This window comes from Caproicibacterium sp. NSD3, from assembly GCF_053613275.1.
Genome location: NZ_CM132119.1, coordinates 1,897,380 through 1,952,841 on the forward strand (window position 1 = coordinate 1,897,380; position 55,462 = coordinate 1,952,841).

A 55,462-nucleotide genomic window follows, 5' to 3' on the forward strand; every position below is an offset into this window, starting at 1 on the left:
GGTTTTCCCCTCTCGATTTGCCCCTGTAAAGCTGCCCTTTTCATAGCCAAACAACTCTGCTTCAATCAAATTCTCCGGGAAAGCCGCACAGTTCACCGCAATCAATGGTTTATCCTTACGTTCACTGTGCTCATGAATATAATGTGCAATCACTTCTTTACCGCTGCCCGACTCTCCATAGAGCAGGACCGTAGAATCCAGTGGTGCTACACTGTCTGCAACGGAAAGCAACTGCTGAAATTCTGTGCTTTTTGCAACAATACAGGTCTTTTCGGTTGTTTTCGGCTTCAGAGTCGTATCATTTAAGATTTTATTCTGTTCCCAAAGGGTATGATGCAAATTCTCAAAATCCTGCACATCCTGCATCAACATAACCACATATTTAATATTTCCGTGCCCATCAAAGATCGGGGTGCCCGTTACAATCCGCACACGAGTAACTCCGTCTATTTTCTGAAAATCCTGATAATACTGAAGTCGGCTAACTCTTCTCTTATACCGACAGACAAGATCAAAAACACAAACATTGATCACTTTTGTAAAATCATGAACATTCATCTTCAGATATTCTCGTCTTGGAATATTTCTCCAGTTTACCATCATGGTATTCATAAAAATAAAATTGCCTACAGAATCATAAATTGCAATTCCAGCATCAATATTGTCCAACACTTCGGTCAGCGACAGCTGCTCAAAAAGGTCTCCAAATGAAAAAGGTTCCTGCAAATTGTACCACCTCCTGAGCGCTTAATTTGTTATTATCTTATCATAAAAATGAGCCATATGAAAGAGTTAAATCAGTTATTTTTCATAAAACAGCAATTATCCGAACTCGATATTTTTCTTTTAACAGAAACTACCAAATTCGGATAACTTGTTATTTTTATAAAAGTAAAATTTTGTCAGATCATTTCACTGAATGTCTGAATTCTGGTACGAATCTGCTCATAGCTGGTATTCTGCTGATCGATCTCGATCGTCAGATATGGATACCCTGCTTTCCTCAAATCGGCCTCAAAATATGGCTGATCATATTCCTCAGGATCGCAAAATTTCATCATGCAGGTGACGACTCCCCCTGCCCCATTTTCCTTGCAAAGATTTACCAGCATCTTGCCGCGCGGTTTCCCGTCTTCATAAATTAGGCTGCACCCATGACGGCCATTCCACTGCAAAGCAAGGCGTTTTAATCCGCCGCCGCCTTTTTCCGGTGTATCCGTGCGATACTGCCGCATTTCCTGTGCAAGATCATCACCGACAACCGCGATATGATTTTCCGTAAAAATGTCGAGCAATTCATCTGGTTCGCAGGTGATACCCGTAAGGATCACCTTTTTCCCGGTAAACTGATAGGCCGGCAGTTTTTTAAGTTCTTCTACAATCTCACGGACAATCGCAGTATGCTCGCTCTTTTCATAGAAGAAAGCACTCTTCATCACTGTATGGCGCACCTGCGGTGTCACAATATCCAAATGGTCATTCGCAACCTTTGCAAATTCACGCATCACAGCATTATGTTCATTATAAATTGCAATGGTCTCTGCAAGCGCTTTTTCGTTCATCATTTTTCCGGTAATGGTCGTCAGCATTGTCAATACGTTTTCATACTCGCTGATCAGATAATCGACACTGGCCAGAGATTTTCGGTTCTGCGGATAAACAATCGGGATCATCGGAATAGAAGGAACTCCAAAACGCCAATTCTGCGTCATGCAGCGAAAAGTATCACACAAAACCGGGATAATTACTGCAGAAAGTCCCTGATAGGCGCCGGAAAGTCCCAACTCCATATTGGACTGCATAATTGGGCAAGCAAACGGCGGCAAATAGCTCTTTGCCAGCTTTAATTGCGTCTGGCCGCCCCAAAGTCCCATTGGAATCATGCCGGAAGCGTGAATCAGTTCTTCCGGTGTATAAACTGGAAAACATCCAACAACCTTTTTTCCCTGTTTCAGATAATAGTCAAGGCGTGCACGGGGATTCTCACAAGCCTCCTGCAAGAAAGCAATATTGCTCTTTAAATCAGCCATTCACTTTTGCCTCCTTATTTTGTTTCATAACTTCCACAAGCCCTTGAATACGCGTTTCAAATTGGGCCTCACTGTAATTTCGATAGTCTGCCTGATCTCCATCAAAAGAAGTGAATGGGATTCCCGCCTGTGCAGAAATCTGGCGCTGAACCTCCATCATCTGACAATCCATAACCTTACAGCTACGGTTCACATGATAAATGGTGCCTTCGCAATCAAATTTCTTGAGTGCTTCCATCCGGCGGGAAATCATGGTTGTTGCATTATCGCCGTTCGTTGAAGCAAAGCAGTAAGCACGAGCCATTCCGTCGAGGTCTTCATATTCAATCGCCCATGCTTTTCCGTAACTAGAAGCCACCATATTGATTCCGTACTGCTTGAGCGTATGCAGGTTGTGACGCAGATACGGCCAGCAGGCAATTCCATCCCAAGAAATACGATACTCTTCCTTCACAGGATAAGTAGAGTTTCCTTCTTTGATATGTTCTTCAATTTCCTTATTGAGCTGCTCCAGAACCGCTGTAGAAGAGGTCTTACCACGGTTACAAACCATTGCGGACATATAGTTGAAAAGCTCAAATCCGCTTAGCGGCGCCGGCTTACGATCCATAAGGTCATTCGCGCGCTCCCAAAGATAACTGTTCCTTTGAGAAATCTTCATAACTTCTTTAAAACGCTCATCATCCCATGTCTTTCCGGTAAAAGCACAAAGATCTTTGATCAGCTGATCAATCTGTGCACGCACATAACGCACACGAGTTTCGGTCACATAATCGCAGGGATTATAACAAGTATCAATAAAGAAAATCGGAATGTTCATCTGACAAGCAAGATTTTCATACCACTTTGTCAGCTGATTGCAGATGTTGTTCGTCAAAAGCAGAAAATCCGGCTTTACCATTTTTCCTCCATCCGGAAGCTCCACTTCGCTCTCGTTGTTCAACACAGAAGCATAAGCAAGATTTACCTTTGCATAGGCACAGAGATCATTGGAATATCCCAAAGGACCTTCACATTCCTGCAAAAACGGGTCCGCCTGATGACGGGCAGCAATCCCTGCCGAATGATTTTCTGGATAAAGGACATTTAATCCCAGCGTTTCTGCAATTTCCTGTGGAAAAATTGAAGCAGACCATCCAACCTTTTCACCGCGCTCTTTTGCAAGTCTAGCGTTTTCGAATAACGCCGTTGTCTGCTCATTCAGCATCTGCATTGATTTTGGTTTTGGACGTTTTGGCTTTGGGGCGGGAGTTTCCGCCGCATTCACCTGAGTCGTTCCATTTTCAATCATATTACCTGACCTTCTCCTTCGTAAATTTTTCCCATGCCAGAATTGCGGCGCCAATGGCTCCGGCAGACTGACACAGGGGGTGTACCAAAACGGGGCATTCCATTTCACGCTCCATTGCATGGACAACCCCGATATTTAACGCCACACCGCCACTCATCGCGACATCTGGCGCTTTTCCAATGCGCAGCGCCATTCCGGCAACGCGCTTTGCAACCGATTCATGAATTCCCGCAGCAATATCTTCCAACGGAATATCCGAAGAGAGTTTCGAGATCACTTCTGATTCAGCAAAGACGGTACAGGTATTACTAATGCTGGCTGGGTGGCTGGATTTTTCGGACAGCGACCCGAGATCATTGATATCGACATTCAAAATCTTCGCCATCACATCTAAAAACCTGCCGGTGCCGGCGGCGCACTTATCATTCATTTGAAACTGTATGAGGTGTCCCTTATCATCGATCCGCAGCGCTTTTGCATCCTGTCCGCCAATGTCAATCACCGTGCGGACAGTCGGCAAAAGGTAATGAATTCCCTTCGCGTGGCAGCTCAATTCGCTGATTTGTTCATTTGCATAATCACATTTCATGCGGCCATAACCGGTAACAATTGTATAACTGATCTCTTCCGGAGAGATGGAAGCTTCCTTAAAGACTTGCTCTTTTGCTTCCTTTGGCCCAATTGTTCCGGTCCCCAGCGAAATCACCTGATGCGCAATGATTTCTTTTCCATCTTTTAAAATAACCGCTTTACTGGAAGTAGAGCCGATATCGATTCCAAAAGTATACATGTGGAAATTCTGGCTCCTTTCGTTAAGCCTTTGTTAAATTACTTCTCCAGCTTCCTGCATTTTTTTAACTTCTTCTTCTGTGTATCCGTTTTCTCTCAAGACTTCATCCGTATCACAGCCGATCTTTCCGGAAGTTTTGCAAGGAATATGAGCCGGATCAATGGAACTAAAATGTACCGGACCATTTGTAAATACAGTCTTTACGCCATCCGAATACTCATGAAAATAAGTATAATGATTTGCGACCACCTGTGGATCATAAGGCACGTCTTTCATATGACGGACAGGCTCATGGGGCAAATCATGTTCGTCCAGCAGCTTATGCCAATATTCGACCGGATATTTTTTAAACGTCTCATCGAAAATCGTGGTAAGATCTTTTCTGCTCTCTTTTGTGTAAAATTCCGTAATGGTAGAAAAGCGCGGATCCTTTGCAAGTTCCGGTCTTTCAATCACTTCACAAAGTTCAGGAAAACGACGATAATCTATGACCGCAAGATAAATCCACTCGCCGTCGGCACATTTGTAGGCATTGCTGGTCGCATGACTGCAGTCATAATGATCTCGTGGGAATACCCTGCCGTTAAATGCATTCAACAGTCCTGTAGTCAACATGAAAATTCCAGCCTGCAGCAGAGAGACATCCACTTTTTCGCCCGCTCCGGTTTTTGCTTTTTTGTAAAGGGATGCAGAAATTCCAGCAGCAAGTGCCACTGCCACACTATGATCGCCAACTCCAGCAACCGTCATCAGAGGAGGACCTCCGGCAGGTGCTAAATCGCCTAAGAATCCGCTGCGGGAACAAAACGCAGTATAGTCATAACCAGGGCGGTCTTTTTCTGGGCCTTCCGAACCATATCCAAGAACGGAAGCATGAATCAATCCCGGATACTGATCTTTTAGCTGCTCATAGGTGAGTCCCATTCCCTTTAGTGCCTGCACACGATAATTGGTTAAAAACACATCCGCCGTTGACAAAAGCTTATGAAAAGCCTTCATTCCTTCTTGCGTACGCATATTGAGGCATACAAAGCGCTTGTTCATATTTTGCTCGTCAAAATGCGGGTTTGCCACTTCTGTGCATGGAGAAAGGGAAGTGCCTGCCTGTTTTCTCCATGTATCACCATTCGGAGATTCCACTTTAATAACATCTGCACCCCATTCGGCCAAAATTCGGCTTGTCATTGGGCCTGCCAGCATTGTGGAAAGTTCTATCACTTTTACACCTTCCAATGGTCTCATAATAAATTTCCTCCTTTAATTCAAATTAAATCTATCAGCAGCCTTTAAAATTCGGGGAACGTTTTTCAAGGAATGCTGCTGTTCCTTCTTTGCGGTCTTCGGTACTAAATGCTACCGTTTGTGCCAGACGTTCAATCATCAGTCCGGTATTGATATCGGTTTCGCTTCCCATATTGATTGCAATTTTTCCCATTGTGATTGCGACAGGACCTTTGGCCATAATCTTTTTTGCCATTTTTTCGGCCGCCGCCATCAAAGACTCATGATCATCCTCTGTCACTTGATTGACGAGTCCAATCGAGTGTGCCTCCTCTGCGTCGATAATTCGTCCGGTAAAGATCAATTCTTTTGCTCTTCCGATGCCGACAAGGCGTGTTAGACGCTGTGTACCGCCCGCTCCCGGGATAATACTCAGATTTACTTCCGGCTGACCGAATTTGGAACGTTTTGTTGCGATTCTCAAATCACACGCCATTGCAAGCTCACAGCCACCGCCCAAAGCATAACCGTTCACTGCACAAATGACAGGTTTATAAAGGTCTTCCAAATCTTTTAATGCAATAGAAGAGGTCCCCTGCAGCATTTTCAAATAAGCGCGGTCATGGATTTCTTTAATATCTGCGCCGCTCGCAAGTGCTTTATCTCCGGCGCCGCTGATAATAACGACCTTTACCTCATCATCTTCCCGCGCACACTGCACTGCCGTGCGGATATCGTTCCACATAGCCGGTGTCAATGCATTCCGCATTTCTGGGCGATTCAAAGTAAGATACAGAATCCCCTCACGATTTTCATAAAGAATGTTTTCGAACTTCATCAGATAATCCCCGCTTTCCTCATTTCGTCTACTTTTGCGGCATTCCAACCTAAATACTCCTCATAGACTTCACGATTGTGCTGTCCCAAAGTAGGCGGAGCAATATGATTTGTTCGGTACCCAGAACCCATTTTAATGGGTGTTCCCATTGTCGGAATCTTTCCAAGCACCGGGTCGTCAATCTCAAAAACAATCCCTTTTTCATCTACATAATCATCGTTAGCAAGATCAGCCGGCGACAGGAGCGGCCCATTTGGGACCCCAGCTTTCTCAACCATATCCAATGCTTCTGCCCTTGTCTTATCTTTTAACCAATCTGAAACGATTGCGTCTAATTTTTCCACATTCTGAATCCGCAGTGTGTTATTCGCGAACTCTGGTGAATGCAGACGCTCATCCCCGATCAGCTCCGAAAGCTTCTCAAACATCTTCTGACTGGCTGCCGCAATATAGATGTAGCTGTCTTTTGTCTTATAAAGATTACACGGTGCTACCGTAGGTCTGCGGTTTCCGGTGCGCTCCGTTGTTTTTCCTGTCAGCCGATATTCTGGGATTCTCCATTCCAAGCCACAGATCAAAGCATCGGTAATTGCAATATCGACCAACTGTCCTTTTCCGGTACGCTCTCTGCCAAGCAATGCAATTGAAATTCCGAGTGCCGCCTGGTATCCGCCAATATAATCCCCGATAATCGTCCCGATCTTTTGCGGATGACCATCCGGATCTCCTGTACAGTCCATCAGTCCGGACATCGACTGCATCACCATATCCAACGCTTTCTTATCTTTATAGCGTCCGTAAAGTCCGAAGCCACTGATATAACAAGCGATTATTTTTGGATTTCTTTCCTTGATCTTTTCATAGGTCAGACCACATTTTTCCAAAAACGCAACACGGTAATTTGTCAGAAACACATCGGATTTTTCAATCATTTTCAAAATCGTTTCTAACCCTTCCGGTTTTGTAATATCCAAGGTAACCGATCTTTTATCACGATTAAAAACTCTGTAATAAAGACTCTCTCCTTTATAAAAAGGTCCGTTTGCTCTGGTAACATCCCCTGCTCCGGTCCGTTCAATATGAATGACATCTGCACCCCATTCACCAAGGATCTGCCCTGCAACCGGGCCTGCCACCCAATGGGTCAGTTCGACCACACGAATTCCTTCAAGATTCATACTCAAAATTTGTAATGCTCCTTTCGATCTGTAAATTTCATAACTTCCACTCATTGAAACAAGCAAAAAGCATGCCAATATTCTTTATCACGACAAAATTTTATTTTTGCTTTTTAAAAAGCCGAACACTTTTCATCTTTTTAGAAAAGTGTTCGGCTAAAAATTTTATTCAGATTACAACTGCAAATCTTATCTTATAAAGAGATTTTTCCCTAAATCCGAAAGTCTTACTTTTTCTTTTCTTTTTATTATGTCGCTCTGCTAAAAAAATTTTAATATTTTTCATAATCATTTTCAAAAAGCTCTAAAAAGGCGAAAAAGCTCTTTATAAAATGTGCATACTTCACTTTTTATGTGAAGCGTGCACGTTGCACATTTCACATTTTATATTTTTATACAACTATGTCATAAAATATTGTGCATTTTGACGAATATCTTTTTTGAAAAAGTGCACAATTATTTTTTGTGCTTTTGTATAGTATGAAAAATTGTATTTCAAGTTTTTTCTAAAAAGCCGCTGTTTTCCCGGATTCTTTCAAAAAAGAAATCTTTTTTCTCCCTTTTTCGCAATAATTGGCACGGATATTGCTTGTTCTGTTTAGTGACGTGACCAATTAAGCAGTTAAGCAGTTATTCGGAAATCCATATTTAATTTTGAAGGGAGTCATCAATAAATGGAAAAAGAAAACGTTTATATCATGGGAGCCGTTCGTACAGCAATCGGTAAATACGGCGGATCTCTCAAAAGTGTTCCTGCTCATCAAATGGGAGCTTCCATTATTAAAGAAGTTTTAAAACGTGCAAATGTTACAGGTGATATGGTCGATGGTGTTGTCTTAGGAGAAGTTCGTCAGAGCACCGAGGCTTCTAATATTGCAAGATGCGCTGCTTTGGAAGCCGGTCTTCCGGAAACAGTCCCTGGATTCACCGTAAATCGGTTGTGTGCTTCTGCAATGCAGGCTGTTTACAGCGGCAGTCTTCTCATCTGGCATGGAGATGCAGATGTAATGATTACCGGCGGTACCGAAAACATGAGCCGCGCACCCCATTATCTTAGAAACGAGCGCTGGGGAAACGGTACGCTGACCCTAATTGATTCCAATATTGAGGGCGGCACTACCGACCAGCCTTACAGTATTTATGGCAGCGATCTCAGCATGCCAAAAACTGCTGAAAACGTTGCGGAGCAGTTCCACATCTCTCGTAAGGAGCAGGATGAATTCTCCGCAGAAAGCCAGCGCCGTGCAGCCGTCGCAATTGAAAAGGGATACTTTAAGGATGAAATCCTTCCGCTGGAAATCAAAGAAAAGAAACGTACCTTTACCTTTGATACGGATGAGTTCCCCCGTCCTGGGACCACAATGGAAATCCTTTCGAAGCTTCGTCCAATTGTAAAGCCTGACGGAACAGTCACTGCAGGCAACTCCTGCGGACGTAACGATGGCGCAGCCGCTCTGGTTCTTATGTCCGAAAAGAAAGTAAAAGAAACCGGCCTCAAGCCGCTGGCAAGAATCGTGGATATCACAGGTGCTGCTCTTGACCCAAGAATTATGGGATATGGCCCGGTCATTTCCACCCGCAAAATCATGAAACGTACCGGCATGACAATCGATCAGTTTGATCTGGTAGAGCTCAACGAGGCATTTGCTTCTCAGTCGGTCGCCTGCATCCGCGATTTGGGACTTGATCCTGCGAAAGTAAACATTAACGGCGGCGCGATTGCTCTTGGTCATCCGCTCGGCTGCACCGGAGCCCGTTTGATTGTCACCCTGCTGCACAACCTGCAGAGAACAAATGGCCGTTATGGTCTTGCTACTCTCTGCATCGGCGGCGGACAGTCCATGGCAACCATCATCGAAAGACTTTAATTACAGAACATATTAAAAAACAGTGAGGTGTATCCATATGACTATTGATCAGATAAAAACAGTGGTTGTAATTGGTGCAGGCGCCATGGGGCAGCAAATTGCTATGAATACCGCTCTCAATGGACGTGCAAAAAATTATAAAGTTGTTATCTGTGATTCCTTCCCAAGTGCTGTAGAAAAAGCACAAAAATGGGCCGCAGAATATCTGAAAGGCCGCGTTGCAAAATGCCGTATCACCCAGGAAGAATGTGATCAAATCAGCGAAAATCTTTCCTTCTCCAATGATGTGGATGCTTCTGCAGCAAAAGCAGATTTCATTATCGAAGCCATCATTGAAGATATGAAGATCAAGCGCGAACTTTTTCAGAGAATCAGCAAGCTCTGCAAACCGGATACTATTATCGGCACCAACAGTTCCAACATGGTTAGTTCCAAATTTGCCGATGTTACCACCAATCCGGAACGCCTTTTAAATGTTCATTATTTTAATCCCGCTTTGGTTATGAAGCTGGTAGAAATTGTTCGCGGACCTCATACTTCTGAAAATACCATTCAAACTGCAAAGGCTTTCGCAGCCAGCACCGGAAAATCTCCGATTATCATTAACAAAGAGATCCCTGGATTCGTCGCAAACCGTATCAATGCAGCTGTTACTCATGAAGCCTGCTCTCTTTTGGAAAAAGGGATTGCTTCTGTTGAAGACATTGACACTGCCTGCGAAAAAGGACTTAACTACCCAATGGGGCCCTTTAAACTGATGGACTTGACCGGCATTGATGTCAACTATTATGTCCGCCGTGATCGCTATGCCGAGAGCGGAGACGAATACGATAAACCCAGTCCGCTGGTCGTTGAAAAGTTCAAAAAAGGTGAATTCGGAAGAAAAACAGGAAAAGGCTGGTATGACTACACAAACCAATCAAAAAAATAATTTTATTTTGCGAAAAGGAATTATAAAGACTCCTTATTTACGCTAAGATAAAATGATTTTTAGAATATTTACTTAATAAATTGCGATTCCCAAGATGCTCAAAATGATTCTCATATGATAAGTGCAAAAAAATTCGGACCATCTTTTCTTACATATGAAACATTTTCGCTGTAGACACATTAAACGCTTAATTCAATTTTCAGAATCAAATTGCAATTAATGCATCTCTTATCAACTCTAAAAAGTGCTTTTATTAAAAAATGTAACAATAAAAATTAATTTCCTATTTTATGAGAGGTGAATGTAAATGGCATCAAGTACTATTGCAATCATTATCACTGTCATTACAATGATCATTTTTATGATCGACAAATTACCTATGAGTGTAACTGCCTGCCTTTGTGCATTGGCAATGGGCATTGCGCTCCCTGAAATGAAACTGTCTCAAATTTATTCCGGATTCGGCGGCAGCTCGATTGTCATGGTTGCCGGCATGATGATTGTCGGCGACGCACTATTCCAGACCGGCGTTGCACAGCGTCTGGGTGCTAAAATCGGCAAGCTGAAAATTGCTCAGAATGAAAAATGGTTTATCGTTCTGATCGTTATCGTTTGCACGATTATGTCCGCATTTATGAGCAACTCCGGTTGTATCGCCATGTGGATGCCGATTATCGCAGCAGTTGCTGCCGGCTCCAACGGAAAAATCCGTTCCAAGATGGTGATTATGCCTGCCGGCATCGCCTGTATCGTCGGCGGCGGTTCCACTCTGACTGGTTCCGTTTCTCAGGTAACCGCAAACTCTATTTTGATGGGAACTGCCGGCTATGAAGCCGGAATGGGTGTCTTTGATATGACCCGTGTCATGTGGTCAGTCTGTATCGTTCAAGTCCTTTTCTGGGCTACTATTGGCTACACAATCTTGGTAAAGGTTCTCAAGCCAGAAAGCCCCGACTTTGACAAAGGCAATTCCTTTGCGGAAGCTTCTTCTAGTCTCGATATGAGCGAGTTTAACAAAATTCCGAAATGGAAAGGGACCATGTCCCTTGTTGTTATGGCGTTTTGTGTTATTGCCTTTATCCTGAGCGGATTTAAACCTTTCAGTAAATATCTGGATATTGCAGATATTGCTATGATTGGTTCTATGGTTCTGTTCGTCACAGGAACAATTTCTGTTAAAAAGACACTTGCCAGCATGGATTGGAACATTCTGATCATGGTTGGCGCAATCACTGCTTTAGGTACTGGACTTGATGTTTCCGGCGGCGGCAAAGTCATTGCAGATAGCATCCTCGGTATATTCGGTGGAGCAAACGCATCTGTTGTTGTTCTCATGACTGTTCTGGTTATCCTCTCCAGTGTTCTTACAAACTTCATGCAGAACGGCGGTGTTGCCGCAATGTTGACTCCTGTTTATATCTCTTTGGCTTTAAGCCTTGGAATTAGCCCACTCCCGTTCGTTATTGCAATCGGCATCACCACGAACCTCGCAATCTGCACTCCTATCGGCACTGCTGTAAACATGCAGATTTTGCCGGCAGGCTACAAGTTCAGCGATTATATGAAGATCGGCGGACCGCTCTTCATTATCATGGTTGCTATGGTTGCAGTTCTTTGTCCTCTGGTTTTGTTCTAACTTTTTCTCCTGATTCTGAAAATAGAAAAAATATTTTTTGAAACTTGTGTCTATAAAAACTCTTTGATTATGTCTTACTGACCGATTAGAAAATCTAAAAGTCCTCACTTTAAGCACCTTTACACTCCTTCAACTTTGTTCTCCTCCTACCACAAAAGGGTACAACTGAACGTGTAAAAATTTGATTTTACTTTTTAAAATGGTCAGTGTTTTGTTTTTATTTCTCTCCCTAATGCAAATGCCATTTCTGCACGATGAAGTACAGAAATGGCATTTGCTATGTTTTTTTACCTCTCATAACAGATGAAGTCTGCAGAATCAAATTTTGATACTGCAGACTTCATTTTTTATATTTGTTTTAAGGGAATTGATTTAGCATCTAAATAAAGGCTTTCTAATAAATAAAAGGGGATAAAACAATACGCCTGATCTTATCCCCTATGGATTACTCCTCCATGAATTCGTAATTCAACATGCCTTTTAAAAAGCCCTCTGAATTCTAGCAACTCTTTTTCCGGTAATTCCCCGCGCGGCCACTACAAAATTCTATAAAGGCAACACAATACCTCGTTGTCCCTCTTTAAGAAGGTTTTGCAATTAGATAGGATCGAAACACGCAGATTGTCCCAGGAAGCGATCAATCTGTTTCTTACTTATTCACAAGCACAGGCTTTCAATTCTCGCGCTGTAACCGGCTATATTAGGAATTGGCACTTTTACTGCTTATTATAGAAAGCCAACCCAGGAAAGGTACCGGACCTTTCCTTTATTGCCTGGTAAAATTCATGGCACTGTGAGCTCCTACTCAAAAGTTTATTGGTCTATCCATTGTCTGTTTTTCGCTCTTTTAAGCTTTTTTAAAGTCAAAGCAGCATCAGAATTTTTTGCGTTTTTCCTGTCAAGAAAATTTCATAGGACTTTTACCCATAAAAAAATCCCTCCGAAAAAACTTCCGAAGGGATTTCATTTTTATAAAAGCAAAACGCTCAGAGCAGCTCGATAATGGCCATCTCCGCGGCATCGCCGCGGCGAGGTCCGAGTTTTGTGATCCGGCAATAACCGCCGTTACGCTCCGCATACTTGGGAGCGATCTCGGTGAACAATTTATTCACGACATCCTCCTTGGTCACGAAACCTAATACGAGACGCCGATTATGAAGATTATCTTCCTTGGCGACCGTGATCATTTTTTCTGCCATGGCGCGAACGTCTTTGGCACGGGAGACTGTCGTCTCGATCTTTCCATTTTCTAACAGAAAGGTCACCATTGCGCGCAGCATAGCTGTTCTGCTATCAGTAGCTCTTCCGAGCTTTCTGGTTCCTGGCATCGATTATCACTCCTTTGACACTGTCTAGGGATAAGGACCCTTATTCGTCGTCCTTACGCAGATTGAAACCTAAAGAAGCCATCTTCCAGACGACTTCTTCCAGAGATTTACGTCCGAGGTTGCGCACCTTCATCATGTCCTCTTCGGACTTATTGATCAGGTCGCCGACGGTGTTGATACCCGCACGCTTCAGGCAGTTAAAGGAACGGACGGACAAATCCAATTCCTCGATCGTCATCTCCAGAATCTTCTCTTTGCCCTTATCGTCCTTCTCCACCATGATCTCTGTATTGCTGCCGCTGTCGGACAGGTTTACAAACAAATTCAGGTGTTCCGTCAGGACTTTCGCGGCCAGAGAAACTGCTTCCTGGGCGCCGATAACGCCGTTGGTCCACACTTCAAGGGTCAGTTTATCGAAATCGATGCTCTGCCCCACACGGGTGGGCTCTACGTTAAAGTTCACCTTAGAAACAGGGGTATAAATAGAATCTACCGGTAATTCGCCGATTGTAATATTTGTCATATTCTGCTTATTCCGCTCTGCAGAAATATAGCCGCGGCCATGATCCAGCGTCAACTCCATTTGAAGCTTAGCGCCTTCTCCCAGAGTAGCAATATGCAGTTCCGGATTCAAAATCTCTACTTCGCTGTCACATTTAATAGAATCGGCAGTTACTTCGCAGGGACCTTCTGCAGAAATCTCAACAGTTTTGGACCCGTCGCAATGCAGCTTTGCAGTCAAATTCTTGATATTCAGCACGATTTCTGTAACGTCTTCTTTAATGCCCGGAATTGTGGAAAACTCATGCACAACTCCATCAATTTTAATTGATGTGCATGCCACACCCGGTAGTGAAGACAAAAGCACACGCCGAAGGCTATTGCCCAAGGTGGTACCGAAGCCGCGCTCTAACGGCTCTACAACAAATCTGCCATAGGTGCCGTCTTCTTTTAGCTCTTCCGTTTGAATTTTGGGCTTTTCAATCTCGATCATTAGCAACCTCCTTAAGACTCTAGCGGGAAAACTCTGCTATCGTAATACATCCTTCCAGAGGAAACGGATTATTTGGAGTAGAACTCGACGATAAGAGTTTCATCAACAGGAAGGTCGATTTCTTCTCTTGTCGGTTTTGCGATGATCTTCCCGGAGAAATTCTCATTGTTTTTCTCCATCCACTTTGGTGCCGGACGAGAAGCATTATCTTCCAGGTTTGCCTTGATCTTTCCACTCTGACGGCTCTTCTCCTGAATGGAGATTGCATCGCCAGGTTTTACCAGATAAGACGGAATATCCACACGGTGACCGTCCACCTGGAAATGTCCATGAACGACCAGTTGGCGGGCTTCAGCACGGGAATTAGCCCAGCCAAGACGATAAATCACGTTATCAAGGCGAGTCTCCAACAGAGAAAGCATGTTTTCACCGGCTTTACCCTGCATCTTAGTAGCCATTTCATAATAATTGTGGAACTGGCTTTCCAAAACGCCATAATAGCGACGGGTTGCCTGCTTTGCACGCAGCTGCATGCCATATTCACTGGTCTTATGGCGGCCCTGACCATGCTGGCCAGGAGCGTAGTTACGGCGATTGATTGCACATTTATCCGTATAGCAGCGCTGGCCTTTCAGAAAGAGCTTCTGGCCCTCTCTGCGGCAAAGCTTGCACACGGAATCGGTATATCTAGCCATGGTATGATTGCACCTCCTGTATTGGTTTTGTTACTAGACGCGTCTTCTTTTCGGCGGACGGCATCCATTATGCGGAATGGGGGTCACGTCTTTGATCAGAGTGACCTCAAGTCCGGCGTTCTGAAGCGCACGGATTGCAGCCTCACGGCCAGAGCCCGGTCCTTTAACAAAAACCTCTACTGCCTTCATTCCATGTTCCATTGCTGCTTTTGCGGCAGTCTCTGCTGCGGTCTGTGCTGCAAAAGGAGTGGATTTTCTGGAGCCGCGGAAACCCAGTTCTCCGGAGCTAGCCCAAGAAACTGCATTGCCCTGCGGGTCGGTAATGGTCACAATCGTATTGTTGAACGTGGACTGAATATGAACACAACCATGATCAATATTTTTGCGCTCACGGCGTCTGCGAGTCGCTGTAACTTTTTTTCCTGTTGCTTTATTTGCTGCTGCCATCGTTAAAATCCCTCCTTACTTTTTCTTGTTCGCCATGGTCTTGCGGGGACCTTTGCGTGTTCTTGCATTGGTCTTGGAACGCTGACCACGCACCGGCAAACCCTTGCGGTGACGCTGGCCACGGTAGGAACCAATTTCGATCAAGCGTTTGATATCAAACGCAACGTCGCGGCGAAGATCGCCTTCCACGCGGCAGTTATGATCAATGTATTCTCTAAGCTTGGCTGCGTCGTCTTCCGTCAGATCGCGGACACGCACATCGGGGTTCACACCGGTCGCCTTGCAAATATCAGAAGCGGTTTTGCGGCCGATTCCAAAAATGTAAGTCAGGGCGATTTCCACACGCTTATCTCTAGGCAAGTCGATACCTGCTATACGAGCCATACTGGTTGCACCTCCATATTTGATAGAAGCGTCATCTGAGACCGATTTCTAGTCTCTTAGCCCTGACGCTGTTTATGCTTCGGATTTTCGCAAATCACCATTACTTTACCTTTACGTTTGATGATTTTGCATTTTTCACACATTTTTTTGACTGAAGGTCTTACTTTCATCTGGGTAACCTCCCTTTATGCGAAAGTATATCGGTTTCCTTGGCGTCACTTTTATTTTGTACGCCATGTGATCCGGCCCTGTGTAAGATCATAAGGAGACAGTTCGAGTGTCACCTTATCCCCGGGCAGAATACGAATAAAATTCATCCGCAATTTCCCAGAAATATGGGCCAGAATAACGTGGTGGTTCTGAAGTTCCACCTTGAACATCGCGTTCGGCAGGGCTTCCACCACAACGCCTTCGGTTTCAATTACGTCCTGTTTTGACATGAGAGTTAAGCCTCCTCTTTCGATGAGCCGGCACTTTGAAATTTTCTCAATGCCGTCCGGATGGAACGATTCGTCTTCAGCATTTCCTCTGGGAGGATCGTGCTGGTTGGAAAAAAGTGGATTCTTTTTTTCTTTTTAGGTTTTTCCAACGGACGGCGTTTTCCATCGCACAAAAAAGCGAAGGAGCCATCTATGGAAAGAATCGCACAGAATGTGTCCCGATCATGTCCTGCGGCAGACCGAACCACCATACCTCGCTTGAGCTCCATTCACAGCCTCCTCAGCGATCGGCCGCGGTCAAAATCACCGGGCCGTCTGGAGTGATCGCGATTGAATTCTCAAAGTGAGCCGCCAGTTTTCCATCCGCCGTTACGGTAGTCCATCCATCGTCGAGGGTCTTTACCTTGTAAGTGCCCTGCGTTATCATGGGCTCAATCGCAATGGTCATGCCGGGCAGCAAGCGTACGCCTCTTCCTGGCGTACCGTAATTTGGAACACTGGGATCTTCATGCATCTTCGCGCCTACTCCGTGGCCGACGAAATCGCGTACCACCGAGTAACCGCGAGCTTCAGCATACCGTTGTACGGCACTGCCCACATCACCCAGCCGATTATTCGGCTGAGCTGCCTTAATGCCTTCAAAAAGGCTTTCGCGGGTCGTGTCCATTAGACGCTGGGCTTCCTCACTGACTTTTCCACAAGGAAAAGTCCATGCGTTATCGCCCACATAGCCTTCCAGGGTAGCGCCAACATCAATAGAGACGATGTCGCCTTCCCGGATGATCTGCTTTTTGCTCGGTATGCCATGGATAACTACCTGATTTACTGAAATGCAGCAGGTTGCTGGAAATCCGCCGTATCCAAGAAATGTTGGCTCTGCGCCTTCACTCTCGATATACTTCTTGGCTGCGCGGTCGATCTCCCAGGTGGAAACACCCGGCTCGACTACCTCTCCAGCAATCTTCAAGGCGTTGGCCGCTACACGGCCAGCTCTTTTCATAAATTGAAGTTCACGGTTTGTTTTTAAAATAATCATTCATTACGCCTCGATCGTCTGTAAAGTCAGTTTTGTGGTATCAGCCACATCTTCCTGACCATCTACGGTATAGAGCTTTCCCTGACGCTTGTAATAGTCTTTCAAAGGCTCAGTCTGCTCGTGGTATACCTTCAGACGTGCTTTAACTGTTTCAGGCAGGTCATCCTTACGCTGAACAAGGGTGCCGCCGCACTTGTCACATTTTTCTTCCACTTTAGGAGGATTGTAGAGCAAGTGGTAGCTGGCGCCGCAGCTTTCGCAGACACGGCGTCCGGACATACGTTTGACGATTTTATCATCAGAGACTTCAAGAGCGATCACACGATCAATCTTGACGCCCATATTGTCCAGAGCCTCGGCCTGAGGGATTGTACGCGGGAAGCCGTCCAGCACAAAACCGTTTGCACAGTCTGGCTGTGCAATCCGATCTTTTACAATGCCGATTACGACTTCGTCTGGTACAAGGGCACCGGAATCCATATAGGATTTCGCTTTTAAGCCCATCTCAGTACCGCTTTTCAGCGCTTCGCGGATCATATTGCCTGTAGAAATTGCGGGAATATTTAAATGTGCACAAACGGCTTCCGCCTGTGTGCCCTTTCCCGCGCCCGGAGCTCCTAAAAAAATCAACTTCATTTTAATGCGCCTCCTCTATCAATCCAAAAAGCCTTTATAATGACGCATCATCATCTGGCTCTCAAGCTGCTTGACAGTCTCCAGCGCAACACCGACCATAATGATAATGGAAGTGCCGCCCATAGAAAGGTTCTGCATCCCCGCAACATTGCCAAAAATAATTGGCAGCAATGCGATAATGGACAGATAAAGAGACCCGATCATGGTAATTTTTGACAGAATCCGGGAAATATAATCAGATGTCGGCTTGCCGGGACGAATTCCCGGAATTGTGCCGTTGTTCTGACGGAGATTGTTTGCCATCTCAATTGGATTGTACTGCATCGCTGTATAGAAAAAGCCAAACAACATAATCAAAAGGAAATACAAAACGCAGTAAAGTAACCCCGTACTACGGAATGCACTGACAAAGCTCGCCCAAAAGCCGGTTGCATTGCTTCCCATAAACAGCTGAATTGTGCTGGGAATGGAAAGAATCACGCTGGCAAAAATGATTGGCATAACGCCGCCCAAACCAACTTTAATCGGCAAATGGCTGCTTTGACCGCCGTATTGTTTCCGTCCAACCACACGTTTTGCGTACTGAATGGGAATACGGCGCTCTGATTCGTTCATAAAAGAGATCAGCCAGATAACGCCAAGGAAGAGTACCACAAAGAGCGGAACCGTAAAGAAATACTTACCGGAATTTGTGGGGTCTCCCGATGCGATACTCAAATACTGACCCAGGGTGTTGATCGTATGGGGCAAACGAGCTACGATGCCGGCAAACAGTAAAATAGAAATACCATTGCCAACGCCAAACTGGTTGATCTGCTCGCCCATCCACATCATCAGTGCAGTACCGGCGGTAAAGCAAAGCACGATAACGAAACCGACGAAAATACCGGTGCCGCCTTGCGTGTATTTTACAATAGAACCGCCATTGCCACTGTTGCGAAGGAACATATAATATGCAAGGCCTTGAATCAAACCAAGAATCACTGCCAAATAACGGACAATGGTTTCTAGGCGTTTACGGCCTTCTTCCCCCTCTTTTGCCATACGTTCAAGAGCGGGAATTGCGATCGTCAATAGTTGGATAATAATCTGGCTGTTGATATATGGCGTAACACTCATCGCAAACAGGGTTGCCTGTGAAAAAGCACCGCCGGACAACATATCCAAATATCCAAGTGCTGTTCCGCTGCCGGTTCCGGCAACAGAATCCATAACAGCTTTTAACTGTGCTGCATCCAAAAAAGGTACCGGAATAACGGCGCCTAAGCGGAAAACAATAATAACCAACACCGTAAAAAGCAGCTTTTTGCGAAGTTCAGGAATTTTCCAGGCGTTCTTAATTGTTTTAAACAATTAGATCACCTCAGCCTTCCCACCTGCCGCTTCAATTTTTTCTTTTGCGGACTTGGAATAGCCATTCACCGATACATTCAGCTTCTTCGTCACATTTCCGTTTGCAAGAATTTTCACACCATCAGCAGCCTTCTTAATAATGCCTGCCTTAATCAATGCCTGCGCATCAATCACAGCGTTATCTTCAAACTTTTTGTCCAAAGTACCAACATTGACGGTGATAATTTCTTTTGCAAAAATATTGTTGAATCCACGCTTCGGGATCCGGCGCTGCAAAGGCATCTGTCCGCCTTCAAAACCGGCTCTCTGACTGAATCCAGCACGGGCTTTCTGACCTTTTTGACCTTTGCCAGAAGTTTTACCCCAACCGGAACCATGACCACGACCGATCCTCTTTGAATTTTTTGTAGAGCCCGGTACTGCTGTCAGATCATGCAATTTCATAATACTCGCACCTCCTTTTAGTTAAGCGTTCTTTACCTCGATGAGGTGGATAATTTTGGCCACCTTGCCTTTGGTCTGCACATTATCGGGTTGCACAGTGCTGTCGCCGATTTTGCGAAGGCCTAGGGACTGGGCGGTAGCGATCTGGTCTTTCTGAGAACCAATCAGGCTCTTGACCAGTCTAATATTTAAGTTAGCCATCTAAAACGCCCTCCCTTAAAGAATCTCTTTCACGGAACGGCCACGAACCGCAGCCACTTCTTCGGCGGTACGCAGTTTGCACAGACCATCCAATGTTGCACGGACTACGTTGCAGGGATTATTAGAGCGCAGTGCCTTGGTACGGATATCACGAATTCCAACAGCCTCGATCACAGAACGGACCGGACCGCCGGCAATTACGCCGGTACCAGGAGCAGCCGGTTTCATCAAAACGCGGCCTGCACCGAACTCTCCAATGATCTCGTGCGGAATTGTAGAACCACGCAGAGAAATCTTTTTCAGGTTCTTCTTAGCGTCCTCAATGCCCTTGCGGATTGCATCCGGAACTTCGCCGGACTTACCGATTCCAAAACCGACAGTGCCTTTCCCGTCGCCCACTACTACAAGTGCAGCAAACTTAAAAATACGGCCGCCTTTTACAGTTTTGGAAACACGGTTGATGGAAACTACATGCTCTTTAAACTCATCGTCTTTTTTTCTTGAGTCGAATCTAGCCAATCGTCTTTCCTCCTTCTTAGAACTTGAGGCCGCCCTCGCGGGCGCCGTCGGCCAGTTCTTTGACACGGCCGTGGAACAGGTATCCGCCGCGGTCGAACTTGACCTCAGTGATGTTCTTCTCTGCAGCACGCTTAGCGATCAGTTCACCGACTTTGCGTGCAGCCTCCTTGTTGCTGCCCTTGCCTTCAAATTCCTTATCCAGCGAGGATGCAGCACACAATGTTGCACCTTTTACGTCGTCGATAATCTGGGCGTAGATGTTATTGGCAGAGCGGAACACGTTCAGGCGGGGGCACTCTGCTGTGCCGGAAATTTTGCTGCGCACGCGGATATGGCGGTGCAGTCTTGCGGCATTTCTATCAGCCTTATTCACCATTGGTATTCACTCCTTATTTACTTCTTAGCGCCCTTGCCGGCCTTGCCTTCCTTATGGCGGACATATTCACCGACATAGCGGATGCCCTTGCCCTTATAAGGCTCAGGCGGACGTTTTTCACGAACTTCGGCGGCAAACTGACCAACCTGCTGCTTATCAGCGCCAAGAATCGTAATTTTGTTTGCAGAGGGAACTTCGATGGTAATTCCATCAACCTCCGGAACAATCACCTGATGGCTGTATCCGAGGTTCATTACCAAATTCTTGCCCTGCTTCTGTACACGATAGCCAACACCGTTGACTTCGAGTTCCTTTTTAAAGCCTTCCGTTACACCAACTACCATATTGTTGATCAGGGTACGGGTAAGACCATGCAGAGCCTTGTTCTCTTTTTCATCGTTTGGACGGGTAACGATCAGTTCGTTCCCCTCTACGGAAATAGCCATATTCGGGTGGAAGCTATGCGTCAGCGTGCCCTTAGGCCCTTTTACCGTAACAACACTACCATCGACTTTTACATCAACGCCAGTGGGAATATTTATAGGTTTTCTTCCAATTCGCGACATTTCTTTACCACCCTTCTTTACCAGATAAATGCAAGAACTTCGCCGCCGACATTCTCTTTGCGGGCCTGACGGTCAGTCATAATGCCCTTGCTGGTAGAGATGATGGCAACACCAAGGCCTTTCATAACCTTAGGCAGTTCTTCTGCATTGGAATAGATGCGCAGGCCGGGTTTGCTCACACGCTTAAGGCCCATGATAACAGGCCGCTTGCCTTCGCCATATTTCAGGATCACTTTAATCATACCCTGTTTTCCGTCTTCTGTGACGCTGTAGCTCTTGATATAACCCTCGTCCTCGAGGATCTGACAGATTGCCTTCTTCATATTAGAAGCAGGAATTTGAACAGAATCATGCTTTGCAGAGCTTGCGTTACGAATCCGGGTGAGCAGGTCAGCGATTGTATCTGTAATCTGCATACCGTTTCCTCCTTTGCTTTACCAGCTCGCCTTTTTCACGCCCGGGATCTCGCCTTTATGAGCGAGTTCACGGAAGCAAATACGGCAAATTCCGAACTTGCGAAGGTAGGCGTGCGGCCGCCCGCAGATCTTGCAGCGATTATACTGCCGGGAAGAATACTTCGCCGGACGGCGCTGCTTGACTTTCATGGATGTTTTGGCCACAAGAATCCCTCCTTATCTCTCAAACGGGGCACCCATCAACTCTAAGAGTTGGCGGGCTTCCTCGTCGTTTTGTGCGGTTGTGACAAAAGTAATGTCCATACCGCGTACTTTATCGATCTTGTCATACTCGATCTCCGGGAAAATCAGCTGTTCTTTAACGCCCATATTGTAGTTGCCGCGACCGTCAAAAGAATTAGGGTTAATCCCGCGAAAATCACGCACGCGGGGCAACGCCACATTAAAAAGACGATCTACAAACTCATACATACGGTCACCGCGCAATGTTACGCGTACGCCAATCGGCATTCCGGCACGAAGCTTAAAGTTTGCAACGCTCTTTTTTGCCTTGCGAATCTGGGGCTTCTGACCGGTAATTGCGGAGATATCTGTGGTAATGGAATCAATTGCCTTGGAATTTTCCTTAGCCTCACCTGCACCAACATTGATGACAATTTTATTCAGTTTCGGAATCTGCATCACGCTCTTATAACCGAATTTCTTCATCAGAGCGGGTGCGACCTCGGCTTTATAAGTCTCTTTGAGTCTAGCCATGATTGTGTGAAACCTCCCTTACAGCGTTTCGCCGCATTTTTTGCAGACGCGCTCAGAGACGTGCTTGACGCCACCGTTCGGCTTCTGCTCGTCATGGACCTTATGGCCTACGCGGGTCAGCTTTTTACAGTGGGGGCACACAACCTGAACTTTGCTTGCATAAATAGCGCCCTCGGCTTTAACAATGCCGCCCTCTTCTCCAGCACGGCGGGGTTTCACGTGCTTGGTGACCATGTTGAGTTTCTCAACAATGACCTTGCCCTCTTTGGGGCTAACTGCCATGACCTTGCCCTGCTTGCCGGCATCGCGACCGCTGAGAATTGCAACGGTGTCACCGGTCTTTACATGCATTTTATTTTCCATTGTGACACCTCCTTATAGTACTTCGGGAGCAAGACTCAAAATCTTCATATAGTCCTTGTCGCGCAATTCTCTTGCGACGGGCCCAAAGATACGAGTGCCCCTGGGGTTTTTATCGTCTTTGATTAAGACTGCAGCGTTTTCATCAAAACGGATGTAGCTGCCGTCATCACGGCGAACACCGGAAGCCGTGCGAACCACAACTGCCTTAACGACTTCGCCTTTTTTTACAGTACCGCCTGGTGCAGCTCTTTTTACGGAAGCTACGATGACGTCACCGATATTTGCATACCTTCTGCCCGTACCGCCCAGAACGCGGATGCACATAATCTGCTTCGCGCCGGTGTTGTCGGCAACGTTGAGGTAAGTCTGCTGCTGAATCACAGTGCGTTCCTCCTTTGCTTGGGCGAATTACTTCGCTTTTTCAATAATCTCGACAAGACGCCATCTCTTATCTTTACTTAAGGGACGGGTCTCCATAACACGCACGCGGTCACCGACGTTGCATTCATTGTTCTCGTCATGTGCCTTTAATTTAACGGTACGTTTAATGATCTTGCCGTACAGGGGATGCTTAACGCTGTCTTGGACTGCTACAACGATGGTCTTGTCCATCTTGTCGCTGACAACCTTACCAACCTCTATTTTACGATAATTTCTTTCGCTCACGATGGTACCTCCTTCCGTCAGACGTTCGCGTTGTCTTTCAGTTCATTGGCGCGTAAAACAGTTTTTACGCGGGCAATGTCCTTTTTGACAGCGGAGATACGCATCGGGTTGTCGAGTTGGTTAATCGCAAGTTGAAAGCGGAGGTTAAAGAGTTCTTCCTTAAGGTCCTTGAGCTTACTTTGAAGCTCTTCGTTTGTCATTTCACGCACTTCGGATGCCTTCATTATTGCTCAACCTCCTCTTCCTTCTTAACGATTTTCGTCTTAATTGGCAGCTTACTGGCAGCAAGGCGCATAGCCTCTTTTGCTGTGTCTTCAGAAACACCACCGATTTCGAACATAACGCGGCCCGGCTTTACTACAGCTACCCAATATTCCGGAGAACCTTTGCCGGAACCCATTCGAGTTTCTGCTGGTTTCTGGGTAATTGGTTTATCAGGGAAAATTTTAATCCAGACTTGGCCGAAACGTTTGCAGTAACGAGTCATTGCGACACGAGCTGCTTCAATCTGGTTTGAGGTGATCCATGCGGGCTCCAAAGCCTGAAGACCGTAATCACCATAAGTGACCTTATTGCCGCGATACGCCTTGCCGGTCATACGGCCACGGTGTACACGACGATATTTAACGCGCTTAGGCAACAGCATTATTTACTGCCTCCTTCCCGGCGGGGCGGACGGGCGGCGCTGCGATTATCGTGCAGAACCTCGCCCCGGTAAATCCAAACTTTTACACCGATACGGCCATAAGTTGTGGCAGCCTCGGCAAAACCATAATCAATATCCGCGCGCAGAGTCTGCAGCGGAATTGTGCCATCATGATACTGCTCTTTACGAGCAATTTCTGCACCGCCCAAACGACCGGAGCACATGGTTTTGATTCCCTTTGCTCCCATCTTCATTGCGCGGCCGATGCACTGCTTCATTGCGCGGCGGAAGGAAATTCTCTTTTCCAGCTGCTGTGCAATGTTTTCAGCGACGAGCTGTGCGTCCAAATCGGGGGTCTTGACCTCGATAATATTAATCGACACAGGCTTTCCAAGATCTTTTTCACACTGCTGACGGAGTTTTTCAATCTCTGATCCTGCTTTGCCGATAACCATGCCCGGCTTTGCGCAGTGAATATGAATGCGAACCTTGGAAGCGTCACGTTCAATTTCAATCTTCGGGACGCCGGCAGCATAAAGCTGTTTCTTCAGCTTGCGGCGCAGCTTGTAATCTTCAACCAGAGTATCGCCAAAAACATTGTTGCTGACATACCAGCGGGAGTCCCAATCTTTGATAACACCCACACGAAAACCATGTGGATTTATTTTCTGACCCATTTCTATACCTCCTCTGCCTTATTCTTTTTCCTTAAGCACCATGGTTACGTGCGAGGATCTTTTGAGAACCTGATATGCACGACCCTGTGCCCGCGGACGAATGCGCTTGAGGATCGGGCCAGGACATGCGTAGCACTCTGCCACGTAAAGCCTGGAAACGTCCATACTATGGTTATTTTCAGCATTCGCCATGGCCGACTTCAAGAGTTTTACAAGATACTCGGAAGCGGCCTTGGGGGTATTCTGAAGGATAGCCATTGCAAGATCCACTGGCTTATTGCGGATTAAATCCAGCACAATGGACATTTTGCGGGGGGAAATACGGGCGTAGTTAAGATAAGCCCTTGCTTCCATGTGATACACTCCTTTCGGCCGTTATTTACCCGGCACTGTGGTAGTTTTTGAGCCGGAATGACCCTTGAAGGTGCGGGTAGGCGCGAACTCGCCGAGGCGATGTCCTACCATATCTTCAGTGATATATACCGGCACATGTTTGCGGCCGTCATGGACGGCGATTGTATGACCGACAAAGTCGGGGAAAATCTGAGAAGAACGGCTCCAGGTCTTAATGATCTTCTTTTCGCCCTTCTCGTTCATCTCCTGAATCCTTTTCAACAGCACAGGCTGAACATAAGGACCCTTTTTTAAGCTTCTGCCCATATGAATAGCTCCTTTCTGTTTGCCTTATTTGCCGTTTCTGCGCTTCACGATAAGCTTATCGGAGCGGTTGTGAGGTTTGCGGGTCTTAAACCCAAGAGCAGGTTTGCCCCAAGGGGTCATTGGGCCAGGATGGCCAATAGGCGCTTTGCCTTCGCCGCCGCCATGCGGATGATCGTTCGGGTTCATTGCAGAACCACGGACGGTCGGGCGCCAGCCCAGATGACGTGTGCGTCCTGCTTTGCCGATCTTGACGTTTTCATGGTCAATATTGCTGACCTGGCCAATGGTCGCCATGCAGGCATCGGGGACATTTCTGAGTTCTCCGGAAGGCAGACGCAAAAGCGCCATGCCGTTTTCCTTCGCCATCAACTGTGCCATGATACCGGCTGAACGGGCCATTTGTGCGCCCTTACCGGGATAAAGCTCAACGTTGTGGACAAAGGTACCGGATGGGATATTAGCGAGCGGCAACGCGTTGCCGGGCTTAATATCGGAACTTGCACCTGCGACAACTTTATCGCCGACATTCAGGCCGTTTGGTGCAATGATATAACTTTTTTCACCGTCTTCATACTGAATCAAAGCAATAAAAGCAGAGCGGTTTGGATCATATTCCAGAGCCTGTACGGTTGCTGGCATATCTACCTTCTGGCGTTTAAAATCAATGATACGGTATTTCTGACGGTTGCCGCCGCCGCGATGGCGAACGGTAATTCTTCCGTAACTATTACGGCCGGACTGATGACTCTGGGAATCCAGCAGACTCTTTTCAGGAGCCTTTTTGGTAAGCCCGGAATAGTCCGTGACGCTCATATTGCGTCGTGAAGCCGTAGTAGGTTTGTAACTTTTAATAGACATTTCGGTTTCACACTCCTCATGATGGCTTTGCGGGGTTTGTCACTCCCCATACGTTGCCGGAAAGTTTCCTTAACGGTATTTTCTTGTAAGGAAGCTCTCCCTTACATCATGCCCTCGAAAAATTCGATCGTCTTGCTGTCTTCAGTCAAAGTGACGATTGCTTTCTTCCAAGAGGCTGTATATCCTTCGGTGCGGCCCTGGCGACGCAGGTGGCCACGCACGTGCAGAGTGTTGACCTTGCTGACCTTTACGCCAAAGGCTTCTTCCACAGCGCGCTTTACATCGATTTTAGTGGCTTTGTCTGCCACCTGGAAGGTGTAGACCTTATTTCCGAGTCCCTGCATTGCTTTTTCAGTGATGATAGGGCGGATAATAATTTCATGTGCGGTCATTATGCGTACACCTCCTCGATCTGTGCTACGGCATCCTTCAGGACAATAAATTTGTCCGCGTTGAGGATATCATAAACATTCAGGGTATTTACCATTGCGGTTTTTACTCCCGGAAGGTTATTCGCAGAAGCAATTACCTTTTCGTCCTTTTCGGGGAGAACGATCAGAGCCTTTTTATCCGCTCCCAAAGCCTTAAGCATCTCAGCGATGGCCTTGGTCTTGAAATCGTCCAGAGTAATTGTGGACAGAACGATCATCTCGTCATCCTTTACCTTGCTGGAGAACGCGGATTTAAGTGCCAGACGTTTCACCTTCTTGTTGAGGGTGTAGCTGTAGTCGCGCGGCTTTGGTGCAAAGACAACGCCGCCGTGCGTCCACTGAGGCGCCCGGGTGGAACCCTGACGGGCGTGGCCCGTGCCTTTTTGTTTCCATGGCTTTCTGCCGCCGCCGGAAACCTCGCTGCGGGTCAGCGCAGACTGTGTGCCCTGGCGCTGATTAGCCAGATAATTTTTTACAATGTCATGCATTACGCTGACATTCGGCTCAATGCCGAAAATGGCGTCGGAAAGGTCGATCTTCTCTACTTCCTTGCCGGTCATATCAAGTACTGCTACTGTAGGCATTTCGGTTCCTCCTTTCCTTACGCTTTCACTTTAACGCTGTCATGAATGACAACGATACCGCCATTCGGGCCCGGAACGGCGCCCTTGATAGCGATCAGATTGTTTTCTGCATCCACTTTGGCGACCGTCAAGTTCTGTACAGTGGTCGTCTCAGCGCCCATATGGCCAGACATATGCTTGCCTGGGAACACACGGGACGGATCGGAGCAGCAGCCATTGGAACCGGCATGCCGTGCTACCGGGCCGGTGCCATGGGATTCCTTCAGGCGGTGCAGGTTCCAGCGCTTGATGCCGCCGGCCCAGCCCTTACCTTTGCTGGTGCCCTGTACGTCAACCTTATCTCCGGCAGCAAAAATGTCTGCCTTTACAAGATCGCCGACTTTCAAAGCATCAGCATCGTCCATGCGAAACTCGCGCAGGACTTTTTTCGGAGCGACGTCTGCTTTTTCAAAGTGACCCTTCATAGGCTTCGTGAGGCGCTGAGGCTTCATTTCGCCATAGCCGAGCTGAACACTCTGGTAGCCGTCGTTCTCTACGGTCTTTTTCTGAGCGACCACACAAGGGCCCGCCTCAACGACCGTAACGGGAACAACATTTCCATTCTCGTCGAAAATCTGCGTCATGCCGATTTTCTTGCCAATGATACCTTTTTTCATTGTTCGGATTACCTCCTATGGTTATTGGTTGGCGTTTCTGCCAACATGACCTCGACGCTGGTCGGTTGAAAAATTACTTATAACAGAATTCTGTTACAGTTTAATTTCGATCTCAACACCGGCGGGGAGTTCCAGACCCATCATGGCTTCAACAGTCTTGTTGGAAGGTCTGAGGATGTCGATCAGTCTCTTGTGGGTACGCATTTCAAACTGTTCGCGGCTGTCCTTATACTTATGAACAGCACGCAGAACCGTGATGATCTGCCTTTCGGTCGGCAGCGGGACAGGGCCGCTTACGCGGGCACCGGTACGCTTTGCCGTCTGAACGATCTTCTCACAGGACTGATCGACCAGTTGATGATCGTACCCTTTAATTCTGATCCGAATTTTTTCTTTGACTGCCACTAAAATCGCCTCCTTATTGTAGTTGGCGGACTAGAAAGGCCTTTTTGGCGGAATTTTTCCTACAATGTTCCGGGTGTTCCATCTCGGCCCATTGAAAAACCGGATCTCCCTTTTGGGGCGACCCGGGTCTTTGCAAAAAACGTCCTGAACAGGAAAAAGTCGCACAAGTACTCTTTCGCTGCACACAATCTTTTCTCGCCCGGTTTAAAATCGGACATACTCCACGGAAAAACCGGCTTAATATAAGCCGCAACCTCCCGCTTCAACGCATATCTGTCGCAGTCGTGCTTGATTATAATACCATAAACAGATTTAGAATGCAAGAATTTCTTTTGTAATAAACAGAAAAAATTGAAGCTCCTTTTTGTTTATTATGCTAATTCTTCTTTTGACGCTGTTTTTCCCGATATGTTGCAGACTTTGCCTTTGAGGCAGCCGCTGCCGCAGTCCAGCCGCAAATTGTCGCGGTCAATCTTCCAAACGAAATTGGTCCTATCGCGCCGATTGCTGCCGCACCTTTCGGATTTCCCTTTCGATCACGCAGAATCGTTGTAGCGCCTTTCGCCTTAGTGCCTACAATCTGATCACATCCGGCTTTTCTAGCAAACGCTGTCCCGACGGCAGCAGCCCCAGCAAAAAAGGAAATCTTTCTCCATGTTTTCGCTTTCATAAAATTCTTCTGTCCTTTCCTTTTAATATAGAAAAAATCAGACGAAGATCATCCTTTCCCTAGAATACCCAATTTTTTAGAAAACAGCAAGTCTTTTCGAATAAAAAATCCGGAGAATTCCGGGTTTCCCCGAAAAGTTCCGGATCTGATTCTTTAATACTGACGTCCCCAATAAACCATATGGGTCGCAGGTTTGCCGCAGCAGACACAGGTATCGGCTATATGTTCTTCTTCAAATGGAATGCAGCGGGATTTGACGCCACCGGTCTCATCTTTGAGCTTTTCCTCACAGGCCGCATCTCCACACCACATTGCTTTGATAAATCCGGGCTTATTTTTGGCAATTTCCAAAAATTCCTCGTGATTATGTGCTACAAATGTTTTAGCATTCAAATTTTCGAGTGCCTGCTCATACATCTGATCATGTACTTTCTGCAGCTGCTCATTGACCGCCTCCAAAAGGCTTCCGAGCGGTGTGAAAATCTTTTCGCGGTCGGTTCTGCGCACAAGCACACACTGTTTCTTTTCGATATCCTTCGGTCCGATTTCGAGCCGCAGTGGAACGCCCTTCATCTCATATTGGGCAAATTTCCAGCCGGGAGACTGCTCACAATCGTCCAGTTTGACCCGGATTCCAGCCTTTTTGAGCTCTTCGAAAAGTGCATTTGCTTTTTCGAGGACCCCTGGCTTATGCTGTGCAACAGGCACAATAATGACCTGAATCGGAGCGATTGCCGGCGGAAGTTTTAAGCCGCTGTCATCACCGTGGACCATAATGATAGCGCCAATCATTCTGGTGGAAACACCCCAGCTCGTCTGATAGGGATGCTGTAATGTATTGTCACGCCCTGTAAAGGTGATCCCAAAGCTCTTCGCGAATCCGTCTCCAAAATAATGGCTGGTACCACCCTGCAGAGCAACTCCGTTATGCATCATCGGCTCGATCGTATAAGTAGCTTCCGCTCCGGCAAACTTTTCTTTTTCCGTTTTCTGTCCGGTAACGGCTGGAATTGCAAGAGAATCACGATAAAATTCCTCATAGCAATGCAGCATCCGCATGGTCTCTTCCTTTGCTTCTTCCGGCGTCTCATGCATCGTATGGCCTTCCTGCCACAAAAATTCACTGCTGCGCAGGAAAGGACGGGTCGTTTTTTCCCACCGGACAACACTGCACCACTGGTTATAAAGTTTCGGCAGATCTCTCCAGGAATGAATCACTTTCTGATAATGTTCGCAGAAAAGCACTTCACTGGTAGGACGCACACAAAGGCGTTCTTCCAGCTTTTCTCCGCCGCCCTGCGTAACCCATGCAACTTCGGGCGCAAATCCCTTCACATGTTCCTTTTCTTTATTCAAAAGGCTTTCCGGAATAAACATGGGCATATAAACATTTTCATGTCCCAGCTCTTTGAATCTTTTGTCCAGAATCTTCTGGATATTTTCCCAGATCGCATATCCGTAAGGTTCAATCACCATACAGCCCTTTACGCTGGAATAATCCATCAGCTCCGCTTTTTTAACGATATCCGTATACCAACGGGTAAAATCTTCATCCATGGGAGTGATTGCTTCCACAAATTTTTTGTCTGCCATAGTTTCTTGACGCTCCTCAGTTCTTTTTTTCTTTTCCAAATTTCGAAAGCACCATAATCAAAAGATACAGCAGCATCATAACGATCAAAATGCCGAGCATCCCTAATCCCATCATTTTAAAGCTTCCGAAAAGGTCAGATTCATGAACAATTCCCAAAATGCTCTGGAAATCTGCCAACATTGTTAACATCTCTATTTTACACCCCCAATAAGTTCCCTGCAAGGCTTAAAATAATTCCGCCTGCAACAACCGATCCAATTTGTCCCGCTACATTCGCGCCGACTGCATGCATCAACAAATGATTGGTAGGATCTTCTTTCAAAGCCATCTTCTGAATCACGCGCGAACTCATCGGAAACGCCGAAATTCCGGCGCCGCCTACCATTGGGTTGACTTTCTGACCTTCCGGCAGGAAAATATTCAGAAGCTTTGCAAAAAGCACTCCGCCGATTGTATCAAAAACAAAAGCAAAAAGTCCTAGTCCCATAATCAGCAACGTTCCAAAAGTCAGGAACTGCTCCGCCTGCATCTGAAATGCGATTGTAATTCCGAGAAAAATCGTAATTAAATTGGTAAGCGGTCCTTCTGCAGTCTCTTTTAGGGAATCCAACTTATGACATTCCCGAATTAAATTGCCGAACATCAAAAAGCCGACCAAAGCGACTGAATCCGGTGCAATCAATCCCGCAACAATCGTCACACAAATGGGGAACAGAATTCTTGTCAGTCTGCTGACCTGCTTTGGATGATAGGGCATCCGAATTTTGCGTTCTTTTTCCGTCGTGACGAGCCGAATCGCAAAAGGCTGAATAATCGGCACCAACGCCATATAACTGTAAGCGGCTACCGAAATGGCACCGATATAATTACTGTTGAGCGTCTTTGCAACAAAAATCGAAGTCGGCCCATCTGCAGCACCAATTACGCCGGCCGACAACGCATCTTTTAACGGGAACCCCAAAAGGACTGCCAAAACAACGGTCATAAAGATGCCGAACTGCGCCGCACCGCCGAAAAGCAGCATCCGTGGGTTGGAAAGCAGCGGTCCAAAATCGATCATCGCGCCAATTCCAACAAACAAAAGCAGCGGCATTGCCTCACTGGCACGAATGCCGACATCATAAAGCCATTGAATAATTCCGGAATCTCCCAAAACGCCGGAATACGGCAGATTTACCAGAATCGCACCGAATCCCATCGGCAGCAACAAAGCCGGCTCAAAATCCTTTTTAATAGCAAGCCAGATCAAAAGCCCGCCGATTATCCACATGATGAATTGCTGCGGAGTAACACTGAGAATTCCTTTGACTAAAAACGAAAAATCTCCCACAAAAATCTACGCTCCTTTTCTCGCTCGTAAAGGGAACGATAAACAAAAAAGACTTTTCGGAAAAAACTGCCCACTGCGATCTTGGACAGTCCCCGAAAAGTCTTGTTACCGAATATCGGCACACATTGCCAGATCTTTTAAAAGATCGTGATGTTGACAAATGCGTTTTCAACTACTCCCTTTTTGTGACTGTTTTCAGTATAACGATGGTTTTTAAAAATGTCAATTCTATTTTGTCCCAAATAAAATTTTTTTCTTAGTAATAAAACAAAACATTCAATGGTTTTACAAAGATTCTATTGCACAGTTTTGTGCAGCAGATTACAATAAAGGCAGTTTGCTAAAAAAGAGGAGGGAATTTTATTTGTTTAAATTGGAACAAGTACGCTATAAAACCATTCTTGACATTCCGGATTTTACATTTGACCGACAGATCACCTGCATTGTGGGTCCTTCCGGCAGCGGAAAAACGACCCTTTTGCGGCTGCTCAACAAAATGTATCTGCCAACTGCCGGCAATATTTTTTATAACAAGACATCACTTACTGAAATTGATGCTGTAAAACTGCGCCGAAAAGTCGTCATGCTTGGTCAAACTCCAATTCTTTATCCCGGTACGATTGAAGACAACCTTCAAATCGGACGCCGTTTCTCCGAAGATGAGGACGCACCACGCAATCTTCTGCAGAGCGCATTAGAAAAAGTAGGGCTGCCAAAATCACTCAGCGACTCCTGCAACAAGCTTTCCGGCGGAGAAAAGCAGCGCCTCTGTATGGCGCGCATCCTTTTAATGAATGCTGAAACTTATCTGATGGACGAGCCCTCTGCAGCACTCGATCCTGAGATGGAATATCAAATGACCAAAAATCTGGCAGAATTTGTACGGGAAAAAGGGCGCCAGCTCATTTTGATTACCCACTCAAATCAGGTTTCCTCTATGTTCTCAGAAGATATCGTCACGCTGGAAAGTGGAAAAATAAGAGAAGGAGAAAGTTTATGAACGCTATCATGGATCTGCCGATCTGGAACCTTGCAATCGCATATGTTTTTGTCCTTCTGCTGCTTGTCCTCTCTAAAGCGCGGGGAATTGGAAGAGAAAAGTTTATCCTCACCGCCACCGTGCGCATGACCGTTCAGCTAACACTGATGGGATTCGTTCTGATGTATGTTTTCGACCATCCAAGCTGGTGGCTAACCAGTCTTATGCTTTGCGTGATGTTAGCCTTTGCAATTCGAACTGCCTGCCACCGAGTTTCCAAAAGCCTACCAAAATCCTTGCGGCGGTTAATTGGCATCTGCTTGATTTCCTCATATATTGTTACGGCACTTGTCTTTCTGTTGGCGGTATTGCGAGTCACCCCGTGGTTTAATCCACAATACTGCATTCCGATTTCCGGCATGATTATCGGCAATACCATGACGGGACTCGCGCTCGGTGCAAATAAACTGAGAAGCGGGATTGAAGAAAACCGAGAAATCATTGAAAATTCCCTGATGCTGGGGTCTACTCCAAAAGCTGCAACCCACAAAATCGTCAACGATGCCTTTGACAGTGCAATTCTTCCGAATATGACGAACATGCTCACCATGGGCGTTGTCTCTCTGCCGGGAATGATGACCGGGCAAATTCTCTCCGGCACTTTTCCGATGACCGCTATCAAGTACCAAATTGGAATTATGCTTGCAATTTTAGGCTGTACCGCACTTGCCTGCGTCCTGCTCGTCACCATCGGCTATCAGTCATTCTTTACAAAAGATGCCGCTCTCAAAGACATGGCTTAAGTCTTTTGAAAGCGGCAAAGCTAAATGATCTATTGTTTAGCCGATCAAATAACACCAGATTGGAATTGTAATCATAGACAGCAGGGTAGAAAGTACCACACACTTTGTTGCAAACGGTGCATCACTGTTATAACGTGCCGCAAAGATAGCTGCCGTAGCGCCAGCCGGCATGCCGACCATGATTACACAAACACCGGCAGCTGCATGTTCCAACCCGCAGGCGGTACTGAGCCCAAATGCAACCATAGGCAGCAGCACCAGACGCAAAAGGCTGATAAAGAGCGTTGATTTATTGATAATGGTAGAGAATTTTACATCGGCAAGAATAGTCCCTACGATCATCATAGTCATTGCAGAATTACAGTTTCCGATACTTTTAATCGTCAAAGTCATAAACGCGGGCAGCTGTACTTTTGTCACCATGATCAGTAGCCCTATGTACACAGCAACCAGACAAGGATGGGTCAATACATTTCGAATCACTTTTTTGCGATCTGTAGTCTCCCCGGAGACAAAATAAGAAGTGCCGACCGACCAAATCACCATACGCTGCGGAATCAGGAAAATAGAAGAATAAAGCAATCCGATATTCCCGTAAATTCCTTCGGCCACCGGATTTCCTAAAAACGCTCCGTTTGAAACGATGGTGCAGTATTGAAGAACTTTTTTCTGCTGCTCATTAAAGCGGTTAAAAAGGAAGTGGTTGAGGATAATACCGACAAACTGCATCAGTACACTGACGAGAAGGATCCACCAACAAGCCTGCATTTCAGCCGTATCAAAATCCACCAGACAAGATTTAATGGTATTACATGGAATAATGACATCCATGCAAAGGTCTGTTAGGCAACGGGTCCCGTTATCATCGATGATTCCTGTTTTCTTAAGGAACAATCCGACCAGAATCATCAGGAACAACGATCCTTGCAGACTGAATAATTGACCGATATCCACCCACACATCTTCCTTTCCATTCAACAAAATCTTTTTTACGTATTCAAAATATATAATGATATATAATATAAATAAATTTTAACATAAAGGAAGGATACGAATCAATCTTTTCCTCTCGTTTTTTATAATAAAAATAAAAGAGCCGCAAAACCATAATAAAGATGGTCCTGCGGCTCTTTTTATTTCGTCATCTTATCAAATACCTTTAAAAGCTCATCAATTTTAGCTTCCGGGTCACCACTTTCAAAAGCTTCTCTTACACATCCGCGCATATGCGCACGAATAATCTCTTTATTGGCTTTCTGCAAAATTGCCGTTACAGCCAACAGCTGATTGGAAATATCGATGCAGTAACGATCTTCTTCCACCATCTTCTGTACACCCTGCAGCTGTCCCATCGCAGTCTTTAAGAGACGATTGATTACCTTTGGATCTGCCTGCATCAGTCAGCCTCTACTTTCCCGGGTTCGTACCCTGCTTCTTTGACCGCTTCCTGCAAAGCGGTATCCGAAACTTCTTCCTTCAAAGTTAAAACAGCATTTTTATTTTCTAGGCTGACTTCTGCTCTTTCTACTCCCGGTACCTTTTCCAATGCTTCTTTCACATGTGCCTGACAATGCGCGCACATCATACCTTCTACTGCAATTACTTTTTTCATTTCGACTTGCTCTCCTTTATTTGTTTTTTCAAAATCCTTTGGAATGGATTTTTCAGCTGCTATTTGTTTAACCAAATTGGTCTGTTCTTTTGGATGGAAAAAGCGTAGACGCAACGCATTGCTTACTACGCACACACTGCTCAGGCTCATCGCTGCCGCTCCGAACATCGGATTCAAAGTCCAGCCAAGGAGCGGATAAAACACGCCTGCTGCCAGCGGAATCCCAATGGCATTATAAAAGAACGCCCAAAACAGGTTCATATGAATATTGCGGATTACCGCACGGGAAAGTTCAATCGCGGTAACGGCATCCATTAAATCACTTTTCATGAGAACAACATCGGCGCTTTCAATTGCAATATCCGTTCCTGCACCGATTGCAATTCCAACATCGGCACGGGCAAGCGCAGGCGCATCGTTGATTCCATCGCCTACCATGGCGACCTTTCTGCCTTCCTCTTGCAGTTTGCGAATTTCGCGTTCTTTATCCTGCGGCAAAACCTCCGCCACCGCCCGATCAATCCCAAGGCTTTTTCGCACAGCTTCTGCTGTTTTGCGATGGTCTCCGGTCAACATTACAACCGTAAGTCCCATTTTCTGCATCGTGCGAATCGCCTCACGGCTATTCTCTTTGGGGAGATCGGCTGCCGCGATCAATCCCAACAATTGACCGTTTTGGGCAAAATAGAGCGGCGTCTTTCCTTGTTCTGCAAAAGCTTCCGCCTTTGATTTCAAGTTTTCGCAAGAAACACCTTGCCCTTCTAAGAAATCCAACGTTCCTGCAAGGCAGTCAATCCCATTGAGCCGTGCGCGAAGCCCTCTGCCCGGAACTGCCTCAAACGTTTCCGGTGAAGTCAGTGGAATTTTCTGCTCTTCTGCTTTTCTTAAAATTGCCTGTGCCAGAGGATGTTCACTGCTTTGTTCCAAAGACGCTGCTAATTTTAGAAATTCCTCTTCCGATAAACTTTGCTCCGAATCCACCAAGAGGTCCGTAATTTCCGGTTTTCCTCTGGTAATTGTTCCTGTTTTATCGAGAACGACGGTATCCACCGAATGTGCATGTTCCAATGCCTCGGCATTTTTATAGAGAACCCCCAGCTGCGCACCGCGTCCGGTTCCCACCATAATTGCCACCGGCGTTGCCAGCCCCAATGCGCAGGGGCAAGAAATCACCAGTACCGCAATTCCGATAGAAAGTGCAAACTCCGGTGTTTGTCCAGAAAGCAGCCAAAAGGATGCTGCAATGATTGCAATTAAAATCACTACCGGCACAAAAACAGCGCTGATTCGATCTGCTAATTTTGCAATCGGCGCTTTGGAACTACCCGCTTCCTCTACTAAATGGATAATCTGGCTGAGCGTTGTATCTTCTCCTACTCGGGTCGCACGAAAGATCAGCCGTCCAGAGCCGTTTACCGAAGCGGCAATCAAAGAATCCCCCGGATGCTTTTCTACCGGAATGCTTTCTCCGGTCAGAGCGCTTTGATCCACAGCCGAAGTTCCCTCTGTAACTTCACCATCTACCGGAATTCTTGCTCCAGGTTTAACAATCAGCAGGTCCCCTTCTTTCACCTGTTCCAGCGGAATTGTTCTTTCTTTTCCTTCTTCAAAAAGGATTGCTGTCTGCGGACGCAAGTCCATTAGCTTTTCTACGGCTTCCCCTGTTTTTCCGCGGGAGCGGGTCTCTAGATATTTTCCAACCGTAATTAACGTCAAAATAGTTCCCGCCGATTCGAAATAGAGATCCATATGATACCGCATCACAAGAGCGCTGTCAGAAATCCCCAAGCCATATCCCATTCGGCAGATTGCAAAAATGCCATACACCACAGCCGCTGTACTGCCTACTGCAATCAGCGTATCCATATTCGGCGCACGGTGCCATAGAGAACGAAATCCCCGCTGATAATAAACCCGATTTAAATACATGATCGGCAATGTAAGCAGGAGCTGCGCCATGCCATAGCTGACTGAATTTTCGTATCCGTTTAAAAACTCCGGCAGCGGGAGTCCCGCCATGTGCCCCATAGAAAGATAAAACAGCGGAACAAAAAACACAAACGACCACAAAAGCCGATGCTTCATTTCTTTTAATTCAGAAGCGGAACGTTTTTTGATTGATTCCTGTGGTTTTGCTTTTTTCTCTTCGTCTTTTACAATCGGAGAAGCCCCATATCCGCCTTTTTCCACGGCTTCACAAATCGTTTCGTCATTGAGTTTCTGCTCTTTATAAGTGACCTCCATTCTGCCGGAAAGAAGATTCACATTGCATTTTTCCACTCCCGGCAGCTTGCCGACTGCTTTTTCCACATGCGCCTGACAAGCAGCACAGGTCATCCCTGTAACTTCAAATGTCTGTTTCATTGGTTCCTCCAAATTTTATATAGCAAATATTTTACCTCCCCCCATAGGGGGGTATCTTTATTATATAGCAATTTTTTTTAAAAGCAACCTATTTTTATTTAATCATAAATTTTTAGGGCTTATACAAAAAAGGCCTGCCGAAGATTTTTATTCAGCAGGTCTTCTTTTATTTATAATTCCCGACATTTAAAAATACATCCGCAAAAAGGCGGAAGATCGACCAAAAGGCATTGCCGCATGCCACGTCGGCAAGAAGATTTTATGGGATTTTTATGGCCATTTCCATTATAACGAAATTCATCTGTTGTAAAAATCTCTTCGTAATCTCCTGGTTCTTCAACAGGAAGCGCATAATCTACTGCCGGACGATCTGAAAAATTCAAAGCAATATAGAGCTTTTCATTCGATTTTCCATCTATGCTTTTGCGCGAATAAGAAAAAATACAGCGGAAGGCATTCGTTAGATCTGCCCAATGAAATCCGTCCGGATTAAAATCACTTGATGAGAGGGACGGATGACTGGTATAAAACTTCTGAAGATCTCGGAAAAAATGATGAAATGCGTCATGCTTTGGATAGGTGAGCAGATTCCAGCCAAGTTCTGCATTTTCATCCCATTCTTTAAACTCAGCCAGCTCACATCCCATAAAGGTCAGCTTTTTTCCAGGATGGGTAAAAAGATAAAGATAGAGCAGCCGAAGCTGCGGAAATTTATCCTCATAGCTTCCATAGATCTTATCGATGATCGTTTTCTTCCCGTGAACCACTTCATCATGAGAAAACGGCAGCAAAAAAATATCCTGATAAAAATAGCTGATCGAAAAAGTAATCCGCTCTGCAAAATTTCTGCGTTCCGCCGGCGTTTTCATCATGTAATCGAAAGTATCGTTCATAAAACCCAGATCCCATTTATAATCAAATCCGAGTCCTCCATAAACAACGGGAGCCGCCACTTTCGGAAAATTTGAAGAATCCTCTGCAATCAAAAGGCAGTCCGGATGGCGCTGCTGCATTTCGTAATTCGTATTCTTTAAAAACCAAACGCCAGCTTCATTAACACCACGGTCTTCCTGCCCGCTCTGATAAAGCATTCTGGAAACCGCATCATATCGAATCCCGTCAAAGTGGAAAACAGTCAGCCAGAAATCGACTGCCGATTTTAAAAAGCTAAGCACATGCGGTTTTGTAAAATCGAAAAAGATGGTTCCCCACTCGCTGCAGCGCAAATCTTTATTTTGGCTTTCGTAAAGATAAGTTCCGTCATACTGATGGAGCGCATAAAAATCGCTGACAAAATGCGCAGGCACAAAATCCATCAGAACACCAAGGCCTGTCTCATGGCACTGATCAACAAGCTTCATCAGCTGCTGGGGAGTTCCGTAGCGGGATGTTGCGCTGTAATACCCGGTCACCTGATATCCCCAGCTTGCATCCAGCGGATATTCGGTCAACGGCAAAAATTCCAAATGCGTATATCCCTGTTCTTTTGCATAGGGAATGAGGATTTCCGCTAATTCGTCATAAGTATAGAATCGCTCGTCCCCTTTTTTGCCCTCCTTGATTTTCCATGACCCAGCATGAACTTCATAAATAGATAGCGGTAAATTATAATATTTTTCAGTCTGTTTCCGCTTTTCCAGCCACTCTTTGTCCTGCCATTTATAACTTTTCAAATCACAGACAATCGACGCCGTATTGGGGCGCACCTCACTTTGAAAAGCAAATGGATCGATTCGGTCATATAGTTTTCCGTCCTGTGTTTCGATTCGATATTTATACATCTGCTTTTCTTTGGCACAATGAGAAAAAAGGCTCCAAAATCCATAAAAATCCCGCTCCATAGAGATCGGATTCCAATCGGTACACTCTGCCAAAAGAGAAACATTCTTTGCCCCTGGCGCAAATACTGTAAAGCGAACTCCTTCTTGCCCCTTTTCGTTAACAAGATGCGCACCTAAAGTTTGATAGGCGTCGCAGCTTTCTCCTCGCAGATATCGTTTCAAAGATTCGTTTTCCAATTTCCGGCGCCCCCTTCTTTCTCTTTATCATAACATGCCCTAAAAAAAAGTAAAGCCAATATTTCCACTCAAAAATTTTAGGAAAGGCAATACTTTTCCACCGCTTTTGCAACACCGTCCTCATCATTGGAAAGCGTAACATCGTCCGCTACTTCCAATACCGGTTTTTGGGCATTTTTCATTGCAACACCTAATCCTGCATACTTAATCATCGAAACGTCATTAAACCCATCCCCGCAAGCCATCAGTTTCTCACGTTTCCACCCAAGATGGTTTAAAAGAGCCTCAAGAGCTTTTGCTTTATTGCCTCCCAGCGGCATAAATTCCATATAATATGGATCGCTTCGATAAACGCTGCACCCCAAAAATTCCTTTTGCGCTTTTGAAATCAATTTTTGAATGACCGGCGGATCTGCCGCCATCAAAAATTTATAGATTGGAAACTGAATTGCAGTCGAAAGCTCTCGGCACTCTTTAATCTTCATATGATTGACAGAAGCGTCAAACCGTGCATAACGACTTTCCGCCTGCTGTGTGATAAGCTGATTTTCGTGATAAACGACCATCGTCACATTATTTTCCACGCCAAAGGCACAGAGCTTCGGAATTAAGTTTTGCGGCAGAAATTCCTCATAAAGATTTTTTCCCGTAGCACAATCATAAATTCGCCCTCCGTTGCAGGCAGCAACATATCCGCCAAACTGCGGCAGTTTTAAGAGGTCTGCAATTGGCTTGACCCCCGGCACCGGTCTTCCGGAAGTAAGCGCAATTCTGACCCCTGCTTCTTGTGCACGAAGAAGGACCTTTTTTGTATAATCCGTTACCTTTTTTTCGGTAGTCATAAGTGTTCCATCTAAATCCAGCGCCAACAATCGATATCGCATAATTTTCTCCTTTTCATTTCTTCTTTCATCTTACAGAATTTGTTTCTTCTATGCAATGGAATCATTTCACGAAGGATTCTTTTCTCTGGACTGATTTTTGTGCAAAACTGAAATCCTTTTTCAAAAATTTGCAGGAAATTTTCTTCTATGTTATAATTGCAAAGATTCTTATTCTTATAAAAGGAGACGACCAGAAATGCCGCAAAAACCTCTTTATCATGCCGTAATTCTGGATTTTGACGGCACTGTCTGCGCAACCGGCGAGGGAATTATTTATTCTGTAAAACAGGTACTGAGCACGATGGGATATCCCATTCCATCCTCTACTGTTCTACAAAAATTCATTGGGCCGCCCCCAGTATACAGCTATATGACATTCTGTGGTATGCCAAAAGCAGAAGCAGAAAAGGCACTCCTTCTTTTTCGAAAGATTTACAATGAAGAAGGCTGGCATAGGACAAAAGCTTATCCTAACATGGATGATCTTCTCAAAGATCTCGATCGTTGTGGTGTTAAGATCTGCACTGCCAGCAGTAAGCCGGTTCGTCAAATTGAACGACTTCTGCAAAAATTTCATTTGAGACAATATTTTTGCGGAATCGAAGGAGTAGACGAAACAAATGAAACGAAACGCGGTGCGGACAAGCCCTCTTTGATCCGTGACGCAATGGCTTGCTGTGAAGTTACAGACCCTCAAAAGGCCGTGATGATCGGCGACACGCACTTTGATGTAGAAGGCGCAAAAGAAGTAGGAATTCCCTTTATTGGTGCTGCTTATGGGTACGGCGGAGCAAAAGAACTTTTAGAAGCCGGCGCCTCTGTTCTTGCAGATTCTGTAAAAGCACTTTATCCGCTTCTATTTTCAGACAACATTTAAAATTATAATTTTTTGCTTTCTTGCAGATTTCTAAAATAAATTTCCATATAAAAAAGGTCCAGCAAAAGCTGAACCTTTTTTATTATTGCTCTTTTATCAAAACTATCCAAACTTCTTTTTGCTCTCATCAGAGACGGTAAAATAAGGGCTATCGTCCAAAGCCTTCATCAAAATCGGCAATGTCTCATGCATACAGTATCCATGCGTAGGATCAAGAGTCCCATCCAATGCCTTAAAGGTATATCCTTCTCCCTGCGCCTCTGGAATAACTCGTTTCAGAGCCTCTATTGTCGCGTCTTTTCCATTGATATTATGCATTAAAATAATGTTGCAATCCTTATGAATAGCCCTCATTATATTGGTGTAAAGCGTATCGGCATTTTTGGCTATATCAGCATTCGCATCACCAGAGCTGCCGTCCCAATCATAATAGATAAACCCACGGCGAATCATTTCCTTGATGATTTTCTCCCGTGTCTCGTTTACCTTGCTGCCGCCATTGCTGCCGCCTGGGAACCGAAAGAATCGGGGTGCTACACCAGTAACGGATTTAATTTTTTCATACATCTGATTAAAATCATCAAGGTATGCTTCTACTGAAGAATAAATGTTGGCATAAATATGGCTGTACGAATGGATTCCGACTGCATGCCCTTTTTCAACGCAAGTCTTCATCAAATCCTGATATCCATTTGTAAGGGGTTGAGCAGTATCAAAAAAAGTAACCTTTGCTTGGTATTGATCCAATACATCTAGCAGCGGCTGTGTCAGCACGCTGGGACCATCATCAAAAGTAAGATAAACCGTCTTAGATTCCGGAGCTTTCAATTTTCCACCATTGAGCGGCATTGGGGCATAAAGATCCGGATATAAAGCCTCATATCCAGTGAGATTATCCCCTGCAGCAATTTTGCCGTCTTTTCCCTCAACAGCAGCAGCCGTCTGTACGGCATCATCGGAAGAAGACGATGCTATTTCAGAAGAAACATTCTCCGTTTGAGAAGTAGGAATGCTTCCGCTATCAGCATTTGCTGCAGCATCACCGCCGTTGGGCTGTACTAGCTTATTGATAACTAAAACGATTCCAACAATTGCAACTACAATTACCACACAAACAACAATAATGACCGTCCTACGAATTAACAATTTTTTTTGTCTGCGGTCATGGTAATCACGTTGCACTTTGTTTGCCATCGAAAATCCTCCCAAAAATTTGCTAAAAAGTCTTTCTGTAAAATAATTCCTTTTTTAAATTATAACCGATTTTTTGACATATTTCTACAATGGTATCAAAATTGTATCCGTTTTCACACATGAATTCGTGGACGATACCGATGGACTTCTTTTTCTGCCACATATCCCACTTTTCCGCGTCCATTTTCAGCCGGTTCAAAAATGATCTCAAAAAGGTTTAAAGACCTGACAAACTGCGTCAGTTTTTTAAAGCCATAATTTCGGGAATCGAAGTCCGGATAACGGCGGGCAAGCATATTACCAATATCACTGATTGGCAAACGCCCATCTTCATCTGATGCATCTCTTACCATGGAAAGGATTGCCGCCGCAATTACTTCTTTAGAAGTTACCTCAGCTACCGGCTGTATCTTTGGTGTATTTGCAGAATCATCTTCGTCATCTGTTGCTTCCTGCGCCAAAACCTCCAAATAGCGAAAGCGGTTACAGGCTGCAATAAAGGGTGCCGGTGTTTTCTTTTCTCCCATCCCGATTACTTCCATCCCGCCTTCCCGCAAGCGGGAGGCAAGGCGAGTAAAATCGCTGTCACTGCTGACAAGACAAAATCCCTCTATATTGCCGGAATACAAAATATCCATGGCATCAATGATCATCGCTGAATCCGTAGCATTCTTTCCTGTTGTATAACCATATTGCTGAATCGGCGTAATGGAATAGCTGAGAAGAACATTCTTCCAGGAACCAAGCGAAGGTTTCGTCCAGTCCCCATAAATCCTTTTATAAGTAGCAATCCCACTGTTGGTCACTTCATCAAGAATATAGCGAATATATTTTTCCGATACATTGTCAGCATCAATTAATACTGCAAATCGATTTTCCTGGTTCATAATTTCCTTTCTTTGTTATAACAAATTCTTATCTTAATCGTAATTTTCTATTTTTTATTCTTTTTCTTTTAAAAACATTTGAAATGCACTCGGCAACGCAAATTTTCGGCTGCGCTCACTGGGAGAAGCCCATACCATCATTCCGCAAGTCTGTTCCACAATGATACGGTAGGCCGTCATATGCCATTCCACATGGGTAAAAATATGCTTTGCAGAGCCAATTAGAGAAATCCGCAAAGGCTCAACTCCCCATGCACGAGCGGCCTCGATTGCTTCCTCCTGCGCAAGAATCCCCGGAACATTAGGCAATTCCCATAATCCCGCCAAAAGTCCTTTTGATGGGCGGCGCAAAAGTCCAATTTTATCGTCCCGCTCCAGCAAAAAGACCGTCTTTTCTTCGATTTTGCGCGGCTTCTTTGGTGATTTAACGGGCAGCAGCCCTGTTTTCCCCTGCTTTAGTGCCCCACAAATTTTTTTTGCCGGACAAATTTCACATTTAGGCAATCCGTTAGGAACGCAGATAATTGCTCCGAGTTCCATCAACGCCTGATTATAAACGCCGCTTTTTTCTCCCGGCATAAATTTTCTCAAGGTGTCTTCCCAATCTCTTTTGACCGCTAAATCTGCAATATCGCGCTCATCTGCGCAAATACGAGAAAGCACCCGCAGAACATTGCCATCTACAGCCGGTACCGGTTGGCAAAACGCAATCGAAGCGATTGCCCCCGCCGTATAAGAGCCAATTCCCGGCAGACTTAAAAGGCTCTCATATTTCTGTGGCAATTCTCCGTTATAATCTTCCACAATTCTGACCGCGGCTTTTTGAAGATTACGCGAACGACTGTAATAGCCCAGCCCTTCCCAGAGTTTTAGCAACTGATCTTCTTGTACTTTGGCAAGATCATAAACTGTGGGAAGTTCTTTCATAAAACGGATAAAATAACTTTTCACTGCCTCAACGCGAGTCTGCTGGAGCATAATTTCGCTGACCCAAATCCGATAGGGAGTAACTTCATGGCGCCATGGAAGGTCTCTGGCATTTTCCCCAAACCACGGCAATAGAATCTGCGGCAAAGATTCTATGATTACATCCTTTGATTTTCTTTCTTCTGAATCCATCTCGGATCGTTTTTCTTTTGAGCGATTCATTCTTCTCCTGTTCCCGTCTGTTTTTTAGAAAGATGCTGCATACGGATATTTACAAAAAGGCGCATCGTAGAAGAAACTAAAAGCACCCCGATTGCAAGCGAACCTGCAATCCCTAGAGTGTGCATTCCTGTCTCTAAGAACAAGTTTGTATCCCCTGAAATTGCATATTCCATTGTTTGATAAATTCCACTTCCCGGCACCATCGGCAGCATAGAAATAATCAAAAAGCCGGTAACCGGACATTTATTTATGCGCGCCATCAGTTCAGCATATGCCGAAAATGCGACTGTTCCAAAAAAATACTGCAGAAGATCATTGTGAAGCGGTTGGAAAAGCAAAAAAACGAACCATCCAAGAGTTCCGCCAAGCGCCGCAAAGAACATATTTTTCCCTTTTAAATGGACTCGATAACAATAAGCAAAGCACATAATAAAGCTATAAAGACAGGGCAGATAATCCATCATGTTGCCTCCTTATAGAAATCTGAAAAAAGCAAGCACCGCACCGGTTCCCAAGGCAATCGCTGTAGCGACCAATAAGCTTTCTACCAAACGAAGCGTCCCGGAAAGATAATCCCGCGACAGCAAATCCCGCATAAAACTGGTGATAGCAATTCCCGGGACCAGATTCATAATGGCTCCCATAATGATCTTATCCAGATGAAGTTGTGGAAAAATCTGCAGCGCCAAAACCGCTACCAAGGCACTTACTGCACTGGCGATCAAGTTGGCAAAAAAGGAATTTGCACGATACTTTTCAAAAACGAAAAGCACCCACTGCATACAAATTCCTGCAATCCCGCTCATAATGGCATCTACAAAATTGCCTCCAAAAAAGAGCGTACTAGCAGAAGCAAGTCCGATAAATCCCAGCATCTGAATTTTATAAGGAAACGCAGGCGTCTCTTCAATCTTTTTAAGCTCTCCCTGCACGATCTCTAAAGGCGGTGCGGTTTCACAGGTTTTACGGCACAGATCATTCAGTTTCTCAACTTTATCCATATCAGTCGTATAATCATTAATTCTTAAAATCCGTGTAACTGCTTGCCCATCTGAATCCTGCAGAGTCACATTAATGCAGTTCGTCAAAACAAACAAATCGCACTGTGAAACATGATACGCCTTAAAAAATCGGGTCATAGATTCTTCTACCCGATAAATTTCTGCTCCATTTTGCAGAAGCTGGCGCCCCAAATTGCTGCCAACCAAGATCAAAGAATTATAATCAACCTGTTCCACACTCTCTCAGCCCTTTTCTCACATATGCAGTCTTCTATGAAGTTCGGCCAACATCTCTCGACCACGAAAGATCAAAAGTGCCGTCAATAAAACCAAATTCATACAAGCGCTTAGCACTGTCGGAAGCGCTACCATTACAAGTCCCATCAAAAGAGAAACAAACATTGCAATATTTAAAAGTAATACCAGGCAAAGATAAATCAAAAAGCTTTCGGGCGCCACGCCAAAGATACGTGACGTTACCGTTAAAGTCGCCATCACTGCCATGCAGAGAATCGGCACGGCATAATCAAGGCTCCAACGATTCCAGCCGGTTGCAAAATCCCATAGCACACACAGAGCAGAAATTAAAAAGAGTTCCCAAACAAAGATTTTAAAAATGTTCCTTCTTTTATACATGACCAAAACCAAATTTAGCCAAAAACAGCCGATCCCAGCAATTACAAAAAGAGACCATTCCCCGGATTTCGGAAGCAGAAAATTGACTGCTACGCTAACGATTCCCACCGTAATTGTGCACAGAAGCAAAATTCGGAAAAACAAGCTGTTTTTCTGATAAGTTCCCAGCACAAAGGGAAATGGATTTTCGCTGCCTTCCCCTTTCAGAAGGCCTTGACATAACGGACATCTCTCCAGATTTCCACGCACTTTTAGATTGCATCGTTCACAGTATTTCATAATTCCTCCTGCGAAAACGGGACAGCTGCAATCGTTACAGGAAGCCCCATACCAGCTAAAGTCCGAAAGAAATTTTTTTGAATATTCGTATTGCGCAGTGATGAAGTAAATGCCATCGTGAGAACATTATTAAAAGAGCACAGACAAAGCTGCAACCCATCTTTGCTTGCAAAAACATCAAACATTTTTACATGGGAAACTGCCTTTTCCGGTAAATCAATCGGCCCTAAATTGGAGATGTCGGCGGTTTCGGTCTTGCTTGCAACTCGATATCCAAGTCTCATAAAAAAATCTTTCACTGGCAAAATCGTTATTCTGGTAATCGGATTTTGCAGAATCGTCATAAATTGGTTCACTCGATAGATCATTTCATCTTCCGAAAGGCCTTTTTTAAACTGTTCTTTTAAAGAGCCTAAAATTGCTTCCACATTGCCGTTTTTGGAAGAAAAGTCATATCGAACATTCATCAAGCTAAAAAAATTCCGTGCGCTTTCCGAGGGGAAATAATGTCTCAAATTAATTGGAACGGACAGCACTACCGGCTTTTTTTTATCTTTATGGGACATTTCCATTCCAATCGCATTCATCAAAATCGATGCAAGCATGACTGTCAGACTTACTTTTTTCTCTTTGCAGCAAAAAAGCATCTGATCAAGCGGTACCGTTCCCTCAATGACGGAAAAACGGTTATCTGGATTTTTTCCTCCACGGAGCTGATATGCTTTTGGCGCTTTTGGCGGCTTTTGGCTACACTGTTTTCCATAATATTTCTGAAAGCTGTCTGCCGCCTGCTCAAATCGGCTGGCATCATATCCCAAATCCGGGATTTCCTCAATATCCTGATATCTCAGATAAAGATAATAAGTCACCAAACTGCGAAAAAATTGAAGAGCGCCTGTTCCGTCTGTCAGCACATGGTATACTTCCAGATTGATCCGGTTTTGATAATAGGTAACTTCAAATAAAAGCTTTCGCACATCCCGATCATAAATCGGCGCACAAGGAACTTTGGTTTCCGGCTGAACTTTCGGCTTTAAAGAGCTGCTCTCAAGAAAATACCAAAAAAGCCCTCTTTTAAGCACTGAGCCCCACAGCGGGAATTCCTCCAGCGTCTGATCAACTGCCTTCTGCAAAAAATCCGGCTCTACCGGGTCCATCAATTCACAGGCAAAGCGAAAAACATTCGGATCCCGCTTACTGCTAATACATGGAAAAATTCTTGCAGCCTTATCTAATTTTACCCATTGTGTCTGTTTTATCTTCATGGCTGATTCCTTCATTCAAAAAGCGGTTAATGTACTGGTAGGATAATTTTTTCTGCTGAAAATATCCTGCGCTTGAAAAAAAGCCATGCAGACCTTCCGGAATTTGATGAACTTCTGCACGATTTCCGGCTTTTAAAAGTTCTGCGCCATACGCTTCTCCCTCGTCCCGAAGCGGATCCAGTTCCGCCGAGAGAATCAAGGTATCCGGCTGATTGGAAAAATCCGATTCCAAAAGCGGTGCAAAATAAGGATCTTTTAAATCTTGATCACTACTCTTATAAAGTTCCAAATAATCATCCACTTGCTTTGCGGTTAAAAGATTTCCGGTCCCATTCTCTCTGACAGAATCAAAAGGAGAGGTTTCGGGGCAGTGATCATTATAAAGGCTTGGATAAAGTAAAATTTGTTTTTGAAACTGAAATTCTCCTAAATCTCTTCCCTTTAGGGAAACTGCAGCCGCCAGATTTCCTCCCGCTGAGTCTCCAATCAATACGACCGAATCCTGCTGTGCGTGAAAAAAGCTTGCCCGGCGAAAAACTTCTTTTGCCGCTAGATAGCAATCATCCAAGCCCGCCGGAAACCGATATTCCGGCGCCAATCGGTAATCAACACTAATCACTCGAAATCCGGTCATTCTAGAAAGCGTAATACAAGTTTCCTGATAGCTTTCAATATCCCCGGTTATCCAGCCGCCCCCATGAAAAAAGAGCAAAGTGTTCGGGGTAAGACGATCTTTTTCCGACTCAAAAACACGCGCTGGAACTTCTCTTTTTCCATCTGTAAAATAATAATTCCATGGTTTATAAACGGGATCGACCAACTGGATTCCTTTTACTTTTTCCAGGCGCCGAACAATTTGATAAGTCTTTTTTATATGATAATCAGGCTGTGACAGCGCACGGATCGCCGCACGCATTAACTTTGGAATCGCCATGGGAAAGTTCCTCTCTTTCCGAGATTTTACTGATGGCGATGCAGAGGCTGATCATTCGGCCTAGATCTGAGTGGCTTTGGCAAATACTTTTCCAGCTCAGGTCTACAAGAATGTTTTCCGGATGACTTAACGACTGCCCGGCCATTTTTATTAAATCTGACGTTTCTGGGAGTTTCTGTCTTTTCAGATGAATGAATTTCCTCTCGACTTTTTTGTCGCCCATTTTGATTCTGCGGTACTTTTTTCTGATTGATTTTTTCGGAAAAAGTTTGTTTTGGATTTTTCTCAAAGCTCTTTTTCTGTTTTGAAAAACCTTTTTGCGCTTTGAAACTTTTTTCGGATTTTTCCACTCTAGTTTTTCCGTTTGTTGCAGAAGAATGCTTTTTCTCAAATTTTTTCGATTCTCCGGGTTCTCTGCGTCTTCTGACTTCCTGCGCAGCTTTTCTGTGCAGATCCTGTCTTTGACGCAATTCTGCTTTTGTAAGCGGCGTTAAATTCTGCATGGGCCACGGATGATCATTTACCTCCGGCACCTGTTGACGAATCAACTTGAGGATCTGCCGAAAATCTGCTTTCTCATCGATATCGCAAAAAGAAATTGCTGAACCGCTGTGTCCCGCGCGAGCAGTTCTCCCAATGCGGTGAACATAAGTCTCCGGAACTTCTGGAATATCATAATTAATGACGTGAGTCAGGTCATCGATATCGATCCCTCGAGCAGCAATATCAGTCGCCACCAATACCCGTACCCTATGATTTTTGAACTGACTCAGTGCCATCTGACGAGCACTTTGGCTTTTATTTCCGTGAATTGCCGCTGCCGAAATTTTTGCCCTTGTTAAAAACTTTACGATCTTATCCGCTCCATGCTTTGTACGCGAAAACACAAGTGCAGACTTAATTTCAGGATTTTTCAAAAGATAAATCAGCAAATTCTCCTTGTTTTCCTTATCCACATAATAAACGCTCTGATTCACTTGTTCTACAGTCGTCGCAGGAGGAGCCACTTCAATTTTAACAGGGTCAACCAGGATTTCATTGACCAATCCCAAAATTTCCTTTGGAAGCGTTGCAGAAAACATTAGATTCTGGCGATGCTTTGGAAGTTGTCCGATTACCCTTTTTACATCATAAATGAAGCCCATATCCAGCATTCGGTCAGCTTCGTCTAAAACGAAAATTTCCACCTGAGAAAAATCGATATACCCTTGATGAAATAAATCATTCAGACGTCCCGGCGTTGCCACCAGGATATCTACGCCTCTTTTTAAAGCTTCCACTTGTGGAGCCTGTCCAACGCCGCCAAAAACCACAGCACTTTTAAGAGAAAGCCCCTTGCCGTAATCCTGCAGGTTTTGAAAAATCTGGATGGCCAATTCTCGTGTAGGGGTTAAGATCAGGCATCGAATACTTCCGCCCTTTTCCTGCCCCAATAAATGCAGAATTGGAACTGCAAAAGCTGCTGTTTTTCCGGTTCCGGTTTGTGCACAGCCAAATAGGTCGCGATGGTTTAATACCTCTGGAATTGCTTTTTGCTGTATCGGAGATGGGCTCACATATCCCATTTGCTCCAAGTTCTTTAAAATAACAGGATTAATTGAAAAATCTGTAAAAGTCATAAATAAATTCTCTTTCCCAATCTATAAAAATTGTTTTTCTGATTGTTTTTCTGTAAAATAATTGTTTGTTTTATTATAACATGACAAGCGCTTAATTACAATTCAAAAGGTTTTCTCAAGTATTATACCAATTTCAAATACCATCATTACATATGATAAAAAAATCCATCGTCCTTTAAGACGATGGATTCTGGCTCCCCAAGTTGGACTCGAACCAACGACCCTGCGATTAACAGTCGCATGCTCTACCGGCTGAGCTATTGAGGAATATTAATGTTGGCACTTACCTATTTTCCCGGGCCGTTACCAGCCAAGTATCTTCGGCGCAAATGAGCTTAACTTCTGTGTTCGGAATGGGAACAGGTGGACCCTCATCGCTATCTGCACCAACAAACTCAAATACAAAAACTGTATTGGTTGCATTTTTAGTCTATATAAAATTAAGAAATATTCAAATGGTGACCCGTGCGGGATTCGAACCCACGTTAACGGCGTGAGAGGCCGCTGTCTTAGCCACTTGACCAACGGGCCATAACACATTTCGCCGCCGGGAAACTCATTTGCCTTCTAACGAAACAGCTTTATTACTATACCAAATTATTGTTTCTTTGTCAAGCACTTTTTTAAGGAAATAAAAAATGAAGGTATCCATAAAGAACTCAACATATAAAATTAAACCAAAGTTACCTAAATATTCATATAATTGCTATTAAATCGGATTGAAAATCTTGATCTTTTTAATAAAAGCACAAAAAAGGAAGACCGCAGATATCTCTTTATCTTCGGTCTTCCTTTTTATAAAATTAAGGGAGAAAAAATACTATTAAAAAAATTGAAAATAAAGCTGAATGGTAACTTTATGAAATTAGTCGCCGAGGATTTTCTACCATCATTTGAAATAGTCCTTTTTGGCTCAAGTCAGAACTGCTCGTCGCGAAATACAACCTCCCCTCCTTTCATGGTCAGAACGGGACAAATTCGTTTGGTTCCATGCCGCAGCTGCTTTTCCGGCTTTTGATAGGGACGGTCGCCGAATTCCACATCTTGCTCTTTGACTCGGAATATCGCCAGATCAGCTTGTGCCCCGGGGGTGAGGGAGCCGATGCGGTCTGCCAGCCCCATATACTTAGCCGGTCGACTGGTGCAGCGAGCAATCACATCTTCAAGCGGAATACCCAGGTAATAATACTTCGACAGCTGGTTGGCCATACTGAATGCCGTGGGCCGCAGGTTCATGCTGAATTTCGTCAGGTCGGTGGCGATGATATCGGGGTAAAATCCTTCCCGAATGGCAGGCTCGCTGATCTCAAAGGAAAAGTGCTCTCTTGCGTCCGCCGCCTCGAACAGCACCCCGCGCTGACGGGCCGTGTAGGCCGCTTTACATACCGCTCCCCATTCGTCCAAAAGCGTCTCGCCCTTGTTCATGTACATGTGGGTGATCACGTCACCGGGACGTAGGTACTCCAGCAGCTCGGCAATGGTACCCGGTGGGTTGGTACAGTGGATCATAACGGGCACGTTCAGCTTATCGGCCAGCCTGACGGTCTCCCGCAGAGGGGTATAGCCCAGTTCCCCCACGATCTCCCGGCTTGTCCTCAGCTTCAGGCCAAGAAGGTCCTGACCATATCGCTCAAAAACGTCCCGAATAGCCCTTTCGTCGTAATGCTCAGGCGCGACTTGTTCCATGTGCTCCGGGAGGGAGCTCAGGCCGGTAGAGCACACGTTCAGATAGGCCTTGACGCACAGTTTGCTCTGGCGGATAAAGGGCTGGTATATGGGAAAGGTTGCGCAGCCAGTGCTGCCTGCGTCCACAACTGTCGTCACTCCAGAGCGAAAACAGATTGCCTCTGCGGGGATGCCGATCCCAGCCATAGGATACAGGTGGGCGTGATGATCGATGAGACCAGGGGTGACGATAGAGTGGGAGGCGTCGATCACCTGATCGCCGTCGGACTCGGAATAATGGCCAACTCCGGCGATGATACCATCCGAAATTGCTACGTCTAAGGCTTCCGTGACACCGTTAGCCGGGTCAATGACGGTTCCGTTTTTAATGAGCAGCATAGGATCAACCCTCTTCCTCAGCGGTGTCAAATATCTTTCCGGCCGCCTCGACAGCCTTCTTCTGCTTCAGGTTGCGCCGCACGGTAAAGACACAGAACACGACCGCGATGACAAGAAATGCGCAACAGATGGGCCGGGTGATGAAGATGCTCCAGCTGCCATGACTGGCTTGCAAGGCCTTACGAAAGTTTTCTTCAAACATAGGGCCAAGGATAAAGCCGATGATCAGCGGAGTGCTGGGAATTTTGAACGCCTTAAAGAATAGTCCCAGCAAACCAAAGAACAGCACGCACTGCACATCGAATATACGGCTGTCGCTGGAGTAGGCGCCTACGCAGCACATGACCATGATAATGGGCAGCAGGATATGCTTGGGAATGTCCAGCAGCTTAGCAAAAACAGGCAGGCCCAGACGCTCGAAGATGAGCATAAAGACAGCTGCCACGATCAGAGCAAAGTAGATGCCGTAGACATACTGACCGCTTTTGGCGTAGATCAGGGGACCGGGGCTGATGCCATGAACCTGCAAGCCGCCCAAGAAAACAGCGGCCACGGAGTTGCCGGGGATACCCATGCACAGCAGCGGGATCAGAGAGCTCGCAATCACGGCATTGTTGGAGGTCTCGGAAGCAATGACACCGTCGATGATGCCAGTACCAAATTTTTCAGGATGTTTGGAACGGCTCTTTTCTGCCGTGTAAGACAGTAGGCCGGCAGTAGAACCGCCGATGCCGGGCAGAATGCCAATGATTATGCCAATTATGGAGGAGATGACAGCATTGGGCAGCTGCTGGAAAAACTCTTTAATTGACAGTCCATAGCCTTTCAGATGGTACTTTTTCTGTTGCAGGCGATTGGACAACTCGCGGCGGCCAAAGCCTGACATAATGATGTCCGTGACGGCAAAAACGCCAATGAGCAGGACGGTGATGTTAAAACCGGACAGTAACTGGTAGTTGCCAAAGGTGTAGCGGGTAACGGCATCGATGGGGGCCATGCCCACCATGGACAGGGCCAAACCGAACAGGCCGGCGAACAGGCCCTTGAGCATATTCTTTCCGGACAATGCGGCTATGATAGACAAAGAGAACACCGCCACGCCAAAGTAATCGGCGGCACCAAACAGCAGGCAGACCTTGGCAAGGGCGGGCCCGATGAAGATCAAAGCCACAATACCCAGAATGGAGCCGATGAAACTATAAAGAATGCCCACGCCCAAGGCGCGTCCAGCCTCGCCCTTATCCGCCATGGGACCGCCGTCAAAAACGGTGGAGATGGAAGAGGGAGTGCCGGGAATTTTTAACAGAATGGCAGAAATCAGACCGCCAGAAATACCGCCCATGTAAAGGCCCACCAGCAGCGCAAGACCTTGGGTAGCCTCCATAGAAAACGTCAGCGGCAGGAACAGGACCACCGCCATGGTGGCGGACAACCCTGGGATGGCACCGAAAACAATGCCAATGATCGTGCCAAACCAGATCAGGGCCAGGCACATGGGATTAAAGACATTTGCTAATGCGGTTGCGAACATGTTTTAGCACCTCCTCAGAAGCCGATGATGCCCTTAGGCAGCGGCATTTTAATTACATAAACAAACAGCGCATAGATGGCAACCGGCACCAGAATTGCAATGATCGCAAACAAAACGGGCTTTCGGTTGGTGTTGTCACTGAGCAGCATGATCTGCGTAAACAGGTAGATCGCGCTGGAACAAATAAAGCCCACCGGCTGGAAAATCAGCATATAGACGATCATCAGCGCTATGGTTCCAAAGCCGCCCTTCACATCATCAAATAGTTTTTCCTTGACCCTGTCACCGGCGGATTTGCGGGTCAGGGTCAGGATCAACTGTACGACACCGGTCACAATGATGCAGATGGCCACAAACTCCGGGACGTAGCCAGAGCCCACATCGGTTGAAGTTTTATGGGGGATACCGAGTGCAATGAGAAACATCCCGGCACCAAATACCAGAATGATGATGGAGCAGACCAAATCGCGTACCTTGTTGGTCATAAGGTTACTTCCTCTCTACGTTTAAAACAGCCACCCATACGCGGGGCAAGGGCACGGGCGGCATTCTTATTTGAGACCGAGTGGTCAGTATATCAGCCTGCCAACCCGGCCTTCAGGGCCTCAACCTCGGCTGGATCCTCCTGATTCATGGTGGCGGCGTCACGCCAGTATGGCTCGGCGAAGTAGGTGGCCAAAGTGGCGGCGAATTCGTCGCTGTCCACGACTTCTTTACAGGCGTCGGCTAACTTTTGTACGATGGCGTCATCGGTGCCCTTGGGGAACTTGACCTCGTACTTCTTTGCAGTAACGACCTTGTCATAGCCCTGCTCCGCAAAGGTGGGAAAGTCAATGCCATCCACAGGCTTCGCAGCCATGATGCCCAGACAGATCAGGTCACCATTTTTAATGTAGTCAGCAACATTCATGTAGTTAATGGCCATGATGTCAACCTGTCCTCCCATCAAAGCAGCCATACGGTCGCCGGCTGAGGTGCCCACGTCGATGTTATCAAAGGTAACGCCGGCCTGCTTCTCCAACATTGTGCCCACATACTGGGTGGTGGAACCAACTACGGTGGAATAGCGGATGGAACCAGGGTTGGCCTTGGCATCAGCCAACATATCTCCCAGATTGGTCCAGCCATGCGCAAAGTTCTTATACTGACCACCAGAGGACAGCGCAACCAGCGCATAGGTCTGGTCGATGGCAACGGTGCAACAGTTGGTGAAGTCCTCGGTGTAGCTGAACTTAACCGAACCGGTGGCCTCCTGAACCAGGGAAGCGCCGGTGTGGCTGAACAGGATGGTGTATCCGTCGTTGGCCTTGTTCATCACATCCATTGCAGCCACGATACCAGAACCACCCTCCATGTTGGTGACCACAAAGGTCTGGTTCAGCTTTTTACCCACTCTCTGAAACAGGGCACGGCAGTAGGTATCGGTGTCACCGCCAGCGTTGTATGGCAAAA

General features: G+C 45.7%; 67 protein-coding genes, 2 tRNA genes and 1 rRNA gene (2 of these 70 only partly in view). 6 read left to right on the forward strand and 64 right to left on the reverse strand.

Annotated features, from left to right (window positions below; translation table 11 throughout):
* The 7 genes from ACVS9P_RS09315 to ACVS9P_RS09345 all read right to left on the reverse strand — a co-directional run.
* On the reverse strand, positions 1-726 hold the 5' portion of the coding sequence (locus tag ACVS9P_RS09315) for a sigma-54 interaction domain-containing protein (protein WP_452103279.1). 702 nt of this gene lie to the left of the window's left edge; only the first 726 of its 1,428 coding nucleotides appear in the window; its start codon is at positions 724-726; its stop codon lies off the left edge, out of view.
* Positions 727-902: 176 nt separating this feature from the next.
* Positions 903-2,030, reverse strand: a complete 1,128-nt coding sequence (locus tag ACVS9P_RS09320; protein WP_452103280.1) for a 2-hydroxyacyl-CoA dehydratase subunit D — start codon at positions 2,028-2,030, stop codon at positions 903-905.
* Positions 2,023-3,321, reverse strand: a complete 1,299-nt coding sequence (locus ACVS9P_RS09325) for a 2-hydroxyacyl-CoA dehydratase subunit D (RefSeq protein ID WP_452103281.1) — start codon at positions 3,319-3,321, stop codon at positions 2,023-2,025. Before ACVS9P_RS09325 ends, ACVS9P_RS09320 begins: the two co-directional genes overlap by 8 nt.
* Position 3,322: 1 nt before the next feature.
* Entirely contained in the window at positions 3,323-4,111 is a 789-nt protein-coding gene (locus ACVS9P_RS09330) for an acyl-CoA dehydratase activase (protein ID WP_452103282.1), read from the reverse strand.
* A 33-nt stretch (positions 4,112-4,144) separates the two neighbouring features.
* Entirely contained in the window at positions 4,145-5,353 is a 1,209-nt protein-coding gene (locus tag ACVS9P_RS09335; RefSeq protein WP_452103283.1) for a CaiB/BaiF CoA transferase family protein, read from the reverse strand.
* Between the two features lie 34 nt (positions 5,354-5,387).
* Positions 5,388-6,170: an enoyl-CoA hydratase/isomerase family protein gene (locus ACVS9P_RS09340; RefSeq protein ID WP_452103284.1), complete on the reverse strand. Its 783-nt coding sequence runs from the start codon at positions 6,168-6,170 to the stop codon at positions 5,388-5,390.
* Positions 6,170-7,348, reverse strand: a complete 1,179-nt coding sequence (locus ACVS9P_RS09345; protein WP_452104699.1) for a CaiB/BaiF CoA transferase family protein — start codon at positions 7,346-7,348, stop codon at positions 6,170-6,172. The genes ACVS9P_RS09340 and ACVS9P_RS09345 overlap by 1 nt, the downstream gene beginning before the upstream one ends.
* 674 nt (positions 7,349-8,022) lie before the next feature.
* On the opposite strand from ACVS9P_RS09345, the gene ACVS9P_RS09350 reads away from it, so the two are divergent.
* The 3 genes from ACVS9P_RS09350 to ACVS9P_RS09360 all read left to right on the forward strand — a co-directional run bounded on the left by ACVS9P_RS09350 (position 8,023) and on the right by ACVS9P_RS09360 (position 11,783).
* Positions 8,023-9,216, forward strand: a complete 1,194-nt coding sequence (locus tag ACVS9P_RS09350; RefSeq protein WP_452103285.1) for a thiolase family protein — start codon at positions 8,023-8,025, stop codon at positions 9,214-9,216.
* A gap of 37 nt (positions 9,217-9,253) precedes the next feature.
* Complete coding sequence (locus tag ACVS9P_RS09355) at positions 9,254-10,147, forward strand: 3-hydroxyacyl-CoA dehydrogenase family protein (RefSeq protein WP_452103286.1); 894 nt, start codon at positions 9,254-9,256, stop codon at positions 10,145-10,147.
* Positions 10,148-10,454: 307 nt separating this feature from the next.
* The gene (locus tag ACVS9P_RS09360) at positions 10,455-11,783 is read left to right on the forward strand and encodes an SLC13 family permease (protein WP_452103287.1); all 1,329 of its coding nucleotides are present in this window, start codon (positions 10,455-10,457) and stop codon (positions 11,781-11,783) included.
* 986 nt (positions 11,784-12,769) lie between these two features.
* On the opposite strand, the gene rplQ is transcribed toward ACVS9P_RS09360, so the two are convergent.
* The 36 genes from rplQ to ACVS9P_RS09540 form a co-directional block, all read right to left on the reverse strand.
* Entirely contained in the window at positions 12,770-13,111 is a 342-nt protein-coding gene (gene rplQ / locus ACVS9P_RS09365) for a 50S ribosomal protein L17 (RefSeq protein ID WP_180340123.1), read from the reverse strand.
* Positions 13,112-13,151: 40 nt separating this feature from the next.
* A complete protein-coding gene (locus ACVS9P_RS09370) occupies positions 13,152-14,105 on the reverse strand; it encodes a DNA-directed RNA polymerase subunit alpha (RefSeq protein WP_452103288.1) in 954 nt (317 codons plus the stop codon).
* A gap of 68 nt (positions 14,106-14,173) precedes the next feature.
* The gene (gene rpsD / locus ACVS9P_RS09375) at positions 14,174-14,800 is read right to left on the reverse strand and encodes a 30S ribosomal protein S4 (RefSeq protein ID WP_452103289.1); all 627 of its coding nucleotides are present in this window, start codon (positions 14,798-14,800) and stop codon (positions 14,174-14,176) included.
* A 33-nt stretch (positions 14,801-14,833) separates the two neighbouring features.
* Positions 14,834-15,247 carry a 30S ribosomal protein S11 gene (gene rpsK, locus ACVS9P_RS09380; protein ID WP_452103290.1) on the reverse strand — a complete coding sequence of 138 codons (414 nt, stop codon included), beginning with the start codon at positions 15,245-15,247 and terminating at the stop codon, positions 14,834-14,836.
* 15 nt (positions 15,248-15,262) lie between these two features.
* Positions 15,263-15,631 (reverse strand): 30S ribosomal protein S13, encoded by a 369-nt coding sequence (gene rpsM / locus ACVS9P_RS09385; RefSeq protein ID WP_452103291.1) that lies wholly within the window; start codon positions 15,629-15,631, stop codon positions 15,263-15,265.
* 56 nt (positions 15,632-15,687) lie between these two features.
* Entirely contained in the window at positions 15,688-15,801 is a 114-nt protein-coding gene (gene rpmJ, locus ACVS9P_RS09390; protein WP_004824776.1) for a 50S ribosomal protein L36, read from the reverse strand.
* Between the two features lie 51 nt (positions 15,802-15,852).
* Positions 15,853-16,071: a translation initiation factor IF-1 gene (gene infA / locus ACVS9P_RS09395; RefSeq protein WP_452103292.1), complete on the reverse strand. Its 219-nt coding sequence runs from the start codon at positions 16,069-16,071 to the stop codon at positions 15,853-15,855.
* 5 nt (positions 16,072-16,076) lie between these two features.
* Positions 16,077-16,340, reverse strand: coding sequence for a KOW domain-containing RNA-binding protein (locus tag ACVS9P_RS09400; RefSeq protein WP_452103293.1), 264 nt, complete (start codon positions 16,338-16,340; stop codon positions 16,077-16,079).
* Positions 16,341-16,351: 11 nt separating this feature from the next.
* A complete protein-coding gene (gene map / locus ACVS9P_RS09405) occupies positions 16,352-17,107 on the reverse strand; it encodes a type I methionyl aminopeptidase (protein WP_452103294.1) in 756 nt (251 codons plus the stop codon).
* Positions 17,108-17,110: 3 nt separating this feature from the next.
* Positions 17,111-17,743: an adenylate kinase gene (locus ACVS9P_RS09410; RefSeq protein ID WP_452103295.1), complete on the reverse strand. Its 633-nt coding sequence runs from the start codon at positions 17,741-17,743 to the stop codon at positions 17,111-17,113.
* An 18-nt stretch (positions 17,744-17,761) separates the two neighbouring features.
* Positions 17,762-19,096: a preprotein translocase subunit SecY gene (gene secY / locus ACVS9P_RS09415; protein ID WP_452103296.1), complete on the reverse strand. Its 1,335-nt coding sequence runs from the start codon at positions 19,094-19,096 to the stop codon at positions 17,762-17,764.
* Positions 19,097-19,540 (reverse strand): 50S ribosomal protein L15, encoded by a 444-nt coding sequence (gene rplO / locus ACVS9P_RS09420; protein ID WP_452103297.1) that lies wholly within the window; start codon positions 19,538-19,540, stop codon positions 19,097-19,099.
* 21 nt (positions 19,541-19,561) lie between these two features.
* Positions 19,562-19,741 carry a 50S ribosomal protein L30 gene (rpmD, locus tag ACVS9P_RS09425; protein WP_266161856.1) on the reverse strand — a complete coding sequence of 60 codons (180 nt, stop codon included), beginning with the start codon at positions 19,739-19,741 and terminating at the stop codon, positions 19,562-19,564.
* Positions 19,742-19,756: 15 nt separating this feature from the next.
* Positions 19,757-20,260: a 30S ribosomal protein S5 gene (rpsE, locus tag ACVS9P_RS09430; RefSeq protein ID WP_452103298.1), complete on the reverse strand. Its 504-nt coding sequence runs from the start codon at positions 20,258-20,260 to the stop codon at positions 19,757-19,759.
* A 16-nt stretch (positions 20,261-20,276) separates the two neighbouring features.
* Entirely contained in the window at positions 20,277-20,636 is a 360-nt protein-coding gene (gene rplR, locus ACVS9P_RS09435; protein WP_452103299.1) for a 50S ribosomal protein L18, read from the reverse strand.
* A 17-nt stretch (positions 20,637-20,653) separates the two neighbouring features.
* On the reverse strand, positions 20,654-21,202 hold the full coding sequence (gene rplF / locus ACVS9P_RS09440; protein WP_452103300.1) for a 50S ribosomal protein L6: 549 nt from the start codon (positions 21,200-21,202) through the stop codon (positions 20,654-20,656).
* Positions 21,203-21,219: 17 nt separating this feature from the next.
* On the reverse strand, positions 21,220-21,618 hold the full coding sequence (gene rpsH, locus ACVS9P_RS09445) for a 30S ribosomal protein S8 (RefSeq protein WP_452103301.1): 399 nt from the start codon (positions 21,616-21,618) through the stop codon (positions 21,220-21,222).
* Positions 21,619-21,636: 18 nt separating this feature from the next.
* Positions 21,637-21,822, reverse strand: coding sequence for a type Z 30S ribosomal protein S14 (locus ACVS9P_RS09450; RefSeq protein ID WP_452103302.1), 186 nt, complete (start codon positions 21,820-21,822; stop codon positions 21,637-21,639).
* A 12-nt stretch (positions 21,823-21,834) separates the two neighbouring features.
* Positions 21,835-22,374 carry a 50S ribosomal protein L5 gene (rplE, locus tag ACVS9P_RS09455; RefSeq protein WP_452103303.1) on the reverse strand — a complete coding sequence of 180 codons (540 nt, stop codon included), beginning with the start codon at positions 22,372-22,374 and terminating at the stop codon, positions 21,835-21,837.
* Positions 22,375-22,392: 18 nt separating this feature from the next.
* Positions 22,393-22,737, reverse strand: coding sequence for a 50S ribosomal protein L24 (gene rplX / locus ACVS9P_RS09460; protein WP_452103304.1), 345 nt, complete (start codon positions 22,735-22,737; stop codon positions 22,393-22,395).
* 12 nt (positions 22,738-22,749) lie between these two features.
* Positions 22,750-23,118 (reverse strand): 50S ribosomal protein L14, encoded by a 369-nt coding sequence (gene rplN / locus ACVS9P_RS09465; protein ID WP_180342175.1) that lies wholly within the window; start codon positions 23,116-23,118, stop codon positions 22,750-22,752.
* Positions 23,119-23,145: 27 nt separating this feature from the next.
* Positions 23,146-23,403: a 30S ribosomal protein S17 gene (gene rpsQ / locus ACVS9P_RS09470; protein ID WP_452103305.1), complete on the reverse strand. Its 258-nt coding sequence runs from the start codon at positions 23,401-23,403 to the stop codon at positions 23,146-23,148.
* Between the two features lie 17 nt (positions 23,404-23,420).
* The gene (rpmC, locus tag ACVS9P_RS09475) at positions 23,421-23,627 is read right to left on the reverse strand and encodes a 50S ribosomal protein L29 (RefSeq protein WP_266161860.1); all 207 of its coding nucleotides are present in this window, start codon (positions 23,625-23,627) and stop codon (positions 23,421-23,423) included.
* Positions 23,627-24,049 (reverse strand): 50S ribosomal protein L16, encoded by a 423-nt coding sequence (gene rplP / locus ACVS9P_RS09480; protein WP_180342172.1) that lies wholly within the window; start codon positions 24,047-24,049, stop codon positions 23,627-23,629. The genes rpmC and rplP overlap by 1 nt, the downstream gene beginning before the upstream one ends.
* Positions 24,049-24,726: a 30S ribosomal protein S3 gene (gene rpsC, locus ACVS9P_RS09485; RefSeq protein ID WP_452103306.1), complete on the reverse strand. Its 678-nt coding sequence runs from the start codon at positions 24,724-24,726 to the stop codon at positions 24,049-24,051. Before rpsC ends, rplP begins: the two co-directional genes overlap by 1 nt.
* An 18-nt stretch (positions 24,727-24,744) precedes the next feature.
* Complete coding sequence (gene rplV, locus ACVS9P_RS09490; RefSeq protein WP_452103307.1) at positions 24,745-25,080, reverse strand: 50S ribosomal protein L22; 336 nt, start codon at positions 25,078-25,080, stop codon at positions 24,745-24,747.
* A gap of 21 nt (positions 25,081-25,101) precedes the next feature.
* Positions 25,102-25,386, reverse strand: coding sequence for a 30S ribosomal protein S19 (gene rpsS / locus ACVS9P_RS09495; protein WP_180342169.1), 285 nt, complete (start codon positions 25,384-25,386; stop codon positions 25,102-25,104).
* A 24-nt stretch (positions 25,387-25,410) separates the two neighbouring features.
* Positions 25,411-26,244, reverse strand: coding sequence for a 50S ribosomal protein L2 (gene rplB / locus ACVS9P_RS09500; protein WP_452103308.1), 834 nt, complete (start codon positions 26,242-26,244; stop codon positions 25,411-25,413).
* A gap of 101 nt (positions 26,245-26,345) precedes the next feature.
* Positions 26,346-26,636 (reverse strand): 50S ribosomal protein L23, encoded by a 291-nt coding sequence (gene rplW, locus ACVS9P_RS09505; protein ID WP_452103309.1) that lies wholly within the window; start codon positions 26,634-26,636, stop codon positions 26,346-26,348.
* Positions 26,636-27,259 (reverse strand): 50S ribosomal protein L4, encoded by a 624-nt coding sequence (rplD, locus tag ACVS9P_RS09510; RefSeq protein WP_452103310.1) that lies wholly within the window; start codon positions 27,257-27,259, stop codon positions 26,636-26,638. The genes rplW and rplD overlap by 1 nt, the downstream gene beginning before the upstream one ends.
* Before the next feature lie 17 nt (positions 27,260-27,276).
* Positions 27,277-27,915, reverse strand: a complete 639-nt coding sequence (rplC, locus tag ACVS9P_RS09515) for a 50S ribosomal protein L3 (protein ID WP_452103311.1) — start codon at positions 27,913-27,915, stop codon at positions 27,277-27,279.
* 93 nt (positions 27,916-28,008) lie between these two features.
* Positions 28,009-28,320, reverse strand: a complete 312-nt coding sequence (rpsJ, locus tag ACVS9P_RS09520) for a 30S ribosomal protein S10 (protein ID WP_452103312.1) — start codon at positions 28,318-28,320, stop codon at positions 28,009-28,011.
* Positions 28,321-28,696: 376 nt separating this feature from the next.
* Complete coding sequence (locus tag ACVS9P_RS09525; RefSeq protein ID WP_452103313.1) at positions 28,697-28,990, reverse strand: hypothetical protein; 294 nt, start codon at positions 28,988-28,990, stop codon at positions 28,697-28,699.
* 153 nt (positions 28,991-29,143) lie between these two features.
* Positions 29,144-30,583, reverse strand: coding sequence for a proline--tRNA ligase (proS, locus tag ACVS9P_RS09530; RefSeq protein WP_452103314.1), 1,440 nt, complete (start codon positions 30,581-30,583; stop codon positions 29,144-29,146).
* A gap of 16 nt (positions 30,584-30,599) precedes the next feature.
* Positions 30,600-30,773: an OadG-related small transporter subunit gene (locus tag ACVS9P_RS09535; RefSeq protein WP_452103315.1), complete on the reverse strand. Its 174-nt coding sequence runs from the start codon at positions 30,771-30,773 to the stop codon at positions 30,600-30,602.
* Positions 30,774-30,780: 7 nt separating this feature from the next.
* A complete protein-coding gene (locus ACVS9P_RS09540) occupies positions 30,781-31,914 on the reverse strand; it encodes a sodium ion-translocating decarboxylase subunit beta (protein ID WP_452103316.1) in 1,134 nt (377 codons plus the stop codon).
* Between the two features lie 364 nt (positions 31,915-32,278).
* Between ACVS9P_RS09540 and ACVS9P_RS09545 the strand changes: the two genes are divergently transcribed.
* Positions 32,279-32,914, forward strand: a complete 636-nt coding sequence (locus ACVS9P_RS09545) for an ABC transporter ATP-binding protein (protein ID WP_452103317.1) — start codon at positions 32,279-32,281, stop codon at positions 32,912-32,914.
* Positions 32,911-33,696: an ABC transporter permease gene (locus tag ACVS9P_RS09550; RefSeq protein WP_452103318.1), complete on the forward strand. Its 786-nt coding sequence runs from the start codon at positions 32,911-32,913 to the stop codon at positions 33,694-33,696. Before ACVS9P_RS09545 ends, ACVS9P_RS09550 begins: the two co-directional genes overlap by 4 nt.
* Positions 33,697-33,732: 36 nt before the next feature.
* Here the strand turns inward: ACVS9P_RS09550 and ACVS9P_RS09555 are convergent, their stop codons facing one another.
* The 5 genes from ACVS9P_RS09555 to ACVS9P_RS09575 all read right to left on the reverse strand — a co-directional run bounded on the left by ACVS9P_RS09555 (position 33,733) and on the right by ACVS9P_RS09575 (position 40,574).
* Positions 33,733-34,650, reverse strand: a complete 918-nt coding sequence (locus ACVS9P_RS09555) for an AEC family transporter (RefSeq protein WP_452103319.1) — start codon at positions 34,648-34,650, stop codon at positions 33,733-33,735.
* A gap of 179 nt (positions 34,651-34,829) precedes the next feature.
* A complete protein-coding gene (locus ACVS9P_RS09560; RefSeq protein ID WP_452103320.1) occupies positions 34,830-35,093 on the reverse strand; it encodes a metal-sensing transcriptional repressor in 264 nt (87 codons plus the stop codon).
* The gene (locus ACVS9P_RS09565; RefSeq protein WP_452103321.1) at positions 35,093-37,672 is read right to left on the reverse strand and encodes a heavy metal translocating P-type ATPase; all 2,580 of its coding nucleotides are present in this window, start codon (positions 37,670-37,672) and stop codon (positions 35,093-35,095) included. Before ACVS9P_RS09565 ends, ACVS9P_RS09560 begins: the two co-directional genes overlap by 1 nt.
* 170 nt (positions 37,673-37,842) lie before the next feature.
* Positions 37,843-39,690, reverse strand: a complete 1,848-nt coding sequence (gene glgB, locus ACVS9P_RS09570) for a 1,4-alpha-glucan branching protein GlgB (protein ID WP_452103322.1) — start codon at positions 39,688-39,690, stop codon at positions 37,843-37,845.
* A gap of 77 nt (positions 39,691-39,767) precedes the next feature.
* Positions 39,768-40,574, reverse strand: coding sequence for a Cof-type HAD-IIB family hydrolase (locus ACVS9P_RS09575; protein WP_452103323.1), 807 nt, complete (start codon positions 40,572-40,574; stop codon positions 39,768-39,770).
* Between the two features lie 196 nt (positions 40,575-40,770).
* Between ACVS9P_RS09575 and ACVS9P_RS09580 the strand changes: the two genes are divergently transcribed.
* Positions 40,771-41,451: an HAD hydrolase-like protein gene (locus ACVS9P_RS09580; protein ID WP_452103324.1), complete on the forward strand. Its 681-nt coding sequence runs from the start codon at positions 40,771-40,773 to the stop codon at positions 41,449-41,451.
* Between the two features lie 102 nt (positions 41,452-41,553).
* Here ACVS9P_RS09580 and ACVS9P_RS09585 read toward each other — a convergent pair whose 3' ends face one another.
* From ACVS9P_RS09585 to ACVS9P_RS09660, 16 genes are all read right to left on the reverse strand, one after another.
* Positions 41,554-42,645 carry a polysaccharide deacetylase family protein gene (locus ACVS9P_RS09585; protein ID WP_452103325.1) on the reverse strand — a complete coding sequence of 364 codons (1,092 nt, stop codon included), beginning with the start codon at positions 42,643-42,645 and terminating at the stop codon, positions 41,554-41,556.
* A 113-nt stretch (positions 42,646-42,758) separates the two neighbouring features.
* Positions 42,759-43,532, reverse strand: coding sequence for an NYN domain-containing protein (locus ACVS9P_RS09590; RefSeq protein ID WP_452103326.1), 774 nt, complete (start codon positions 43,530-43,532; stop codon positions 42,759-42,761).
* Between the two features lie 54 nt (positions 43,533-43,586).
* The gene (gene mutY, locus ACVS9P_RS09595; protein WP_452103327.1) at positions 43,587-44,681 is read right to left on the reverse strand and encodes an A/G-specific adenine glycosylase; all 1,095 of its coding nucleotides are present in this window, start codon (positions 44,679-44,681) and stop codon (positions 43,587-43,589) included.
* On the reverse strand, positions 44,678-45,145 hold the full coding sequence (locus tag ACVS9P_RS09600; protein ID WP_452103328.1) for a threonine/serine exporter family protein: 468 nt from the start codon (positions 45,143-45,145) through the stop codon (positions 44,678-44,680). The genes mutY and ACVS9P_RS09600 overlap by 4 nt, the downstream gene beginning before the upstream one ends.
* Positions 45,146-45,154: 9 nt before the next feature.
* The gene (locus ACVS9P_RS09605) at positions 45,155-45,919 is read right to left on the reverse strand and encodes a threonine/serine exporter family protein (RefSeq protein ID WP_452103329.1); all 765 of its coding nucleotides are present in this window, start codon (positions 45,917-45,919) and stop codon (positions 45,155-45,157) included.
* An 18-nt stretch (positions 45,920-45,937) separates the two neighbouring features.
* Positions 45,938-46,597: a DUF6320 domain-containing protein gene (locus tag ACVS9P_RS09610; protein WP_452103330.1), complete on the reverse strand. Its 660-nt coding sequence runs from the start codon at positions 46,595-46,597 to the stop codon at positions 45,938-45,940.
* Positions 46,594-47,862, reverse strand: a complete 1,269-nt coding sequence (locus ACVS9P_RS09615) for a hypothetical protein (protein WP_452103331.1) — start codon at positions 47,860-47,862, stop codon at positions 46,594-46,596. Before ACVS9P_RS09615 ends, ACVS9P_RS09610 begins: the two co-directional genes overlap by 4 nt.
* Positions 47,825-48,796 carry an alpha/beta hydrolase gene (locus tag ACVS9P_RS09620; RefSeq protein WP_452103332.1) on the reverse strand — a complete coding sequence of 324 codons (972 nt, stop codon included), beginning with the start codon at positions 48,794-48,796 and terminating at the stop codon, positions 47,825-47,827. The genes ACVS9P_RS09615 and ACVS9P_RS09620 overlap by 38 nt, the downstream gene beginning before the upstream one ends.
* 26 nt (positions 48,797-48,822) lie before the next feature.
* Positions 48,823-50,415: a DEAD/DEAH box helicase gene (locus ACVS9P_RS09625; RefSeq protein ID WP_452103333.1), complete on the reverse strand. Its 1,593-nt coding sequence runs from the start codon at positions 50,413-50,415 to the stop codon at positions 48,823-48,825.
* Positions 50,416-50,606: 191 nt separating this feature from the next.
* Positions 50,607-50,682: transfer RNA gene (locus ACVS9P_RS09630), tRNA-Asn, on the reverse strand.
* 7 nt (positions 50,683-50,689) lie between these two features.
* Positions 50,690-50,806 (reverse strand): 5S ribosomal RNA (rrf, locus tag ACVS9P_RS09635).
* Between the two features lie 65 nt (positions 50,807-50,871).
* A tRNA-Glu gene (locus ACVS9P_RS09640) sits at positions 50,872-50,946 on the reverse strand.
* Positions 50,947-51,333: 387 nt separating this feature from the next.
* A complete protein-coding gene (locus tag ACVS9P_RS09645; RefSeq protein ID WP_452103334.1) occupies positions 51,334-52,479 on the reverse strand; it encodes an amidohydrolase family protein in 1,146 nt (381 codons plus the stop codon).
* Positions 52,480-52,483: 4 nt separating this feature from the next.
* Entirely contained in the window at positions 52,484-54,010 is a 1,527-nt protein-coding gene (locus tag ACVS9P_RS09650; RefSeq protein ID WP_452103335.1) for a tripartite tricarboxylate transporter permease, read from the reverse strand.
* Between the two features lie 14 nt (positions 54,011-54,024).
* A complete protein-coding gene (locus tag ACVS9P_RS09655; RefSeq protein ID WP_452103336.1) occupies positions 54,025-54,495 on the reverse strand; it encodes a tripartite tricarboxylate transporter TctB family protein in 471 nt (156 codons plus the stop codon).
* Positions 54,496-54,587: 92 nt separating this feature from the next.
* Positions 54,588-55,462, reverse strand: partial view of a tripartite tricarboxylate transporter substrate binding protein gene (locus ACVS9P_RS09660; protein ID WP_452103337.1) — the 3' portion only. The gene runs 178 nt beyond the window's last position; the window shows 875 of its 1,053 coding nt (coding positions 179-1,053); its start codon lies beyond the right edge, outside the window; it ends in the stop codon at positions 54,588-54,590.

What these genes read in the sequence shown, in the direction of transcription:
- ACVS9P_RS09320 (WP_452103280.1), bottom strand. Translation starts at nt 2,030, where the DNA reads ATGGCTGATTTAAAGAGCAATATTGCTTTCTTGCAGGAGGCTTGTGAG.
- ACVS9P_RS09325 (WP_452103281.1), bottom strand. Translation starts at nt 3,321, where the DNA reads ATGATTGAAAATGGAACGACTCAGGTGAATGCGGCGGAAACTCCCGCC.
- ACVS9P_RS09330 (WP_452103282.1), bottom strand. Translation starts at nt 4,111, where the DNA reads ATGTATACTTTTGGAATCGATATCGGCTCTACTTCCAGTAAAGCGGTT.
- ACVS9P_RS09335 (WP_452103283.1), bottom strand. Translation starts at nt 5,353, where the DNA reads ATGAGACCATTGGAAGGTGTAAAAGTGATAGAACTTTCCACAATGCTG.
- ACVS9P_RS09340 (WP_452103284.1), bottom strand. Translation starts at nt 6,170, where the DNA reads ATGAAGTTCGAAAACATTCTTTATGAAAATCGTGAGGGGATTCTGTAT.
- ACVS9P_RS09345 (WP_452104699.1), bottom strand. Translation starts at nt 7,348, where the DNA reads ATGAATCTTGAAGGAATTCGTGTGGTCGAACTGACCCATTGGGTGGCA.
- ACVS9P_RS09350 (WP_452103285.1), top strand. Translation starts at nt 8,023, where the DNA reads ATGGAAAAAGAAAACGTTTATATCATGGGAGCCGTTCGTACAGCAATC.
- ACVS9P_RS09355 (WP_452103286.1), top strand. Translation starts at nt 9,254, where the DNA reads ATGACTATTGATCAGATAAAAACAGTGGTTGTAATTGGTGCAGGCGCC.
- ACVS9P_RS09360 (WP_452103287.1), top strand. Translation starts at nt 10,455, where the DNA reads ATGGCATCAAGTACTATTGCAATCATTATCACTGTCATTACAATGATC.
- rplQ (WP_180340123.1), bottom strand. Translation starts at nt 13,111, where the DNA reads ATGCCAGGAACCAGAAAGCTCGGAAGAGCTACTGATAGCAGAACAGCT.
- ACVS9P_RS09370 (WP_452103288.1), bottom strand. Translation starts at nt 14,105, where the DNA reads ATGATCGAGATTGAAAAGCCCAAAATTCAAACGGAAGAGCTAAAAGAA.
- rpsD (WP_452103289.1), bottom strand. Translation starts at nt 14,800, where the DNA reads ATGGCTAGATATACCGATTCCGTGTGCAAGCTTTGCCGCAGAGAGGGC.
- rpsK (WP_452103290.1), bottom strand. Translation starts at nt 15,247, where the DNA reads ATGGCAGCAGCAAATAAAGCAACAGGAAAAAAAGTTACAGCGACTCGC.
- rpsM (WP_452103291.1), bottom strand. Translation starts at nt 15,631, where the DNA reads ATGGCTCGTATAGCAGGTATCGACTTGCCTAGAGATAAGCGTGTGGAA.
- rpmJ (WP_004824776.1), bottom strand. Translation starts at nt 15,801, where the DNA reads ATGAAAGTAAGACCTTCAGTCAAAAAAATGTGTGAAAAATGCAAAATC.
- infA (WP_452103292.1), bottom strand. Translation starts at nt 16,071, where the DNA reads ATGTCAAAACAGGACGTAATTGAAACCGAAGGCGTTGTGGTGGAAGCC.
- ACVS9P_RS09400 (WP_452103293.1), bottom strand. Translation starts at nt 16,340, where the DNA reads ATGGAGCTCAAGCGAGGTATGGTGGTTCGGTCTGCCGCAGGACATGAT.
- map (WP_452103294.1), bottom strand. Translation starts at nt 17,107, where the DNA reads ATGATTATTTTAAAAACAAACCGTGAACTTCAATTTATGAAAAGAGCT.
- ACVS9P_RS09410 (WP_452103295.1), bottom strand. Translation starts at nt 17,743, where the DNA reads ATGAAGTTGATTTTTTTAGGAGCTCCGGGCGCGGGAAAGGGCACACAG.
- rplO (WP_452103297.1), bottom strand. Translation starts at nt 19,540, where the DNA reads ATGAAATTGCATGATCTGACAGCAGTACCGGGCTCTACAAAAAATTCA.
- rpmD (WP_266161856.1), bottom strand. Translation starts at nt 19,741, where the DNA reads ATGGCTAACTTAAATATTAGACTGGTCAAGAGCCTGATTGGTTCTCAG.
- rplR (WP_452103299.1), bottom strand. Translation starts at nt 20,636, where the DNA reads ATGGTGAATAAGGCTGATAGAAATGCCGCAAGACTGCACCGCCATATC.
- rplF (WP_452103300.1), bottom strand. Translation starts at nt 21,202, where the DNA reads ATGTCGCGAATTGGAAGAAAACCTATAAATATTCCCACTGGCGTTGAT.
- rpsH (WP_452103301.1), bottom strand. Translation starts at nt 21,618, where the DNA reads ATGCAGATTACAGATACAATCGCTGACCTGCTCACCCGGATTCGTAAC.
- rplE (WP_452103303.1), bottom strand. Translation starts at nt 22,374, where the DNA reads ATGGCTAGACTCAAAGAGACTTATAAAGCCGAGGTCGCACCCGCTCTG.
- rplX (WP_452103304.1), bottom strand. Translation starts at nt 22,737, where the DNA reads ATGGAAAATAAAATGCATGTAAAGACCGGTGACACCGTTGCAATTCTC.
- rpmC (WP_266161860.1), bottom strand. Translation starts at nt 23,627, where the DNA reads ATGAAGGCATCCGAAGTGCGTGAAATGACAAACGAAGAGCTTCAAAGT.
- rplP (WP_180342172.1), bottom strand. Translation starts at nt 24,049, where the DNA reads ATGCTGTTGCCTAAGCGCGTTAAATATCGTCGTGTACACCGTGGCCGT.
- rpsC (WP_452103306.1), bottom strand. Translation starts at nt 24,726, where the DNA reads ATGGGTCAGAAAATAAATCCACATGGTTTTCGTGTGGGTGTTATCAAA.
- rplV (WP_452103307.1), bottom strand. Translation starts at nt 25,080, where the DNA reads ATGGAAGCAAGGGCTTATCTTAACTACGCCCGTATTTCCCCCCGCAAA.
- rpsS (WP_180342169.1), bottom strand. Translation starts at nt 25,386, where the DNA reads ATGGGCAGAAGCTTAAAAAAGGGTCCTTATGTTCAGCCTGTGCTGTTG.
- rplB (WP_452103308.1), bottom strand. Translation starts at nt 26,244, where the DNA reads ATGTCTATTAAAAGTTACAAACCTACTACGGCTTCACGACGCAATATG.
- rplW (WP_452103309.1), bottom strand. Translation starts at nt 26,636, where the DNA reads ATGACCGCACATGAAATTATTATCCGCCCTATCATCACTGAAAAAGCA.
- rplD (WP_452103310.1), bottom strand. Translation starts at nt 27,259, where the DNA reads ATGCCTACAGTAGCAGTACTTGATATGACCGGCAAGGAAGTAGAGAAG.
- rplC (WP_452103311.1), bottom strand. Translation starts at nt 27,915, where the DNA reads ATGAAAAAAGGTATCATTGGCAAGAAAATCGGCATGACGCAGATTTTC.
- ACVS9P_RS09525 (WP_452103313.1), bottom strand. Translation starts at nt 28,990, where the DNA reads ATGAAAGCGAAAACATGGAGAAAGATTTCCTTTTTTGCTGGGGCTGCT.
- proS (WP_452103314.1), bottom strand. Translation starts at nt 30,583, where the DNA reads ATGGCAGACAAAAAATTTGTGGAAGCAATCACTCCCATGGATGAAGAT.
- ACVS9P_RS09535 (WP_452103315.1), bottom strand. Translation starts at nt 30,773, where the DNA reads ATGTTAACAATGTTGGCAGATTTCCAGAGCATTTTGGGAATTGTTCAT.
- ACVS9P_RS09550 (WP_452103318.1), top strand. Translation starts at nt 32,911, where the DNA reads ATGAACGCTATCATGGATCTGCCGATCTGGAACCTTGCAATCGCATAT.
- ACVS9P_RS09560 (WP_452103320.1), bottom strand. Translation starts at nt 35,093, where the DNA reads ATGCAGGCAGATCCAAAGGTAATCAATCGTCTCTTAAAGACTGCGATG.
- ACVS9P_RS09565 (WP_452103321.1), bottom strand. Translation starts at nt 37,672, where the DNA reads ATGAAACAGACATTTGAAGTTACAGGGATGACCTGTGCTGCTTGTCAG.
- ACVS9P_RS09575 (WP_452103323.1), bottom strand. Translation starts at nt 40,574, where the DNA reads ATGCGATATCGATTGTTGGCGCTGGATTTAGATGGAACACTTATGACT.
- ACVS9P_RS09580 (WP_452103324.1), top strand. Translation starts at nt 40,771, where the DNA reads ATGCCGCAAAAACCTCTTTATCATGCCGTAATTCTGGATTTTGACGGC.
- ACVS9P_RS09585 (WP_452103325.1), bottom strand. Translation starts at nt 42,645, where the DNA reads ATGGCAAACAAAGTGCAACGTGATTACCATGACCGCAGACAAAAAAAA.
- ACVS9P_RS09590 (WP_452103326.1), bottom strand. Translation starts at nt 43,532, where the DNA reads ATGAACCAGGAAAATCGATTTGCAGTATTAATTGATGCTGACAATGTA.
- mutY (WP_452103327.1), bottom strand. Translation starts at nt 44,681, where the DNA reads ATGAATCGCTCAAAAGAAAAACGATCCGAGATGGATTCAGAAGAAAGA.
- ACVS9P_RS09600 (WP_452103328.1), bottom strand. Translation starts at nt 45,145, where the DNA reads ATGATGGATTATCTGCCCTGTCTTTATAGCTTTATTATGTGCTTTGCT.
- ACVS9P_RS09610 (WP_452103330.1), bottom strand. Translation starts at nt 46,597, where the DNA reads ATGAAATACTGTGAACGATGCAATCTAAAAGTGCGTGGAAATCTGGAG.
- ACVS9P_RS09615 (WP_452103331.1), bottom strand. Translation starts at nt 47,862, where the DNA reads ATGAAGATAAAACAGACACAATGGGTAAAATTAGATAAGGCTGCAAGA.
- ACVS9P_RS09620 (WP_452103332.1), bottom strand. Translation starts at nt 48,796, where the DNA reads ATGGCGATTCCAAAGTTAATGCGTGCGGCGATCCGTGCGCTGTCACAG.
- ACVS9P_RS09625 (WP_452103333.1), bottom strand. Translation starts at nt 50,415, where the DNA reads ATGACTTTTACAGATTTTTCAATTAATCCTGTTATTTTAAAGAACTTG.
- ACVS9P_RS09645 (WP_452103334.1), bottom strand. Translation starts at nt 52,479, where the DNA reads ATGCTGCTCATTAAAAACGGAACCGTCATTGACCCGGCTAACGGTGTC.
- ACVS9P_RS09650 (WP_452103335.1), bottom strand. Translation starts at nt 54,010, where the DNA reads ATGTTCGCAACCGCATTAGCAAATGTCTTTAATCCCATGTGCCTGGCC.
- ACVS9P_RS09655 (WP_452103336.1), bottom strand. Translation starts at nt 54,495, where the DNA reads ATGACCAACAAGGTACGCGATTTGGTCTGCTCCATCATCATTCTGGTA.